Origin of the sequence: Anaeromyxobacter sp. Red801 (assembly GCF_049201065.2) — a bacterium.
Lineage (GTDB): Bacteria > Myxococcota > Myxococcia > Myxococcales > Anaeromyxobacteraceae > Anaeromyxobacter.
On sequence record NZ_CM181236.1, the window covers coordinates 342,596 to 398,236 of the forward strand.

Genomic DNA, 55,641 nt, shown 5'->3' on the forward strand with positions numbered 1-55,641 from the left:
CCCGTCGGCGGCCATCCGCTGGAACAGCTGGATGACGCCCTCGCCGCTCACCGCGTCGAGGTTGCCGGTCGGCTCGTCCGCGAGGAGCACCTGCGGGCGCGCCAGCAGGGCCCGCGCGATGGCCACCCGCTGGCGCTCGCCGCCGGAGAGGTGCGCCGGCGTGGCGCGCGCCTTGTCCGCGAGCCCCACCGCCGCGAGCGCCTCGGCGGCGCGGGCGCGCACCGCGGCCGTGCCCTCGGCGCCGTCGCGGCGGAGCATGCCCGGCAGCATCACGTTCTCGAGCGCCGACATGCCCGCGAGCAGGTTGAAGGACTGGAACACGAAGCCCACGGCGCGGTTGCGCAGCTCGGCCCGGGCGCGGGGCGAGAGCCCGGCGAGGCGGGTGCCGGCGACCTCCACCTCGCCCGCGAAGTCGCGGTCGAGCGCGCCGGCGACGTAGAGCAGGGTGGACTTGCCCGAGCCCGACGGCCCCACGATCGCGACCAGCTCGCCCGGCCGCACCTCGAGGTCGATGCCGCGCAGCACCGGCACCGGGCGGTCGCCGTCGCGGAACGACTTGGTGACGCCGGCGAGCCGGATCACGGGCGGACCTCGGGCGCGGACGGGAGCACCTCCACCTCCGCGGCCAGGACCAGCGCCCCCTCCGCGAGCTGCGCGCGCAGCGACACCGCCGAGAGGCGCGCGGCCGGCTCCAGGAACCGGTCCACCACCGACCGGACCACGAACCCGGAGGGCCCGGTGCCGAACGCGTCCTCCGGCAGCGCGCGCACGCCGGCCACCAGCCGCTGCGCGTCGAGCACCGCGCCGCCCAGGCCGCCCTTCAGCGCCGCCTCGGCCGCCGGCGTGGGCGCGCGGAAGCCGGCGCCCCCGCCGCCGAGCCGCGCCGCCAGCGCGTCGAGCGCGCCGGGCGGGCCGCCGGCGAGGGCCAGGCGATCGCCGTCGAGCCGCCAGGCCAGCTCGCCGCTGGGCGTGGCGATCCGCCAGGTGCCCGGGGCGGGCGGCCCGGCGCCGGTGCGGGCGGCGCGCGGCCGGCGCGGGGGCGGGGCGATCCGGTCGAACGCGGCCCGGGCGCGGTCGGGATCCTTCACCCGCGCCACCGCCTCGAGCCGCAGGAGCCGGAGCGGATCGGCGCGGAGCGTCGCCTCGGTGAGCCCGGTCAGCTCGAGGCCGGGCGAGAGCGAGAGCGCCACCGCCACGCCCGGCGCGAGCAGGTCGAAGAGGTCGCGCTGCGGGTCGAGCCCGCGGCCGGCGAGGCGCGCGCGATCGGCGCGCGAGAGCATGGGCACGAGCTTGCCGCCGAGCGGCCCGGGCTCGCCGTCCCAGCGCGCCGCGAGCTGCGCCTCCGGGTGGAGCCGCGCGAGCAGCGCCGCGGCGGCGCCCCCGCCGGCGAGCGCGCGGAAGGACGGCTCGCGCGCGCCGAGCAGCACGGCCGCGCTGGCGCGGAGGCCCCCCGGCCCGGCCGAGAGGCCCAGGGCGAGGCCGTCGCGCGCCGGCCAGGCCCGCGCGACCAGCGGCGAGCCCGGCGGCGCGAACGCGATCGCGGCCGGCGCGTCGCCCAGCGCGCGCCGCGCGGCGCCGAAGGCGGCGCTCCCCGCCAGCGCCCGCTCCGGCGCGAGCCCGGCCGCCTCGGCCACGAGGTCGGCCGCGCCCGGCCCCTGCGACACGAGCGCGGTGCGCTGCGTGACGAGGTACGCGAGCGCGATGGGCTCGCCGGCGGCGCGCCGGAAGGCGACCGCCGAGAACGCGCCGCGCGGCTCGGCGGCGCGGAGCTCCGCGCCGAGCCGCTCGCGGGCGAGGCGCGCCAGCAGGGTCTCCAGCTTCGCCGCGTCGCCGACCGGGAGCACCAGCAGCGCCCGCGCCGGCTCGCCGGCGGCGCCGAGCAGCGCGAGCGCGGCCCCGCGGCGGGCGTCCACGCCGGCCGCGGCGAGGCCCTTCGGGTCGAGCGGGTCGAAGCCGAGCTGGGCCGCGATCGCCCCGCGCGCCTCGGCGACCGCGGTCGCGCCGGGGAAGGCCGCCACCACCGCGTGCAGGGCCGCCAGCTCGCGGCTGGCGCGCCCGGTCTCCGGGACGACCACCACCGCCCGCACCGCGGCGGGCACGAAGCGCTCGGGGGGCGGTCGGGGGCTGCGTCCGCGGCAGCCGCCGGCGGCGAGCGCCACGGCCAGGAGAGCCGGCAGGAGGAGGCGCCGGAGCACGGAGGTTTCTTACCATGCTAAGAGAGGCGCGCTCATGATCTTCTCCATCGAAGACGACGCACCCATCGTGCGCGACCTCCTGCCCGACTGGCGCGCCCGCTTCGGCGCGGCCGGCGGCCGGCTCGAGCTGGAGATCGGCTGCGGCCACGGCGGGTTCGCGCTCGGGTTCGCGCGCGCGTTCCCGGACCGGGCGCTGGTGGGCATCGAGCAGCGGCGGAAGTTCGCCGCGGAGCTGGCGGCCAAGGGCGCGCGGCGCGGCCTCCCCAACCTGCTGGTGCTGAACGGCGACGCGCGGCTCCTCGCCCCGCGGCTGTTCGCCGCGGGCTCGCTCGCGGCCATCCACGTGCACTTCCCCGACCCGTGGTGGAAGCGCCGCCACCACCGCCGCCGCCTGGTGGACGACCGGATGTCGGCGCTGCTCCTCGGCCTGCTCGCGCCCGGCGGCGTGCTCGACTTCCGCACCGACGTGGAGCGCTACGCGCGCGAGGCGGTGGTCCGGCTCGAGGAGGCCGGCTTCCGCAACGCCGCCGGCCCGGGCCGGTTCGCGGAGGCGGCGCCGGACGAGATCCCGTCCACGCGCGAGCGCCGCTACCTCGCGAGCGGCGAGCCGGTGTGGCGCCTGCGGCTCCTGAGGTGAAGGCGCGCGGGATCGCGAGGGCCCCCGGGCCGATGCGCCCGGAGGCCCCGCGCCCCCCGCCTCCGCGTCGCCGGTCCCGCCGCTAGTAGCGGGTGCCGGGGCTGGTCGCGCCCTGCGGCGTGGTGCTCTCGGGCGCGCCGGTGGTGCCGCCGCGGCCGGCGTCGTTGCGCGAGCCGTCGGGCGGGTGCGCCCCCGGCGGCGTGCCCGGCGTGTAGCCGCCGCTGCCGGTCCCGGTCGCGCCCATCGCCTCGACCTTCACGGCGATCTCGCGCCCGTCCACCTCGTTGAAGCTGGCGCGCACGTCCTGGCCGGGCGCCAGGTCGGCGACGTGGGCGTCGCGCCCGTCGATCGTGACGACCGTCTGGTCGGCCACGTGGAGCGAGCGCTGCGTCCCGTCCGCCGACTGGATGGTCAGCGTGCGGCCGTCGGACTGCGCCACCCGGCCGGTGATCACCTGGTCGCTGGCGTGGCCCTTCACGTCCGAGGCGGCGCCGGCCTGCGCGCCCTCCTCGGCCCGCATGCCGGGGTTGGTCGCCGACGGCGCGCTGGCGGCGGCGTCGGTGCTGGCCCGGCTCGTGCGCGCGCTCGAGGTGCGCGCGCTGGAGCCGGAGCTCGGGGTGCTGCAGGCGAGCCCGATCGCGGCCGGGACGCCCAGAAGCAAGGCATGGATCCTCATCGCGGTTCCTCCCGGACGAAAAGCTGGGCGCCCGGCGCGTGGTGGGCCAGCCCCGGGCAGCACGCCGGCGGGCGGGCCGGGCCCCGCAGGGCCGGCGCCTGCCGGGGAGGCGGGAGGCCGGCCGCGAGGCTACACTCGCGCCATGCGACGCCTCCGCTCCCCCGCGCCCCTCGCCGCCCTGGCCGCGGCCGCCCTCGCCCTCGCCGCCTGCCGCGCCCCGGCCAGCCCCGCCGACCAGTACCGCCGCTTCGCCGCCGCGGCGCGCGCCGGGGACGCCGCCGCCGTCTGGTCGATGCTCTCGGCGCGCTCGCGCGAGGCGCTCGACGCCCGGACGAAGGCGCTGGCCGCGCGGGCGCCCGGGGTGGTGCCGGCGAGCGGGCGCGACCTGGTGCTGGGCGACTTCGCGGCGCGGGCCGCGCGGATCCGCACGGCGGTGGTGGTGCGCGAGTCGGCCGGGACCGCGATCGTGGCGGTGGAGGACGAGGCCGGCGCGAAGGGCGAGGTGACGCTGGTGCGCGAGGACGGCGCCTGGCGGGTGGTGCTGCCGGGCCTGGACGGCGGCGAAGGTCGCTGAGGCCTGGGACGGCGGCCGGGCCGCGCGGCGGTGGCTCCCGGCGCAAACCTCTGTTATTGATGCCGATCCCACCTATGAAGACCCCGACCGCCGCCGAGATCCGCGAGCTGTTCCAGCGCTTCTTCGAGGAGCACGGCCACCGCCGCGTGGCGAGCTCCTCGCTCGTCCCGCAGAACGACCCGACGCTGCTCTTCACCAACGCCGGGATGGTCCAGTTCAAGGACGTGTTCACCGGCCGCGAGCGCCGCGACTACTCGCGGGCCACCACCGCGCAGAAGTGCGTGCGCGCCGGCGGAAAGCACAACGACCTCGAGAACGTCGGGTTCACCGCCCGTCACCACACGTTCTTCGAGATGATGGGGAACTTCTCCTTCGGCGACTACTTCAAGCGCGACGCCATCGCCTGGGCCTGGGAGCTCGTCACCAGCCCCGCCTGGCTCGGCATCGCGAAGGACCGGCTCGCGGCCACGGTGTTCGCCGGCGAGGGGACGCTCCCCTGGGACGAGGAGGCCTTCGAGCTGTGGAAGGCGCAGGGCGTGCCGGTCGAGCGCATCCACAAGCTGGGCGCCAAGGACAACTTCTGGGCCATGGGCGACACCGGCCCGTGCGGCCCGTGCTCCGAGCTGCACTACTTCCAGGGCAACGACGTCCCGTGCGCCGAGGAGAAGGCCGGGCGCAAGTGCCAGGGCGTGGCCTGCGACTGCGATCGCTGGCTGGAGATCTGGAACCTCGTGTTCATGCAGTTCGAGCGCGGGCAGGACGGCGGGCTCACCCCGCTGCCCAAGCCCTCCATCGACACCGGCGCCGGCCTGGAGCGGCTCGCCTCGGTCGCGCAGGGCAAGCGCTCGAACTACGACACCGACCTGTTCCGCAGCATCATCCAGGCGGTCGAGAAGCTCTCGGACAAGCGCTACGACGCCGCCTCCGACGACGGCGTCTCGATGCGCGTCATCGCCGACCACGCCCGCGCCACCACGTTCCTGGTGGGCGACGGCGTGCTCCCGTCCAACGAGGGCCGCGGCTACGTGCTCCGCCGGATCATGCGGCGCGCCATCCGCCACGGGAAGCGGCTCGGGCTGGAGAAGCCGTTCCTGGCGGCGGTGTGCGGGGCCGTCATCGACGAGATGGGCGCGGCCTACCCGGAGACCCGGGAGAACCGCGCGTTCATCGAGAAGGTGGCGCAGCAGGAGGAGGAGTCCTTCCGCCGCACGCTCGACAAGGGGCTCGCCATCCTCGAGGGCGAGATGCGCAAGCTCGTCCCCGACGCGACCTACGACGGCAAGCCCGCCACCCCGGCGCCGGGCCGCGCCCGGCCCATCATCGACGGCAAGGTGGCGTTCCAGCTCTACGACACGTTCGGCTTCCCGCTCGACCTGACGCGCGTCATCGCGGCGGAGCGCGGGTTCGACGTGGACGAGCAGGGCTTCGACCGCCACATGGCCGAGCAGCGCGCGCGGTCCGAGTGGAAGGGCTCGGGCGAGCAGGGCGTGGACGACCTGCACAAGCAGATCGCGGGCGAGCTCGGCGAGGTGAAGTTCCTCGGCTACGAGCTGCCGGCGGCCCGCGCGCAGGTGAAGGCCATCCTCGCGAACGGCGCGCGCGTGGCGCGCGCCGGCAAGGGCGACAAGGTCGAGATCGTCACCGACGCGACGCCGTTCTACGGCGAGTCCGGCGGCCAGGTGGGCGACGTGGGCCACATCACCGGCGCGGGGCTGGAGATCCGGGTGGACGACGCGCAGCGCCCGGTGCCCGGGCTGGTCACGCACGTGGGCGAGGTGCTGCGCGGCGAGGTGGCCGTCGGCGACGCGGTGGAGCTGGCGGTGGACGACCGCCGGCGGGACCTGGTGCGCGCGAACCACTCCGCCACCCACCTGCTGCAGTTCGCGCTGCGCGAGGTGCTGGGCGAGCACGTGAAGCAGGCCGGCTCGGTGGTGGCGCCGGACTACCTGCGCTTCGACTTCTCCCACTTCCAGCCGGTCACCGAGGAGGAGCTGGCCGCGGTGGAGCGGCGGGTGAACGAGCTCGTCCGCGAGAACGCCGAGACCGAGACCGCGGTGCTGAAGCTGGAGGAGGCGCGCCACGCCGGGGCCATGATGATCTTCGGCGAGAAGTACGGCGACGTGGTGCGCGTGGTCCGCATCGGCCCGTCCAAGGAGCTGTGCGGCGGCACGCACGTGCGCCGGTCGGGCGACATCGCGTTCTTCAAGATCGGCTCGGAGGAGTCGATCGCCTCGGGCGTGCGGCGCCTGGTGGCGTACACCGGCGCGCGCGCGGTCGAGGTCCAGCAGCGCGAGGCGGAGGAGCTGCGGCGCGCGGCGGCGCTGCTCAAGGCCGGCGCGCTCGAGGTCTCGCAGAAGATCGAGCAGACGCAGCGGCGCGTGAAGGACCTGGAGCGCGCGCTGGAGGAGGCGCGCTCGAAGGCGGCCGCGGCGCAGTCCGGCGATCTCGCCGCGCAGGCGAAGGACGTGGGCGGCGCGAAGGTGCTGGCGGCGCGCGTGGAGGGCGACGGCAAGGCGCTCCGCGAGCTGGCCGACAAGCTGCGCGACCGGCTGGGCAAGGGCGTGGTGGCGCTCGGCGCGGAGCAGGACGGCAAGGCCATCCTGCTGGTGGCCGTGACCCGCGACCTCACCGCGCGCCTGAAGGCCGGCGACCTGGTGAAGGAGGCCGCGAAGCTGGTGGGCGGCTCGGGCGGCGGCAAGCCGGACATGGCGCAGGCGGGCGGCTCCGATCCGGCCGGCCTGGAGAAGGCGCTCGACAAGGTGGTCGAGCTCGCCGCGCGCGCGCTCGCGTGATCGGCGGCGCGCGCCCCCGCGGGAGCGCGCGCGGCCCGCACCTCCGGCGCGAACTGTCAAGCGCCGGCGGCCGTTGACCGTGGTGGCGCGGGGTGCCTACGATTCCCCGCGATGCCGTCCCCGCTCCCCCGATCGCGCCGCGCCCCCGCGGCCGCGTCCACGGTGGTGGACCTCGCGCAGGCGCGCGAGTCGCGCCGGCTGCGCGAGCTGCAGGCGCGCTGCCGCGGCGTGGACGAGGTGAACCGGCGGGGCCTGTCGCGGCTGTTCCAGAGCGGCCTCATCTTCACGCGCCAGGGCGCCCGGCTCGGGCGCGACCTCCTGCTCGCCCACCAGCACCTGCTCCGCGTGTCCGACCTGCTCGCGCGGATCGGCGAGCTCCCGGCGGAGGAGGCGGGCGACGCCGATCCGCTGTACGCGGAGGCGCAGTCGCTGCTCGCCCGCACCACCGAGCTGACCGCCCGCACCGGCCTCGTGCTCGCGCGCGGCCGCTGACCCCGGCGCACGTCCGCGCCGCGCCTCCGAGGCGCTCGCCTGCCCGCCCTCACTCACGGTATCGTTCACCCTGCGCGCGGCCCGCGCGGGCGCGCCGCCCGCGCCCGGCGCCGGCGCGAGGGGCGGTGCGATGCGCAGGATCCTGGCGGTGGGCGCGGCGGTCGTCGCGCTGGCGGCACCCGCGGCGGCGAGCGCGCAGATGAGCCTCGGCGTTCGCGTCGGGTACGCGCGGGCGCTCGGCGACGTGGGGGAGGGCGGCGGCGAGCGGCACGCGATGTCCGACTGGGTGGACGCGCAGCTCCCGGTGCAGGCGGACGTGATGTTCCGGGTCACGCCGGCGCTCTCGATCGGTCCGTACGTGGCCTACGGGTGGGCCTGGACCGGCGGCGACCTCGAGGCCCTGTGCCGCGAGCCGGGCGTGGACTGCTCCAGCTGGTCGATCCGGGCCGGCGCGCAGGCCCTGTACCGGCTGGCGCCGCGCGCGTCCCTCTCGCCCTGGCTCGGCGCCGGGATCGGCTACGAGTGGATCCAGTCGACCCGCGGCCTCCCCGGCGACGCGCGCGTGAACATGAACGGCGTGGAGTGGCTGAACCTCCAGGCCGGCGCCGACGTGGCGGCGACCTCCGGCCTGCGCATCGGGCCGTTCGCCATGGCGAGCCTGGGCCGGTACGGGACGGCGGAGGCCAGGCAGCACTGGCCGTTCCCGAGCAGCCGCACGGAGCTCGCCGACGCGCAGCGCTTCCACGGCTGGGTCCAGATCGGCATCCGGGTCCAGCTCGAGCAGCGCTAGCGGACCGGGCGCCCGCGGCGTCGTGTCGCGGTCCGGTCGCGAAGTTGCCGGGGGGCACACCCCGCGTATGATCCCGACCCGGCGGGGCTCGGGGCGCGACCTTCCGCGCCGACGGCGGCCCCGATCACGTGAGGGGGATCGCCATGCGCAGGATCGTGACCTTGGGCGCGGTGCTCGCCGCGCTGCTGCTGCCGACCGCGTCGAACGCGCAGGTCAGCCTGGGGCTCCGGCTCGGGTACGCCTGGGGGCTCGGGGACGTGGGCGGCGGCGGCGGTGACAAGCTGAAGATGGCCGACTGGGTGGACGGGCAGGTGCCGATCCAGGTGGACGCGCTGTTCCGGGTGACGCCGGCGCTCGCGGTCGGTCCCTACTTCTCCTACGGCTTCGCGGGGACCGGCGGCGACCTGAAGTCCATGTGCGACACGTCCGGGGTGGACTGCTCCGCGTACGTGATGCGGCTCGGCGTCGAGGGGATCTACACGCTGCCGGCCGCGGGCAACCTCGCGCCGTGGCTCGGCGTCGGCATCGGATACGAGTGGAACCGCCTGAAGGCGGAGGGCGGCGGCGAGAACCTGACCATGAAGTGGAAGGGCGTGGAGTGGGTGAACCTGCAGGCCGGCATGGACTTCCTCGTCGGGCCGCAGCTCCGCACCGGGCCGTTCCTGATGGCGAGCTTCGGCCGCTACGACAAGGGCGACGCCTCGGGCGTGATCTCCGGCGGCGGCAGCATCAACGACAAGAAGTTCCACGAGTGGCTGCAGGTCGGCTGGCGAGGCCAGTTCGACCTGTAGCGCGGGTCCGGGCGTGCAGCGCGGAGGCCGCCCCCGGGGGCGGCCTTCGTGCGTTCCGGGCGCCGCGCTTGCCCCCGGCGCGCCGCCGCGCTACCGCTCGACGGGCGCGGAGGCGACATGCACGGGACGCTGGTGGAGCTGGAGATCGACTCGCAGGCGCTGGCCGGGAACCCGCTGGGCGATCCGGCGCGGCGGCCGCTCCTGTGCTGGGTGCCGCCGGGCGGCGCGGCCGGGCTGCCCGCGGTCTACTTCCTCCACGGCTTCGCCGGCTCGGCGCGCGGCTGGCTCAACGTGAGCGCGTTCCAGCCCACCGTGCCGGAGCGGCTCGACGCGCTGGTCGCGGCCGGCGAGGCCCCGCCGTTCGTGGCCGTGTTCCCTGATGGCTTCACCGCGCTCGGCGGCACGCAGTGGATCAACGCGCCGGCGGTGGGCCGCTACCAGGACTACGTGGCCGACGACGTGGTGCGCCTCGTGGAGGCGCGGCTCGGGACCGTCCCGCGGCGCGAGGCGCGCGCGGTGGTGGGGAAGAGCTCGGGCGGCTACGGCGCGCTGCGCATGGGGCGGGACCGGCCCGACGCCTTCGCGCACCTCGGCTGCCACGCCGGCGACGCCTACTTCGAGTACTGTTACCTGCACGACCTCCCGCAGGCCGCGGCGGCGCTGCTCGGCGCGCCGGACGCCGCCGCGTGGCTGGAGGACGCGAAGCGGCGGGCCCGCGAGACGAAGCTCGCGGGCGGCGACCACCCGGTGCTGAACGTGCTCGCGATGGCGGCGCACTACGCCGCCGACCCCGCGGCGCCGCTCGGCCTGGCGCTCCCGTTCGAGCTGCCCAGCGGCCGGATCCGCGAGGACGTGTGGGCGCGCTGGCTGGAGGCGGACCCGGTCCGCTTCGTGCCGCGCGCGCTCGACGCCTACCGGCGCCTGGAGAGCGTGTTCCTCGACTGCGGCACCCGCGACGAGTTCCACCTGCGCTGGGGCGCCCGGATGGTGGCGGAGGCGCTGCGCGCGGGCGGCGTGCCGGTGGTGCACGAGGAGTTCGAGGGCGGGCACATGGGCACGAGCTGGCGCTACGACGCCTCGGTCCGCCACCTCGTCCCGCGGCTGGCGCGCGCCTGACCGGGAGCGGCGCGGGCGCGGGCTCCCGGCTACCATCGGCGCATGACCGCGCCCGTCCCGTCCCGCGCCGCCGCCTGGGCGCTGCTCTGCGAGCACACCGCCTCCCAGCCGCTCCGCCGCCACGCCCTGGCCGTGGAGGCGTCGATGCGTGCGCTGGCGCTCCGCGCCGGCGTGGCCGAGCCGGCCGGGCTGGAGACCTGGGGCCTGGTGGGCCTGCTCCACGACTTCGACTACGAGCGCTTCCCCACCGAGCAGGACCACGTCTTCCGCGGGATGGAGATCCTGCGCGCCCGTGGCTGGCCGGAGGAGATCGTGAAGGCGGTGGGCGGGCACGCGTTCTACACCGGCATCGCGCGCGAGACGCCCATGGAGAAGGCGATCGTGGCCGCCGACGAGCTGACCGGGTTCGTGGGCGCCTGCGCCCTGGTGCGCCCGTCGAGGCGGATCGCCGACGTGCCGGTGGAGTCGGTGGTGAAGCGGATGAAGGACAAGGCGTTCGCGCGCTCGGTGGACCGCGAGTACATCCGGCGCGGCGCGGAGGAGGTGGGGCTGCCGCTCCCGGAGCTGGTGGCGCTGGTGCTGCGCGCGCAGGTGCCCATCGCGGCGCGGCTCGGGCTGGACGGCGCACCGGCGGCGGACCTGCCCGACGAGCCGGTGCCTCCGGAGCCGCCCCTCGACTCCGCCGCGGTGCGCGCGGCTGCGCTCGGGGTGAGCGGACCGTCCGGTACCTGAAACGAAGCGCGGCGCGCCCGGCGAGCGGGCGCGCCGCGGGCGCGAGGGTTCCGGGGAGGACTACTCGCGCGGCGGGTTGCCCCGGCGCAGGAACGCCGGGATGTCGTACTGGTCCTCGTCGGCCGGGCGGTACACCGGCGCCTCGCGGCGGAACGACACCTTCGCGGGCGCGGTGACGTGGGCCGGCGCGGCCGGGGTCTGCAGCCGGATGGGCGGCTTGGCGGCGGCCTCGACCGGCAGCGGCGGCGGCACCTGCCGGACCGTGGCCGGGGCCCGCGCCTCCACCGGCTCGACCTTACGGGCCATGGCGCGGCTGCGCTCCTCGCGCGCCTGGAAGCCGGTGGCGATGACGGTGATCTTCACCTCGTCGCCCAGCCGCTCGTCGATCACCGACCCGAAGATGATGTTCGCGTCGCTGTCGGCGGCCGCCTGCGCCATCGACACCGCCTCGTTCACCTCGTGCAGGGTGAGGTTCGGGCCGCCGGTGATGTTGACCAGCAGGCCGGTGGCGCCGTCCAGCGTGACGTCCTCGAGCAGCGGCGAGCTGATGGCGGCCTGCATCGCCTCCATGGTGCGCTGCTCGCCGGAGGACCGGCCCGTGCCCATGAGCGCCATACCCTGGCCGCCCATGATGGTGCGCACGTCGGCGAAGTCCACGTTGACGATGCCGTGCACGGTGATGAGGTCGGAGATGCCCTGCACCGCGTTGAGCAGCACCTCGTCGGCGCGCTTGAACGCGTCGGCGAGCGACATGTTCTCGCCCGCCACCGAGAGCAGCCGCTGGTTCGGGATCACGATGAGCGTGTCCACCGCGGCCGCCAGCTCGGCGATCCCCGCCTCGGCCTGCTTGCGCCGCTTGTTCCCCTCGAACAGGAACGGCTTCGTCACCACGCCCACGGTGAGCGCCCCGGTGGCCTTGGCGATGTCGGCCACCACCGGCGCGCCGCCGGTGCCGGTGCCGCCGCCCATCCCGGCCGTCACGAACACCATGTCGGCGCCCTCCAGCGCCGCCGCGATCTGCTCGCGCTCCTCCAGCGCCGCGGTGCGGCCCACCTCCGGGTTCGCGCCGGCGCCCAGCCCGCGCGAGGCGGACTTGCCGAGCTGGATCTTCACGCTGGCCTTGTTCGCGGCCAGCGCCTGCACGTCGGTGTTGGCGGCGATGAACTCCACGCCCTCGAGGCGCCCGGCCACCATGGTGTTGATGGCGTTGCCGCCACCGCCGCCGACGCCGATCACCTTGATCTTCGCCGCGTCCTGCCTGTCGGTGTACTCGATCATTGGTCGGTTCCCCCCCGCGGCTAGAAGATCTGGCCCAGCCACTCCTTCATGCGGACCTTCACCTTGCGGTAGACGTTCTCGTCCCGGATCTTGAAGTACGGGCTGTCGTCCTGCTGGTGCGCGCCGTAGATCACCAGGCCCACCGCGGTCGCGTACATCGGGCTCTTCACCACGTCCACCAGGCCGCCGATCCCCCGCGGCAGCCCCCGCCGCACCGGCACGCCCAGCACCTCCTCGGCCATCTCCGGCATCCCGGCGAGCAGCGTCGAGCCGCCGGTGATCACCACGCCCGAGGCGAGGATCTCCTCCATCCCGCACTTCTGGATCTCGTGCTGCACCAGCATGAAGATCTCCTCGACGCGCGGCTCCACGATCTCGGCGAGGATGTGGCGCGAGAGGACGCGCGGCTGCCCGCCGCCCACGCTGGGCACCTCGATGGTCTCGGTCTTGTCCACCATCGAGGCCATCGCGCAGCCGTACTGCTTCTTGATCCGCTCCGCCTCGTGGGTGGGCGTGCGCAGCCCCACGGCCACGTCGTTGGTGAGGTGGTTGCCGCCCAGCGAGATCACCGCGGTGTGCTGGATCGAGCCGTTGTGGAAGATGGCGATGTCGGTGGTGCCGCCGCCGACGTCCACCAGGCACACGCCCAGCTCCTTCTCGTCCTCGGAGAGCGTGGCCAGCGAGGAGGCCAGCGGCTGCAGCACGATGTCGGCCACGTTCAGGCCGGTGCGCTGCGCGCACTTGACGATGTTCTGCGCCGAGGAGACCGCGCCGGTGACGATGAGCGCCTTCGCCTCCAGGCGCACGCCGCTCATCCCGACCGGCTCCTTCACGCCGTCCTGGTCGTCCACCACGAACTCCTGCGGGAGCACGTGGATGACCTCGCGGTCCAGCGGGATGGCGACGGCCTTGGCCTGGTCGATGACGCGGTCCACGTCCTGCTGGCGGACCTCCTTGTCCTTCACCGCCACCACGCCGTGCGAGGGGAACGCCTTGATGTGGCCGCCGGCGATGCCGGTGTAGACGGTGGTGATCTCGCACCCCGCCATGTGCTCCGCCTCCTCGATCGCGCGCTTGATCGAGGCGACGGTGGCGTCGATGTTGACCACCACGCCCTTGCGCAGCCCCTTCGACGGGTGCGAGCCGATGCCGATGATGTCGATCGAGCCGTCGTCGGTGACCTCCCCGACGATGGCGCAGATCTTCGTCGTGCCGATGTCCAGGCCGACGAGGATGTCCCCGCTCTTCGCCATGTGAACCTCCGGGCGTGACCGCGCCGTCGCGCTTTCGCCCACCTAGGGCCCTCTCGGACCCGTCCTACCGCAGCGACGCCGAGCGTCCCTGCGGACCACCACCACCCGCTGCGTACGACCGTCCGTCCGGCTCACCGCGCCGACCGGCCACCCGGACCGCCACCCAGTCCGGGCGGCGGCGGTTGTCCAGGTGCAGCACCTCCGCCCGCTCCCCCTCGGCGTCGAGCGCCGAGAGGACGCGGTGGAGGCGCGTCAGCTTCTCCTCCAGGTCTCCCTGGCCGAGGCGGATCTCCGTCCCCTCGTCCGACCAGAGCGTGGTCCCGTACTCCGGGTCCACGTGGATCTCCGAGATCGTCGAGCGCGCGTCGAGGCCGCGCGCCGACCAGCGCCCGAGCAGCGCCAGCGCGCCGCCCAGCAGCGGCGCGAACTCGGCGCGCCCCTCCACCCACGCCTCGCGCTCGATGCCGGTGATGACCGGCAGGTCCAGCCCGTCGCCCGGGACCGCGCGCTTGAACACCTCGCCGCGGTCGTCCACCAGGTACAGGCCGCCCAGGTCCACCAGCGCGGCCGGCCGCCGCTCCGAGACCTGCACCTCGAGCGCGGGCGGGAACGTGCGGCGGACCTGGGCCGAGGCGATCCAGGGGTGGCGCCGCAGCGCCGCCGCCATCGCGTCGGTGTCGAGGAACAGGAGGTGGTCGCCCGGCTGCACCGGCGACAGGTCGAGCAGCTCCTGCGGCGTCGCGCGGGAGAGCCCCTCGAACCGGAGCTCGCGGACGCGCAGCAGGTCGCTCTTCCAGCCGAGGCGCCAGCCCAGGTACGCGGCGCCGCCGAGGGCGCCCAGCGCGACGATCGAGGGCAGGGCGAGCGCCATCGCGCGGGCCAGCCGCCGCCGCCGCTCCCCCGGAACCCTGTCCACGCGCCGCCGGTTCGGACCCCGCGCCACCCGCCACTCCCGCCACCCGGACACATCCGCCCACCGCAGCCCACGTGAATGAAACCAGAGGGCGCTTCCGGGCGCTATCACCCGACGGTGCAGGATGCCCGAGCAGCGGCCGCTGGCAAGTTTTCCGCCCGCGAAACCCGGGCCGCCCGCCTTCTCGTCTTCCCGCGAGGATGCGCTAGCATCTCCGCACATGCACCCTGGGCGCGCCAGCGTGGCGGGACTCCTCGCCGCGGCCAGCATCGCCGCCGCGGCCGCCGGGCCGGCCCGCGCCGCGCCCGCCGCGCCGGCGCCGCCGCCGCCCGCGGTGCGGCGGGGCGCCGCGGCGGTCGCGCCGCTCCCGCCCGGCCAGGCCCGCTCGACCCACGCGCCGTACGCGGCCGGGGACTGCGCCGCCTGCCACCGCTCGGCGGACCGCGCCAGCCCGGGCCCTCTGCGCCACGCCAGCGTCAACGCCGGTTGCCTCGAGTGCCACGAGGAGATGCGGGAGGTGATGGCGCGCAAGCTCAAGCACGCGCCCGCCGTCCGCTCCTGCACCGCCTGCCACAACCCGCACGACGCCGCCGGCCCGTCGCTGCTCGCGGCCCCGGTGGCCGAGCTGTGCGCCCGCTGCCACCCCGGGGTCGCGGCGCAGGCCGCCGCCGCGCCGGTGAAGCACGCCCCGGTGACCGAGGGGCGGGCCTGCGCGAGCTGCCACGATCCCCACGCGGCCCGCCACGAGGCCCTGCTCACGGCGCCCGCGTTCGAGCTGTGCGTCGGCTGCCACTCGAAGGACGGCATGAAGGCGGCGGACGGGCGGACGCTGGTCAACATGCGCCGCTGGCTGGAGGAGAACCCGGTCTGGCACGAGCCGGTGCGCGAGCGCGACTGCGGCGCCTGCCACCGCACCCACGGCGGCGACCACCCGCGGCTGCTGGTGGCGGACCTGCCCGACAAGCTGTACGCGCCCTACGACCGGCGCAGCTACGCGCTCTGCTTCGGCTGCCACAACGACCGGCTGGTCTCGGAGGCCGAGACCACCACGTTCACGCGCTTCCGCGACGGCGCGCGGAACCTGCACGCGGTGCACGTGGACCGGGAGCGCGGCCTCACCTGCCGGGCCTGCCACGACGCCCACGCGTCCAGGCAGGAGCGGCACGTGCGCGATCGCGTGGCCTACGGGAGCGGCGGGTACGTGCTCGAGCTCGGCTTCACGCGCACCGCCACCGGCGGGACCTGCGCCAAGGCGTGCCACGAGGCGAAGACGTACGTGGCGCGGTGACGGGCGCAGCCCCGCCGGATCAGCTCTTCAGCGCCGCGCCGTCGAGGATCCGGTCGCACAGGTCCGGGAAGGAGAGGCCCAGCCCGGCGGCGATCTTCGGGACGAGCGAGGTCGCGGTCATCCCGGGGAGCGTGTTCACCTCGAGGATGTACGGCGTCCCGTCGCCGGCCACGATGAAGTCCACGCGCGTCACGCCGCTGCACCCGATGCCGCGGTGGGCGGCCTCGGCCGCCTCCATCACGGCGCGGACGTGCGCCTCGGGGATGCGCGCCGGGTAGAAGTACTTCGTGGTCCCGGCGGTGTACTTCGCGGCGTAGTCGTAGAACGCGTTCGCGGGCACGATCTCGATCGCCCCGAGCGCCTTCCCGTCCAGCACCGCCACGTCCACCTCGGTGCCCTTGACGTACCGCTCCACGATGACGTCGCCGGCGTACGAGGCCGCGTCGCGGCAGGCCGGGCCCAGCTCGGCGGCGTCGTTCACGAGGTGCACGCCCACCGACGAGCCCTCGCCGGCGGGCTTCACCACGCAGGGCAGGCCGAACGGCAGGTCGCCCACGCCGATCGAGCCGGCGGCGGCGCGCGGGAACACGCGGTAGTCGGCGACGGCCAGCCCGAGCGAGCGGAAGATCGCCTTCGACACGGTCTTGTCCATGCCCATGGCCGAGGCGAGCACGCCGGAGCCGGTGTACGGGATGGCCATCGACTCGAGCAGCCCCTGGATGCTGCCGTCCTCGCCCCAGCGGCCGTGCAGCGCCACGAACGCGACCTCCACCCGCTCGGCGCGGAGCCGCGCCGCCACCTCGAGGTCCACGTCCACCAGCACCACGTCGTGCCCCTTCTGCCGGAGCGCGTCGGCGCAGGCGGCGCCGGTCTTGAGCGACACCTCGCGCTCGCTGGAGCGCCCGCCGTACAGCACCGCCACCTTCTTGCCCGTCCACGTGCTCATGTCGCCTCCGGGGGGCGCGCGCCCCCGCTCGCCGCGCCGGGGCCGCCGCCCGCGGCGGCGTGCCCGTCCAGCCCTTCCAGCTCCTCCGGCGGGAACTCGCCCATCAGCCGGACCTCGGTCTCGAGGGCGATCCCGAACCGCTCCTTCACCCGTGCCCGCGCCAGCCGGACGAGCGCGAGCACGTCGCGGGCGGTCGCGCCGCCCAGGTTGGTCACGAAGTTCGCGTGCACCGGGGACCACACGGCGTTGCCGACGCGGTGCCCCTTCAGCCCGACGGCCTCGACGAGCCGCCCGGCGTACTCGCCCGGCGGGTTCGTGAAGGTGGAGCCGAAGGTGGGCCGGTCGAGCGGCTGGGTGGCGCGGCGGCGCTCGCGGTCCTCGCGCATGAGCGCCTCGCTCGCGGCCACGTCGCCGGGCCGGAGCCGCACCTCCACGCGCGCGATCACCGCGCCGGGCGGGAGGCGGCAGGTGCGGTAGGCGTAGCCCAGCGCCGACGCGGGCACGAAGCCGGCGCCGTCGGCGGTGGCGAGCTCGAGGCGGGTGACCACGTCCTTCATCTCGCCGAGGCGCGTGCCGGCGTTCATGGCCGCCGCGCCGCCCAGCGTCCCGGGGATGCCGCCCAGGAACTCCATCCCGACGAGGCCGTGCGCGTGCGCCCGCGCCGGCAGGCGCGAGATGGGCGCGCCGGCGGACAGGACCAGCGTGTCACCCTGGGTGGACTCGCCCGGGAAGTCCTGCGGGAGCCGGAGCACCACCCCGCGCACGCCCGCGTCCGCGACCAGCGTGTTCGCGCCGCCCCCCAGCACCGAGAGCGGCACGCCCAGCTCGCGCACCGCGCGGAGCAGCGCCGCGAGCGCGTCGGCGTCGGCGGGGCGGCAGAGCAGGTCGGCCGGCCCGCCCACCCGCACGGCGGTGCGCGGCGCGAGCGGCGCGTCCGGCAGGTGCTCGCCGCGCACGCGGCGGACGATCTCGTCGCGCCAGGTCATGTGCGGGAGGCCGGGCGGGCCCGCGCGCCGGGGGAGGGGGCGCTCATCGCTCGAGCAGCGCCAGGAGCTCCGGGCCGGCGGCGGTCACGTCGCCGGCGCCGAGCGTGAGGACGAGATCGCCGGGGCGGACCCGCTCCTTCGCGGCGCGGGCCAGCTCGGCGCGGGGGACCACCGTCACGTCGCGGTGGCCCCAGGCGCGGATGGCCTCCGCCAGGTTCGCGGCGGTCGCGCCCGGGATGGGCTCCTCGCCGGCGGCGTAGATGTCGGTGAGCAGCAGCACGTCCGCGTCGTTGAACGCGGTCGCGAACTCGGCCATGAGGTCGCGCGTGCGGGTGTAGCGGTGCGGCTGGAACAGGCAGACCACGCGCCGCTTGAACGCCTCGCGCGCGCCCTGCAGCGTGGCCTTCACCTCGGCCGGGTGGTGGCCGTAGTCGTCCACCACCGTGACGCCCGCCACCTCGCCGCGCACGGTGAAGCGCCGCTGCACGCCCTGGAAGCTGCGGAGTGCCTCGCGCGTCACGAGCGGCGGGATGCCCATCTCGTCGCCGAGCGCGATCACCGCGAGCGCGTTGAGCGCGTTGTGGCGGCCCACCATGGCCACCTCGAAGCGCCCCAGCGCCTCGTCGCGCCGGAACGCGTCGAAGCGGACCGCGTGGCCGGACAGCTCGATGGCCTCGGCCCGGTAGTCGGCCTGGTGGCTCTCGCCGTAGGTGACCACGCGCTTCTCCACGTCCGGCAGGATCGACTGCACCGTGGGGTGGTCGATGCACAGGATGGCGAGCCCGTAGAACGGCACCCGGTTCACGAAGTCCACGAAGCCGCGGCGCAGCGCGTCCGGGGTCTTCCAGTGGTCGAGGTGCTCCGGGTCGATGTTGGTGACGATCGCGATGGTGGGCGGGATGCGCAGGAACGAGCCGTCGGACTCGTCCGCCTCCACCACCATGTAGTCGCCCTTGCCCAGCTTGGCGTTCGAGCCGAACGCGTTCACCTTGCCGCCCACCACCGCGGTCGGGTCCAGGCCGGCGTGCGCGAGCAGGTGCGCCGCCATCGAGGTGGTGGTGGTCTTGCCGTGCGAGCCGGCGATGGCGACGCCGTACTTGAGGCGCATCAGCTCGGCCAGCATCTCGGCGCGCGGGATGACCGGGATCTTCCGCCGCCGCGCCTCCAGCACCTCCGGGTTGTCGCGCTTCACCGCGGACGAGATCACCACCACGTCCACCTGCAGCACGTTCTCGGCCGCGTGGCCGTACGAGATGCGGCCGCCCAGCCCGGCCAGCCGCCGGGTGGTCTCGGACTCGCGCAGGTCGGAGCCGGAGACGGCGTAGCCGAGGTTGAGCAGCACCTCGGCGATGCCGCTCATGCCGATGCCGCCCACGCCCACGAAGTGGATCTTGGCCTGCCTGGAACGGAAGAGGCTCATGTGTCGGGACGCTCCTCGGGCGCTACGACGCGAGATCCGGCGGGCGCGCGGGCTTCTGCCCGGGCTCGCGCGCCTGGCCGAAGGGCGAGCCCCAGCGGCGGCGGACCAGCTCCATGCACACGTCGGCGATCTCCTTGGCGGCCTGCGGGCTGCCCAGCCGGCCCGCGGCCCGCGCCATCCGCTCGCGGCGCTCCGGCGCGTCGAGGATGTCGCGGATCTCGCGGGCCAGCACCTCGCCGGTGAGGTCGCGCTCCTCGATCATCACCGCCGCGCCCGCGTCCACCAGGCTGCGCGCGTTCTTCACCTGGTGGTTGTCGGCGGCGGCGGGGAAGGGGACCAGGATCGACGGCTTCTTGCAGACCGTCAGCTCGGCCAGCGTGGTCGCGCCGGCGCGGCACACCACCAGGTCGCAGCCCGCGTACGCCGCGCTCATGTCGTCGATGAACTCGCGCACGTCCGGGGTGAACCCGCAGGCGCGGTAGCCCTTCTCGACGTACTCGCGGTCGCGCGCGCCGGTCTGATGGGTGATCTGGATCCGCTCGCGCAGGTCGGCGAGGTGCGGCAGCGCCTCGATCACGCGCATGTTGAGCGCGTGCGCGCCCTGCGAGCCGCCGAACACGAGCAGCCGCGGCACGCCGTGCGCGGACTCGGGGCGCATGTAGTTCTCCATCAGCCGCCGGCGGATGGGGTTGCCGAGCTGGTAGACCTTGCGCGCCGCGAAGTGCCGGGCCGCCTCGGGGAACGCGGTGAACGCGGCCTTCACCACCCGTCCCAGGAGCCGGTTGGTGAGGCCCGCGATCGCGTTCTGCTCCTGCACCGCGGTGGGGATGCGCATGGCCCAGGCGGTGAGCACCACCGGCCCGCTGGCGTAGCCGCCCACCCCCACCACCACGTCCGGCCGCCAGCGCCTGAGGATGCGCCAGGACTGCAGGAACGCGCGGGGGAGGAGCAGCAGGTTGAGCAGCGCGCCCAGGAGGCCCTTGCCCTTCAGCCCCTTCACCTCGATGAGCTCGATGGGGAAGCCGGCGGCCGGGACCACCGACGCCTCCAGCCCGCGGGCGGTGCCCACGAAGACCACGTCGTTGGCGGGGTGGCGCGTGACCACCTCCTCCGCCAGCGCGATGCCGGGGAACACGTGCCCGCCGGTGCCGCCGCCCGCCACCATCATCCTCATGACGCGTCCTCCGCGCGGGCCGCCGACAGGCGCGGCGCCCCGCCGATGGGCGCGCCCACCCGCACCGCCGCGGGCGCCCGGGTGAGGAAGCCGCCGCGCTCGCCGCTCACCGAGAGGAGCAGGCCGGTCGCGGCGAGCAGCGTCATGATGGAGCTGCCGCCGTAGGAGACGAAGGGCAGGGTGAGCCCCTTGGTCGGCGCGAGGCCGAACACCACCGCCAGGTTGACGAGCGCCTGCGTGCCGACGAGCGCGGTGACGCCCAGGGCGGCGTAGCAGCCGAACGCGTCCGGCGCGCGCAGCGCGGCGCGGGTGCCGCGCCAGAGGACCACGCCGTAGAGCACCAGCAGGAGCGCCATCCCGAGGAGCCCCGTCTCCTCCGCCAGCACCGCGGCGATGAAGTCGGTGTGCGCGGCGGGCAGGAAGTACAGCTTGCCCTTGCCCTGGCCCAGCCCCTGCCCCAGCCACCCGCCGTTCGCGGTGCCGAGCAGCGACTCCCAGAGCTGGAAGCCGAAGGTGGTCTTGTACTGCTCGGGGTTCATGAAGGCGAGCCACCGCTGGTAGCGGTACTCGGTGGACTTGATGAAGTGCCAGGCGACGGGCGCGGCCACGAGGCCCGCCGCCACGAGGTACGAGACCCGCGCGCCGGCCGCGAACAGCATCGCGAACAGCACCATGAACAGGATGAAGCCGGTGCCGAGGTCCTTCTGCCACAGGCACAGGCCCACCATGAGCAGGGTGACGAGCAGGTGCGGCAGCAGGCCGATGGAGAACATCCGCATCTTGGACTGCTTCCGCGAGAGCGAGTGCGCGAGGTAGAGGACCAGCGCGACCTTGGCGAGCTCGGCGGGCTGCAGGTTCACCGGGCCGAGCGGGATCCAGCGCTGCGCGCCGCCCGCGGTGCGGCCCACCAGCTTCACCAGCACCAGCGCCGCCAGCGTGGCGGCGAGCACCGGGTACGCCACCGTCGCGAGCCGGCGGTAGCCGACGCGCAGCGCCGCGGCCATGCCGGCCAGGCCGATGGCGACCGCCACCATTTGCCGCTTCAGGTAGTAGAACTCGTCGCCCAGGCGGCGGCCCGCCTCCACCGCGCTCGCCGAGTAGACCATCACCAGGCCGAGCGCGACGAGCAGCAGCACCGCCGCGAGCAGGAGCGGGTCGAAGCCGGGCGCGCCCGCCCGCGGCGCCTCGGGCGCGCGTTCGTCCCGGGCGTGGCGGAAGAGCCTCATCGCGCCTGCTCCGTCGCGAGCCGGCGGAAGGCCTCGCCGCGCTCCTCGTAGTTCGCGAACTGATCGTAGCTGGCGCAGGCGGGGGAGAGCAGCACCACGTCGCCCGGCCCGAGAGGACCGCCGCCCGGCGCACCGCGCCGGCCAGGTCGCCGCACGGCTCGGTGGGCGCGAGGTCGCCCAGCTCCCGCTCGATGGCGGGCGCGTCCTCCCCGATGGTGAGCAGCGCCTTCACCCGCCCGCCGAACAGCGGGCGCAGCGGCGCGTAGGGCGCCTTCTTGCCGCGGCCGCCCATGATGAGCACCACGCGCGGGGCGCCGGACGGGAACGCGGCCAGGCCGACGAAGGTGGAGTCCACGTTGGTTGCCTTGGAGTCGTTCACCCACTCCACCCCGCGCCCCTCGGCGACCAGCTCGAGCCGGTGGTGCAGGCCGGGGAACGCGTCGAGCCCGGCCTGGACCGCCTCGCCCGGCACGCCCATCAGCCGCGCGCAGAGCACCGCGGCCATGGCGTTCTCGCGGTTGTGGCGGCCGCGCAGCGCGCGGTTGCGGAGCTGGTAGCGCTCCGGCGCGCGGCCGCGCGGCGTGAACCAGATGGCCGTCCCCTCGGGGCCGGGCTCGCCGCCCTCGTCGCGGGCCGAGGCGGGCGCGGGCGCGCCGAAGCCGAAGGTGTGCAGGTCGCCGCGCGAGGCGCCGGCCATGGCGAGCGCCCGCGGGTCGCGCGCGTTCGCGACGGCCACGTCGTCCGGCTCCTGGGTCGCGAACAGGCGCGCCTTCGCGGCCGCGTACGCGTCCACGTCGGCGTAGCGGTCGAGGTGGTCCGGGGTGACGTTCAGGACCGCCGCCACCCGGGCGCGGAAGCGCTCGATCCCCTCGAGCTGGAACGACGACAGCTCGACCACCGCGGCGTCGGCCGGCTCGCCGGAGAGGGCCAGCTCGGAGAGCGGCGTGCCCAGGTTCCCGCCCACGAACGTCCGCCGGTCGCGGGCGAGCAGCGCGCCGGTGAGCGCGGTGGTGGTGGACTTGCCGTTCGTCCCGGTGATCCCGACGATCGGCAGGCCGCCCAGGAAGCGCGCGGCCAGCTCGACCTCGCCCCACACCGGCACCCCGCGCCGCCGCGCCTCCTGGATCTCCGGGTTCGCGAGCGGCACGCCCGGCGACGCCACCACCAGGTCGGCGCCGGTGAAGTCGGCGGGGTCGTGGCCGCCCAGGCGGCGGGTGACCGACGCCGGGAGCGCGGCGAGCGCGCCGCCCAGCTCGGCCTCGCCGCGGCGGTCGGTGACGGTGACGCGCGCGCCCTCGCGGGCGCAGAGCCGCGCAGCGGCCACGCCGCTCTTCGCGAGCCCCACCACCGTCACCCTGGTGCCCTTCAGCTCCGGTGCGGCCACGGCTACCTCAGCTTGATGGAGAGCAGCGCCACCAGCGCCAGCATCACCGAGATGATCCAGAAGCGGACGATGATCTTCGGCTCCGCCCACCCCTTCAGCTCGTAGTGGTGGTGGATGGGCGCCATCCGGAAGATGCGCTTGCCGGTGGTCTTGAAGGACCAGACCTGGAGGATGACGCTCACCGTCTCGGTCAGGAAGACGCCGTGCAGGATGGCGCTCGCGAACTCGTTCTTGGTGAGCACCGCCATCATGCCGAGGCCGCCCCCCAGGGCGAGCGAGCCCACGTCGCCCATGAACACCGACGCCGGATAGGTGTTGTACCAGAGGAACGCCACGCCGGCGCCGAAGATGGCCGAGCAGAACACGCCCAGCTCCTCCGCGCCCGGGATGTACGGCACCCGCAGGTACTCGGCCAGGCTGAACCCGGCGATGGTGGCGCCCGCCACGTAGGAGAGCGCCAGGAACGTCATGGCCGAGACGATGGTCGGGCCGATGGCGAGGCCGTCCAGGCCGTCGGTCAGGTTGACCGCGTTCGAGGTGGCGATCACCACGAACACCATGAACGGCAGGTAGAGGAAGCCGAGGTCCGGGTTGAAGATCCGGGAGGGCACGAACGGCAGGGTGACGTGGAGGTCCACGTAGCTGCCCACGAACACCCAGGGGAAGCGGTGCTCGACGTGGAAGCGCCAGTCGGTGAGGCAGGCGTAGTAGACCACCACCACCACCAGCACCTGCAGCACGAGCTTCTTCTTGCCGGCCAGGCCCTTCGAGTTCTTCTTCGAGATCTTGAGCCAGTCGTCGGTGAAGCCGATGGCGCCGTAGCCCAGCGTCACGAGCAGGGCCGCCCACACGAAGCGGTTGGTCAGGTCGGCGAACAGCAGCGTGGCGATCGCGACCGAGGCCAGGATCAGCGCGCCGCCCATCGACGGCGTGCCGGCCTTCTTCTTGTGCGTGTCCGGCGTGTCCTCGCGGACGTTGGTCGAGCCGTACTGGAGCACCCGCATCCGCTCGATGAAGATCGGCCCGAGCAGCAGGCCCAGCACCATGGCGGTGAGCCCCGCCGCCACGATGCGGAAGGACGGGTAGCGGAGGACGTTGAGGAGGCTGAGCTTGTAGGCCAGCGGGTAGAGGAGGTGGTAGAGCATCTAGCGCAGGGCCTCGACGAGCCGCTCGAGCTTCATGCCGCGGCTCCCCTTCACGAGCAGGACGTCGGTGGGACGGAGCCGCTCGCGCACGAACGCGACGAGGCGGTCCAGGTCCTCGGTGTGGAAGGTCTCGGCGAGGCCGGCCGCGCGGGCCGCCTCGGCGGTGGCGCGGGCGCGCGGCCCGAACGCGGCCAGCACCGCCACGCCGGCGGCGGCCGCCTCGGCGCCCAGCGCGCGGTGCGCCTCCGCCTCGAAGGTCCCCAGCTCGAGCATGTCCCCGAGCACCGCGACCGCGCGCGCGCCCGGGGCGGCGGCGAGGTCGCGCAGGACCTCCAGCGCGGCCGACATCGAGGCCGGGTTCGCGTTGTAGCAGTCGTCCACCAGCTGGACGCCGGACGGGAGGCGCTCGAGGCGGAGCCGGCGGCCCACCGGCCGGACCGCGGCCAGGCCCTGCGCGATCTCGCGATCGGTGCAGCCCACCGCGATGGCCGCGCAGGCGGCGGCCGCGGCGTTGCGGGCGTTGTGCGCGCCGACGAGGCCGGGGATGTGCACCGGCACCTCGCGGTTGCCGACGCCGAGCACGAAGCGGAGCCCCTCCACCGACTGCGAGAGGACCTCCAGCACCACCACGTCGCCGCGCCGGCCGCGGCCGGAGGCGAAGGTGAGCATGCGGCGGCCCGAGGCGACGCCGCGCTTCAGCATGCGCGCGTCGTCCGCGTTCACCACCGCGATCCCGCCGGCCGGCAGCCCCTCGTACAGCTCGGCCTTCGCGTCCGCCACCGCGTCCACCGTGCCGAGCCCCTCCAGGTGGGCGGGCGCGGCCAGCGTCACGACGCCCACCTGCGGCTGGGCGATGGCGGCGAGCCGCGCGATCTCGCCGGGGTGGTTCATGCCCATCTCGATGACCGCGGTCGCGTGCGAGTCGTCCAGGCCGAACAGCGTGAGCGGGACGCCCACCTCGTTGTTCAGGTTGCCCTCGGTCTTCAGCACCGGGCCGCGGGTGGCCAGGATGGCCGCGATCATCTCGCGCGTGGTGGTCTTGCCGTTCGAGCCGGTGACGCCGATGACCGGGATGCCGAAGCGGCAGCGGTGGTGCCGGGCGAGCGCGCCGAGCGCGGCCAGGGTGTCGGCCACCGCGAGCGCGGGGCGCGGCGGGGCGGGGTGCGCGGCGGCCCAGGCCTCGGACACGACCAGCGCGGCGGCGCCGGCGGCGGCGGCGGCCTCCAGGTGATCGTGCGCGTCGAAGCGCTCGCCCTTCAGCGCCACGAAGAGCTGCCCCGCGGCCAGCGTGCGGGTGTCGGTGGAGACGCCGTCCACCGCGGGCGGCGGGGCGCCGAGCCAGCGGCCGCCGGTGGCGGCCGCGAGCTCGTCTGACGTGAAGCGGGGAGTGGTCATGCGATCCCGAGCGCCTTGCGCGCCTCGTCGCGGTCGGAGAAGGGGCGCTTCTCCGCCCCCACCTGCTGGTAGTCCTCGTGCCCCTTGCCGGCGACGAGCACCGCGTCGCCCTCGCGCGCGCACTCCACCGCGAGCGCGATGGCGGCGCGCCGGTCCGGCTCCACCACGTAGCCGTCCGCGCCGGCGCGCGCGCGGGCGGCCGGGATGGCGGGCTTCCCGGCGCGGTCCAGGCCGGGCAGCACGTCGGCGATGATCGCGAGCGGGTCCTCGGTGCGCGGGTTGTCGCTCGTCACGATGGCGAGGTCGGCGGCCGCCGCGGCCGCGCCCATGAGCGGGCGCTTGCCCCGGTCGCGGTCGCCGCCGCAGCCGAACACGCACACCAGGCGCCGCGGGGAGAGCCCGCGCAGCGCCGCGATCATGCGCGCCAGCGCGTCGTCGGTGTGCGCGTAGTCCACGAAGACCGAGAGGCCGCGGCCGTCGATCCGCTCCAGCCGGCCGGGCGCGCCGTGCGAGGCGGCGAGGCCGCGGGCGACCGCCTCGGGCGGCAGGCCCAGGCCGAGCGCGAGGCCGGCGGCGCAGAGCAGGTTCTCGAGGTTGTGCTGGCCGACGAGCGGCGAGCGGATCGCGATCGCGCCGGCCGGCGTCTCGAACGTCGCGCGGGTGCCGTCGAGGCCGGTCCGCACCTCGAGCGCGCGCAGCGCGTCGCCGGCGCGGCCGCCGTAGCGCCAGACGCGCGGCCCCGGCCCGAGCTGGTCGGCGAGGCGCGCGCCCCAGGGATCGCGCGCGTTGATCACCGCGGTGCCGCCCGGCGCGAGGTGCTCGGTGAAGAGCCGGCGCTTCGCGGCGAAGTACGCGTCCATGTCGCGGTGGTAGTCGAGGTGGTCGCGCGTGAGGTTGGTGAAGCCCGCCGCCTGGAAGCGGATCCCGGCCACCCGCTCCTGCGCGAGCGCGTGCGACGACACCTCCATCACCGCGTCCCGCGCGCCGGCCGCGACCATCTCCGCCAGCACCGCCTGGATGGCGGTGGACTCCGGGGTGGTGTGGCTGGCCGGCCGCTCGGCGCCGGGGAAGCGGAAGGAGATGGTCCCGAGGACGCCCACCGGCACCGCGGCGGCGCGCGCGCACGCCTCCACGAGGTAGGTGACGGTGGTCTTGCCGTTCGTGCCGGTGACCGCGGCCATGCGCAGGCGCTCGGCCGGCCGGCCGCAGAAGGTGGCGGCGGCGAGGGCCATGGCGCGGCGGGCGGACGGCGCCAGCAGCAGCCGGGCGGGGGCGCACTCGACCGGCCGCTCGGCGACCACCGCGACCGCGCCCCGCCGCGCCGCCTCGGCGGCGAACGCGTGGCCGTCGTGCTGGACGCCGGGGAGCGCGAAGAACGCCGCGCCCGGGATGACCTCCCGCGAGTCGCCGGTGACGCGCGTGATCTCCGGATCGCCGGCGAGATCGCCGCGGGCGCCGCTGCCGGCGATGACGGTGGAGAGCCTCATGTCGCTTACCGCGGGAGATACCATGCAAACGGCCGTCCGCCTCGTTTTCCTCCGCAGGACCGGCCGGTTGCGCGCGGGCGTGTCCGGCGGGACACGCGGGCGGCGCGCCCCCTTCTATCATCCCGCCGGAGCGAGCGTCACCCGGACCCGCGAGCCGCGCGCGACCACCTTGCCCGCGGCGGGCGTCTGGCCGACCACCCGGCCGGAGCCGTTCGGCTCGGGGGCGAGGTCGAGCTCCTCCAGGCGGCGGATGGCGGCGCGCATGGGGAGGCCGGCGAGCGCCGGGACCGCCACGCTGCCGGCAGGCATCGCCGCCTGGCGCCGGTCGGCCCACTCCACCGCGGGCGGCTCCGGCGGCTCGTCGGCGGCCGGCGCCTGCGCCACCTCCACCGCGGCGGGCGGCGGGGTGCGCACCGCCGAAGGATCCGGCGGCACGCCCATCATCCGTAGCGCGTACTCGGCGATCTCGCGGAACGCCGGCGCCGCCACCTCGCCGCCGTAGATCTCGCCGCGCGGCTCGTCGATGAACACGCCGATGGCGATGCGCGCCTGCTCCGCCGGCGCGAACCCCACGAACGAGCTGTAGTGCCGGTCGGAGGAGTAGCCGCCGGAGATGCGGTCCGGCTTCTGGGCGGTGCCGGTCTTGCCGGCGGCGCGCCAGCCGTCGAGCCGCGCGCGCTTCCCGGTGCCCTTCGGCTCCTCCACCACGCCCACCAGCCACCGCGCCACCATCGCGGCGACCTCCGGGCGCACCACCTGCCGGACCACCTCGGCGGCGGGCGCCTCCAGCACCTGCCCGGTGGCCGGGTCGAGCACGCGCTTCACCAGGCGCGGGCGCACCAGCGCGCCGCCGTTCGCGATCGCGGCCATCGCCGTCGTGACCTGGAGCGGGCTGGCGGTGATGGGGCCCTGGCCGAAGCTCTGCGTGGCGAGGCCGATGTCGGAGCGCGCCAGCTGCACCTGGCCGCGGATCTCGCCGGGCAGGCCGACCCCGGGGCGCTCGCCGAAGCCGAACGCGAGCAGCGCGTCGCGCACGCCCTCGCGCCCGAGCCGCGCGCCGATCTGCGCCGCGCCGATGTTGGAGCTCTCCACCAGGATGCGCGACGGGCCGGCCCAGCCCACCGGGTGCGTGTCGTGGATGACGTGGCTGCCCACCGGCCAGCGCCCGGCGCCGCAGTCGAACGGGTCCTTCGGGCCGACGGCGCCGCGGTCGAGCGCCGCGGCGATCACGAACGTCTTGATGGTGGAGCCGGGCTCGAACGCGTCGGTCACCGGGCGGTTGCGGATGGCGTCCGCGGTGCGCGGCGCGTTCGCGTTCGCGACCGGGTAGCTGGCGAGCGCCAGCACCTCGCCGGTGCGCGGGTCCATGGCGACGGCGGTGCCGGACAGCGCGCGCGAGCCGGTCACCGCCCGCGCCAGCGCCCGCTCCGTCACCACCTGGAGCCCCTGGTCGAGCGTCAGCTCCACCCGCGCGCCCTCGCGCTCGCGGCCGGGCGAGGGGGCGTCGGCGAGCACCACCCGCCCGCGCCCGTCGCGCAGCGACGGCACCCGCGCCGGCTCGCCCCGGAGCAGCTCGTCCTCGGCCAGCTCGACGCCCTCGCGGCCGGCGCCGTCGTCGTCCACCACGCCGAGCACCTGCGCGGCCAGCTCGAGCTTCGGGTAGTAGCGCCGCGTCTCGGGGACGAGCCGCACCGCGCGCACCCGCTCCTCGTCGATCCACCTGCGCAGCGCGGCCGCCTCGGCGGGCGGGATGCGCCGCTCCAGCCACACGAAGCGCCCGCCCTTGGCGAGCTTCCGCTGCAGCGCGCGCGGGTCCTGCTTCAGGATCCGGGCGATGCGGCGGACCGCGGCGCCGGAGCGGTCGTGCTCGGCGAGCAGCTTCGGGTCGGCGTAGGCGGACTGCGCGTCGGCGCTGCCCGCGAGCAGCACGCCGCTGCGGTCGGTGATGACGCCGCGCCGCGGCCGGAGCACCAGCTCGCGCAGGTACTGGTCCACCGCCTCGCCGGCGAGCGCGTCGCGCTGCAGCACCTGCAGCCAGAACACCCGCCCCGCCACCGCGGCCAGGCCGGCGGCGAGCAGGGCGGAGAACACGGTGATGCGGATGGCGATCCAGCGCGCGGCGCGGGGGTCCGGCCCGGCGCGCACGGCCTACGGCTCCCCCGGCGGCGCGCGGCCCGCCCGCAGCGGACCCCGGAGCGCGTACGCCGCCCCGGGAGCCGCCGCAGGCCCCGCCGCCGCCGCCCGCCCAGCAGAAGGGGATGGCTCCGCCGGCCGAGGAGGGTGACCAACCCCATCCACGCCCGCCCTACCCGGCGCGTCCAGCGGACGCCCCGGGCCTGCCGCCAACACCGCACCGCGGTCCGGCGGAGCCATGCCCAGCCCAGAAAGCCTCGCGTGCACCGCCCGCTCCAGCTGCCCGGGCGAGCGGAGCATCTCCAGCTCGATGCGCAGCTGGTCCTGCGCGGCCACCAGCTCGGCGTGCTGCTTCTGCAGCTCGCCGAGCGCGTAGCCCGCGGCCACCACGCGCGTGCGCGACCAGATGTGGAACACGCCCAGCGCCGCGAGCAGCGCGGCCGCGAGCGCGATCTCGCCGGCCAGGCGCGCGCCGGGGAGGCCGGGGGCGCTGCGGCGCGCGGAGGCGCGGGCGCTCATCGCAGCTTCTCCACCGCGCGCAGCCGCGCGCTCCGGGCGCGCGGGTTGCGCGCGATCTCCTCGTCGGACGCCTTGACCGCCTTGCGGGTGATGGCCGCGAACGAGGCCTTCGCCCCGCAGGCGCACACCGGCAGGTCCGGCGGGCAGGTGCAGGCCTGCGTCAGCGCCCGGAACTTCTCCTTCACCATCCGGTCCTCGAGCGAGTGGAACGAGATGGCCGCGGCGCGGCCGCCCGGCGCGAGCACGCCGGGCAGGCCGTCCAGCCACGCCGCCAGCGCGCCCAGCTCGTCGTTCACCGCGATGCGCAGCGCCTGGAAGGTGCGGGTGGCCGGGTGGATCCGGTGCGGCCAGGCCTTGCGCGGGATGGCGCCGGCCACCACCTCGGCGAGCCGCGCGGTGTCGAGCGGCGCCTCCGAGTCCAGGGCCGCCTTGATGGCGCGCGCCACCGGCCGCGCGAACGGCTCCTCGCCGTACTCGCGCAGGATGCGGGCCAGCTCGCGCTCGTCGATGCGGCGCAGCAGGTCCTCCAGCGTCTCGCCGGTGTCGCCCATGCGCATGTCGAGCGGGCCGGGGCGCGAGAAGGAGAAGCCGCGCTCCGCCTCGTCGAGCTGGGGCGAGGAGACGCCCAGGTCCACCAGCGCGCCGTCCACCGCGCCGATGCCGAGCGCCTCGAGCACGTTCTTCGCGTCGCGGAAGTCGGAGCGCACCGCGCGGAACGCCTCGCCGAAGCGGGCGAGCCGGGCGGTGGCCGCGGCGAGCGCGCGGGGATCCTTGTCGAGGGCGATCACGCGCGCCCCCGCCTCGAGCAGCAGGCCGGAGTGCCCGCCGCCGCCGAGCGTGCCGTCGAGGAACAGCTCGCCCGGCCGGGGGCGCAGGAGCTCCAGGACCTCTTTCGCGAGTACCGGCTCATGGCGAAAGTCCGCGCTCACGCCGCCCGGACGGCCTCCTCCACGTCGCCGTACAGCTCCACGTAGCCGCCCGCGCCGCCGGCGTGGACCAGGTCGCGCACGTAGCGACTGGCCCCCGCGGCGCGCAGGCCGGGGATGGCCTTCAGGAGCGCCGCGCCCGCGTAGTGCAGGTGCGTGACGCGCTTCAGGTCCACCACCACCATCCGGCCCTCGCGGCGGGCGCGCTGCGCCAGCCCCGCGATGGCGGACAGCTCGTCGCGCGTGAGCTCGCCCACGCAGCGGATCACCGTGACCTCGTCCTGGTTGCGCGCCTCGTACATTGCCCGTTCCCCTTCGCCCGCTACGCCGTCCTGAAGAAGTCCACCACCTGGTCCGCCGGGATCTCCGCGGACATCTGCTCGTCGTAGGCCGCCCGGTCGTACAGGTGGATGGTCCGTCCCATCCCCACCCAGACGACGTCCTTCTGCAGGCCCGCCCACTCGCGGAGCGGCGGCGGGACCAGCACGCGGCCGTGGACGTCGAGGTCCACCTCGTGCGCGCTCGAGACGAACTTGAGCACGTTGCGCTGCCACCGCGCGTCGAGGGGCGAGGCCTCCATCACCTTCTTCACCAGCTCGTTCCAGACCGACTGCGGGAGCGCCTGCACCGCCCGCCAGTGCGGGTACTGCATGAGCACGATGCGCGGCTCCCCGGCCGCGGCCAGCGCCTCGCGAAACTTCGCGGGGAGGCTGGTGCGCCCCTTCGCGTCGATCGCGTGGTTGAAGGTTCCGAAGAACACGGGCTGGCCGATCTTCCCGCCGGGATCCGCTTTTTGCCACTTTCTCCCACCGGACGGTTCGGATCTACGGACATCGGCCGGGGAAGTCAACGGTCGGCCCGGCGCGCCCGGACGTGCCTGGGCCGGCGTTCAGGATCGGATCTGGAGCCGTGGGGGTGGGCGTTGTCCCACACGCGACCGGTGGGAGGGACGCGAGGGACGGCGCGCGCTTCGGCCGCACCGATATCGCGGTGGGATCGCGGGCGCAGCGCCGCCCCGAGCGACCCGTTGACGCGCCGTGGCAGGACCCTGAATAAGGGTTCGACCCCCAGCCCGAGGCCGCCATGACTTCACTGAAAGACAAGACCGTGTTCATCACCGGCGCGAGCCGGGGATCGGGCGCGCCATCGGCGTGGCCGCCGCCCGCCAGGGCGCGAACGTGGTGGTGGCCGCGAAGACCTCGGCCCCGCACCCGAAGCTCCCCGGCACCATCCACGACGCGGCCGAGGAGATGGAGCGCGCCGGCGGGCGCGCGCTCGCGGTGGAGTGCGACATCCGCGAGGAGGCGCAGATCGCGGCGGCGGTGGCCCGCGCGGTCGAGCGGTTCGGCGGGATCGACGTGCTCGTGAACAACGCCAGCGCGATCTTCCTGGCGGGCACGGTGGACACGCCCATGAAGCGCTGGGACCTGATGCACGGCGTGAACGCGCGCGGCACGTTCGCCGTCTCGCAGGCCTGCATCCCGCACCTGGCCCGCGCCGCGAACCCGCACATCCTCAACCTGTCGCCGCCGCTCTCGATGGAGCCGCGCTGGTTCGCGAACCACCTCGCCTACACCATGGCGAAGTACGGCATGAGCATGTGCGTGCTGGGCATGGCCGAGGAGCTGCGCGACCAGGGCATCGCGGTGAACGCGCTCTGGCCGCGCACCGTGATCGCCACCGCCGCGCTGAACCTCCTCGGCGGCGACGAGACCGCCCGCCACGGGCGCACGCCCGAGATCGTCGCGGACGCGGCCATGGAGATCCTCCGCCGCCCGGCCCGCGGCTGCACCGGCAACTTCTTCATCGACGACGAGGTGCTGCGCGAGGCCGGGATCACCGACCTGTCGCGCTACGCGGTCGAGCCCGGCGCCGAGCTGATGCCGGACCTGTTCCTCGGCTGACGCGCCGCGCCGCCCGCGGCCCCGCGCCGCGAGGTGGCGGCGTTTCACCCACCGTGTCGTACCCGGCCGCCTGTGGGCGGAGGTCGGGCCTCCGTCCCCGCACGCTTCGGGGGCTGCCCTCCCGGCGGTGACGCGTGCTACGCGATCGGCTTCACGACCGGCGAACGCCGATGGGGACTCTCATGCGAAAGCTCACGATCGCCGCCCTGTGCGCGGCGGCGATGGCCTGCGGTGGCGGTGACGAGGCGGCGGACCCCGCCTCGAGGAAGTTCACGTACGGTGCGGTGGGCGCGGCGACGCTCGAGGAGCAGGCCGCGGCCGACCTGGCCCAGGGCAGCGCGGCCGACGCGCAGCTCGTCCAGTCGGGCACGAGCAGCGACGGCTCGTCGGTCGCCGGGCTGGCGGACGCGATGGCGTCGCAGGCCTGGGGCAGCGCCACGGTCGCGGTGGCCGCGCTCCGCGCGGCCGGCATCGAGCGGGCCGTGACGACCGTGCGCCCCGCGGCGGACCTGACCGGCTTCGACGACCCCGGGTGCGTGACCGTGACGACGGGCCGGATCTCGTACTCCGGCTGCACCATCACCATGGGCCTCGATCAGCTGTCGGTGAACGGCTGGTTCGCGCGTGACGGCGCCACCCTCGCCTGGGACGTCACCAGCGCGCTCCACAGCGTGGGCGACACGTACGACCTCGACGTCTCCTCGCACCTCACCGGCAACCTGACGTTCGGCACAGCGACGGTCGCCGGGCGCGTCCGCTCCGACAACGCGGCCACCATCCACACCGCGCAGGCGAGCATGCACGTCGCCTACACCACGCTCGCCGACCTCGCCCTCGAGCACGACGGCAACGGCTGCATCACCGGCGGCACGCTGGAGCTGCGCCGCGTCTGGACCGATCGCGCACCCGGCATGCCGACCACCGGCGAGTACGCCGACGCGGGCCTGATGTTCACCTGGCAGGGCTGCGGGATCGTGCTGGTGTCACGCTCGATGTAGCGGGAGCGGGGGCGCCCGGCGAGCGAAGCGCGCCCGCCGGGGCGCCGCCGCGCGCGCGGCGAAGCCGTCCGCGGCGGCGCACGGGCCCCGGCGAGCAGGGTGGGGCCCCACGGAGCTCGGCTCCGTGGGGCGGGGCGCAGCCCCGTGAGAAGAAGCGCGCTCCCGCCGGGATGGCTACCATCCTGGCATGCACTCCGCGGACCGCGCACTGGCCGCCGTCGAGCGCGCGCTGCACCTGCAGCTCCCTCGCGGGCTGTTCCTCCCCGGCGGGCTCGGCCCGTTCGACGAGACGGTGGAGCCGGAGGCGCTGCTCGAGCCGGGTGCGGGCGTGGTTCGCGGGGGTGAGCTGCTGCCGGACGCGCTGCCGTTCGCGCGCGGCGCGGACGGCGCGGTGCTGGCGCTCCGCTTCGGGCCGGGCGGGCGGCCCCGCGAGGCGATCGCCTGGCACCCCGGCGGCGCCTGGCACCCGACCGACCTCGCCCCCGGGCTCGCGTCCGAGCCGGCGCGCCTGCGCCGGGCGTGCGAGGCGGCGCTGGAGAGCGGCCTCGCGGTCCTGGCGCGGGAGACCGGCGCGGCGTCGCTGGCGCAGGACCTCGGCGTCGCCCGCGAGACCTTCTCCGACTGGCTGCTCGACGCGCGGCTCGTGCCCGCGGCCGCGCGCGCCGCGCTGCGCCGGCTCACCGGGGCGGGCGACGTGGCGCTGTTCGCGCAGGACTGGTGCGCGGCGGCGTCGGCCGCGCGCGCGGCGCTCGCGGCCCGCCCGGATCTCGCCTGGCCGGGCGCGGTTCTGGGCTGGCACGAGGAGGGGCGTGGGCGCGCGACGGACGCGGCCCGCGCCTACGCCGGCGCGCTGGGCGCGTTCGGGGGCACGCTCGCGTTCGCGGGCCGCCTGGCGCGCCCGGGCGAGAGCGCCGCCCGCGTCATCTCGGCCGCCTGGCTGCGCGCGACCGGCGGCCGCGCCGCGCCGGATCCCACGCTGCGCGCCGCGCTGGCCGGGCCGGGGCCGCTGCGCGCGCACCTCGTCGCCGAGAGCGACCGCGCCCGCGCCGACGGGCGCCACGGGGCCGCGTGGGACCTCGCGCTGCGCGCGGGCTGGCAGCGCCACGTCGCCGTGGACATGGACGACGTGCTGGGGCGGATGCTCGACGCGGCGGAGGCGGCCGGCCACGCCGCGCACGCCGAGCTGGCGCGCCTGCACCTGCGCGCCTGGGTCGAGTCGGGGCGGTAGCGCGCGGCGGCTCAGCCGGCGACGGGCAGGAACAGGTTCGGGCCGACGCGCCCGTTCCCGGCCTCGCCGAGGAGCAGGTCGAGCGCGAGCGTGGCCGCGTCGTCGGCGAACGGCTCCGAGCCGGGGCGCTTCTCGAGATCGAACAGCTTCAGGTAGCCCTGGCAGGCGGCGCACGTCTCGGCGCGCGCGCCGGGATCGTTCTCGAGGTGGTGGTAGGCGAGTCCGGCGGTGGCCTGGCAGCCGGCGCAGCGGATCCGCGGGAGGTGCCACTCGGCCGCGCAGAGCGAGCAGGTGAGGTAGCGGAGGCGATCGTCGCCCTGCACCACGCCGGCCACGGGCGGCGAGCCGCACACCGGGCAGCCGCCCTCCACCCGCGCCACCGTGGACGGGTCGAGCCGCGCGGCCCGCACGGTGGCGAGCACCTGCAGCGCGGCGCCGGCGAACGTCGCCGCGGCCAGGTCCTCGCCGCGGGAGGTCCCGGCGAGCGCGCCGGCCGCGATGCGCCGGAGCGCCTCCGGCGCGGCGTCGCGGAGCCCGCGCACGGCCTCCGCGGCGGCGTCCGGCAGGCCGTCGGCGGGGAGCGCCGCGAGCAGCGCCCGGAGCACCGCGCCGAGCGCCGGGTCCGCGGGGAGCGCGTCGCGGTCCATAGGCCGGCCCGGCGCGCGCGGCGGCACGAAGCCCGGGACGGCCGCCGTCGCGGCGCGCTGCGCGCCGGCGAGCCGCCCCAGGAACGCGAGGAACGGATCGCCGCCGCGCTCCGCGGCGACGGCCTGGAACCGCGCGGCCCGGCCGGCGAACAGCAGGCCCGGGTCCGGGAGGCGCAGGTACGGGATCTCGACCCCGGGGAGCTGCACGAGCGTGTTCACGCCGCCTCCCCCGCGACCGCCGCCCCGCGCCGCCCCGTCACGGCCGCTCCTTGCCCGTCATCCGCGCGTACCAGCCCGGGTGATGGAACCGCGCCCACGCGCCGGAGACGGTGCCCCGGGTCATGGCGCGCATCGAGCCCTTGGTCCAGTAGGCCGCGTACACGTGGATCCCGATGCCCACGAACATCACGAACGCGAGCCCGGCGTGGAGGACCGCGGCGAAGCGCCGGGCGCCGAGCGAGAAGGAGGGGGCGAAGTACGGGCGCCACAGCACGATCCCGGTGAGGAACAGCCCGGCGATCACCACGACCATCGACCAGTACATGAGCTTCTGGCCGGCGTTGTACTTCCCGTCCACGTAGGGATCGGCCGCCTTGTTCATGTAGGCGACCATCTGGCCCATCCACTTCTTGTCGCTGTCCGTCATGATGTTGTCGCGCCACAGCCGCAGCGCGTACGCGTAGAAGAGCACGAACAGCGCCACCCCGAGGAACGGGTGGAGCACCCGCATGAACGCGGCGCCGCCGAACAGCGCGCTCGTCCAGTAGAAGAACGGGTGGAACAGGGCGAGGCCGGACAGGAACAGCGCCACGTAGGCGACCGCCACGGCCCAGTGCGTGAGGCGCTCGCCGGTCGAGTAGCGCGGGACGACCTCCTGGCCCGGCGGCATCCGCATCGCAGGCATCATGACGGGTTCTCCTTGTGGTCCTCGTCGACCTCGATCGGCCCGACCTTCATGTAGTGGAAGAACCCGGCCACCACGACCGAGACCATGGTGAGGACGCCGAGCGTCTTCGCGACGCCGCTGCGCCACAGCGCCACCAGCGGCGACACGCGCGGATCCTTCGGCAGCCGGTACAGCTCCGGATCGCCGTGCGGCAGCACGAACAGCACGTGCGTGCCGCCCACGCCGGACGGGTCGTACAGCGCCGCCTTCTCGAAGCCGCGGGCCTTCAGCTCGACCAGCCGCTCGCCGGCGAGGTCCTTCATGTCCGTCTTGGTGCCGAACGCGAGCGCGCCGGTGGGGCAGGTCTTGACGCACGCCGGCTCGAGCCCGACCGAGACGCGGTCGGAGCAGAGCGTGCACTTGTACGCCTTCTGGTCCTTCATCGAGTAGCGCGGGATGTTGAACGGGCAGCCGGTCTGGCAGTAGCCGCAGCCGATGCACTGGTCCTGCTGGAAGTCCACGATCCCGTTGGCGTACTGCACGATCGCGCCGGGGGCCGGGCAGGCCTTCAGGCACCCGGGCTCGGCGCAGTGCAGGCAGCCGTCCTTCACGATGAGCCAGGCGAGCCCCTTGTCCGCCGGGAGCTCCTCCTCGTAGAAGCGCATCACCGTCCACGACTGCGCGGTGAGGTCGGCCGGGTTGTCGTAGTGCCCCGGGTTCACCCCGACCTCGTCGCGGAGGTCGTTCCACTCCATGCACGCCGACTGGCAGGCCTTGCAGCCGATGCACTTGGAGATGTCGATGAGCTTCGCCACCTCCAGCGCGCCGCGCGCCTGCGGCGGCGTGCTGGTGGAGGCGGACCGGTTGATGACGTCGAGCGACTGGAACGCCATGGCCGCCTCCTAGACCTGCCCCGCGGCGGCCTTCTCCACGTCCACCAGGAACGCCTTGAACTCGGGCGTCTGGGTGTTCGCGTCGCCGACGAAGGGGGTGAGGGTGTTCGAGATGTAGCCGGGCTTGGTGAGCCCGTCGAAGCCCCAGTGGATGGGGATGCCGACGGTGTGGACCTCCTGGCCCGCGATCTTCAGGGGCTTGATGCGCTTGGTGACCACGGCCTTGCCCACGATGCGCCCGCGCTTCGACCGGACCGCGACGGCGTCGCCGCTGCGGATGCCCTTCTTCCCGGCGAGCACCTCGTCCAGCTCGATGAACAGCTCGGGCTGGAGCACCGCCGGGATGCGCGCGTGCTTGGTCCAGAAGTGGAAGTGCTCGACCACCCGGTACGTCGTCGCGGCGTACGGGAACTCACCCGGCAGCCCGAGCTGCGCCTTGTCGCCCGGGAAGATGCGCGCGGCCGGGTTCGGCCCGACCTTCGGGTGCATCGCGTTCGACGTCGCCGGCGACTCGAACGGCTCGTAGTGCTCGGGGAACGGCCCCTCGGCCATCTTGTCGAGCGCGAACAGCCGGCCCATGCCCTCCGGGTTCATGATGAAGGGCGACATGCCCTCCTCGGGCTTCGAGTCGACCTTGAAGTCCGGCACGTCGTGCCCGACCCACTTCGCGCCGTTCCACCACACCAGCTTGCGGTTCTTGTCCCACGGCTTGCCGGACGGATCGCAGGAGGCGCGGTTGTAGAGGACGCGGCGGTTGGCCGGCCACGACCAGCCCCAGGACGGCGTGACGCCCAGGCCGCTCGGGTCGGAGACGTCGCGGCGCGCCATCTGGTTGCCGGCCTGCGTGAACGAGCCGCAGTACAGCCAGTTGCCCGAGGCCGTGCTGCCGTCGTCCTGCAGGTGCGCGAACGTGGCGAGCTGCTCGCCCTCCTTCGCCAGCAGCGGGGCCTTCGGGTCCTTCGGATCCGCCTTGGGATCCTTCACGTCGGCGAGCGCCTTGCCGTTGAACTCGCGGGCGAGCTCCTCGGCGGAGGGGGAGCGCGGGATCTTGTAGTCCCAGGTCAGGTCGCGGATCGGATCCGGGAAGGCGCCGCCCTCCTTCTCGTAGAGCGCCCGGAGCCGCATGAAGAGCGCCGCGACGATCTCGGCGTCGCCCTTCGCCTCGCCGGGCGGCTCGGCCGCCTTCCAGTGCCACTGCAGCGTGCGCCCGGAGTTCACCAGCGAGCCGTCCTCCTCGGCGAAGCAGCTGGAGGGCAGCCGGAACACCTCGGTCTGGATCTTGGCGGGCTCGACCGGGTTGAGGTCGCCGTGGTTCTGCCAGAAGTTCGAGGTCTCGGTGACGAGCGGGTCGATGGTGACGAGGTACTTCAGCTTCGAGAGCGACTCGAGCAGCTTGGGCTTGTTCGGGATCGACGCGAGCGGGTTGAAGCCCTGGCAGAGGTACCCGTTGATCTTGCCCTGGTGCATCAGGTCGAAGACCGCGAGGATGTCGTAGACCTTGTCGAGCTTGGGCAGGTAGTCGAACGCCCAGCCGTTCTCCTTCGTGGCGGCCTTCCCGTACCAGGCCTTCATCAGCGACGCGTAGAACTTCGGGTAGTTCTGCCAGTAGTTCATCTGGCCGGGCCGGAGCGGCTTCGGCGTCCGCTTCGCCAGGTACGTCTCGACGTCGGCGTCCGCGTCCCGCGGCACGGTGAGGTAGCCGGGCAGCAGGTCGGAGAGCAGGCCGAGGTCGGTGAGCCCCTGGATGTTGGAGTGGCCGCGCAGCGCGTTCACGCCGCCGCCGGCCATGCCCACGTTGCCGAGCAGCAGCTGGATCATCGCGATCGAGCGGATGTTCTGCGAGCCGACCGAGTGCTGGGTCCAGCCGAGCGCGTACAGCGCCGTCATGGTGCGGTCCGGCGCCGAGGTGGTGGCGATCGCCTCGCAGATGCGGGTGAACGCGGCCTCGGGCACGCCGGTGATGTCCGCCACCATCTTCGGCGTGTAGCGCGCGTAGTGCTTCTTCATGAGCTGGTACACGCAGCGCGGGTCCTGCAGCGTCGGGTCGCTCCTCGCGAAGCCGTCCGGGCCGGTCTCGTACGACCAGGTCGACTTGTCGTACGCGTGCTTCGCCTCGTCGTACCCGGAGAACAGGCCGTCCTCGAAGCCGTAGCCCTCCTTCACGATCAGCGACGCGTTGGTGTACGCGGTCACGTACTGCTTCTGGATCGCGTCCTTCTCCAGCAGGTGGCGGATGACGCCGCCCAGGAACGCGATGTCGGTGCCCGGGCGGATCTGCGCGAAGACGTCGGCCACCGCGGCGGTCCGCGTGAAGCGCGGGTCCACCACGATGAGCTGCGCCTTGTTGTGGGCCTTCGCCTCGACCACCCACTTGAAGCCACAGGGGTGGGCCTCGGCGGGGTTGCCGCCCATGACGAGGACGAGGTTGGCGTTCTTGATGTCGACCCAGCTGTTCGTCATCGCGCCACGGCCGAACGTGGGGGCCAGACCGGCCACCGTGGGACCGTGTCAAACACGTGCTTGGTTGTCGATCGCGACCCCGCCCAGCGCGCGCCAGACCTTGTGGGTGATGTAGCCGGTCTCGTTCGACGAGGCGCTCGCGGCGAGCAGGCCGACGGTGGGCCAGCGGTTCACCGTCACGCCCGCCGCGTTCTTCGCGACGAAGTTCTTGTCGCGGTCGTCCTTCATCAGGCGCGCGATCCGGTCGAGCGCCCAGTCCCAGGTGACGCGCTCCCACTTGTCGGAGCCGGGCGCGCGGTACTCCGGGTAGCGCAGGCGGTTCGGGCTCTGGACGAAGTCGAGCAGCGACGCGCCCTTCGGGCAGAGCGTGCCGCGGTTCACCGGGTGGTCGGGATCGCCCTCGACGTGCATCACCGCGCTGTGCGCGTTCTTCGCGCGATCGCCGAGCGTGTAGAGGATGACGCCGCAGCCCACCGAGCAGTACGGGCAGGTGTTCCGCGTCTCGGCGGTGCGCGACAGCTTGAAGTTGCGGACGTCGGCGAGGACGCGATCCGGCGAGAAGCCCAGCGCGACCAGGCCGGTGCTGCCCACGCCGGCGGCGGTGAGCTGAAGGAACTGGCGTCGGGTGACGGACATGGCTCGAACCTCCAGGAGGTTCGATCTCCATAGCCCCGTCCCTCCGCGGATGGCAGAGGCCCGGCGTGGCCAGTTGGGGCACCCAACATCATTTACGATTCGTGAACGACGTCGTGACGCGCGGCGCCATGGGCCGTGCGTCGAACGAGTCCTCGGGCGCGCCTCTGAATGTGGAGTGGTCCGGTCGATGATGTGCCGCGTCTCATCCCCGCGGCGGCACCGCCCGCACGGGCTCCGCGCCCGCGCCGTCGGACAGCACGCGCGCCGAGAGGAGGCGGCCCATCGGATCGCGCAGCACCTCCAGCGCGCGGCCACCGCCCGCATCCACCACCTGCACCACCTGGCCCCGCTCGTCGCGCCGCTGCGCCCGGATCGGGAGCGCCGCGAGATCGCCCACGTCGCGCTCCGCGACCAGCGTCCCCTGCGCGTCGAGCGCGCGCTCGAGCACGCGGCCATCCGGGGTGAGCAGGCGCTGCACCCGCTCGCCCGCTGCGGTCCGCGCCTCGGCGAGCAGCGTGAGGGCCGGCGGGGGGAGGGCCGCGACCGGGAGCTCGGCGACGGGCTTCGCGCCCGCGGGCGCGTCCTTCACGATCGCAGGCGAGGGGGCGGGCGCGGCGGGCGGCGCAGCGCTCGCCAGCGCGGTCGCCTCGGCGGCGGCGGCGTGCGCCGGCTCCGACGCGGCCGGCTCGAGCCGCACCCCGGGGGCCAGCCGCGCCGCGTCGTCGAGCAGCGCCTGGACCGCGTCGGCCGAGCCCCCGAGCGTCAGCTTCAGCACCACGTCCCGGTAGACGACCCCGGGCTCGACCTCGGCGGGGAGGTTCGTCCGCTCGACCTTCCACCACGCGCGCGCCGGCGCCCCGCCGGCGAGCGTGACGCGGATCCGGGGCCGCTCCTCGAAGGTGACCTGGCGGAGGCGCACGGTGGCGCCGAGCTCGACCGCGGCCGGGTCGGCGGCGCCGGCGGCCGGATCGAGCGCGGGCGCGGGGGAGACCGCGAGCGCCACCGCGAGGGCCACGAGCGCGGCCTCGTCGAGGCGCGGCGCGGGGGTGCCCGCCGGGGCCTCGGCGTGCGCCGGACATGGGAGGAGCGCGGCCGCGAGCGCGGCGGCGGCGAGGCGAGGGAGCGTCACGGGGCACCTCCGGCCGCGCGCGCGAACCGTCCCGCGCGCGGCGACCGGAGATGCATGCGAACCGCCCGCGCCGCAGGGAAGCGCCCGCGGCGGGCGCCCCCGCGGCGGCGGGGAGGCGCGGTCAGTCGGCGGTGGCCGACGCCTCGGCCTGCTCGTGGCGGAGCTGCTCCTCCATCACCAGCCGGGAGATCTCGCGCTTCACGTCGTTGAACTCGGGCGAGGCGGGGTCGCGCGGGCGGGGGAGGGTGATGCGCAGGTCGCGCTTCACCGTGCCGGGGCGGTAGGTCATCACCACCACGCGGTCGGCGAGGTAGATGGACTCCTCGATCCCGTGCGTCACGAAGACGATGGTCTTCCGCAGCTCGGCCCAGATCCGGAGCAGCTCGTCCTGCAGGTTGCGCCGGGTGAGCGCGTCGAGCGCGCCGAACGGCTCGTCCATGAGCAGCATGGGCGAGTCGATGGCGAGCACGCGGGCGATGGCCACGCGCTGGCGCATGCCGCCGGACAGGTCCTTGGGGAAGCGGTCGCGGAAGTCGCGCAGGTTGAGCTTCGCGAGCAGCGCGTCCACGCGCTCGCGGATCTGCCCGCGCGGCGCGCCCTTCATCTCCAGGCCGAACGCGACGTTCTTCTCCACGGTCATCCAGGGGAACAGCGCGTACTCCTGGAAGACCATGGCGCGGTCGGGCCCGGGCGCCGTCACCGGCCGGCCGCCCGCCACGATGCTGCCGGCGGTGGGCGGGGAGAAGCCGGCGATGGCGTTGAGGAGCGTGGACTTGCCGCAGCCGGAGGGGCCGAGCAGGCACACGAACTCGCCCTCGGCGATGTCGAGGTCGATGCCGTCGAGCGCCTTCACCTCGCGTCCGCCGGTGGTGAACACCTTGCGGACGTCGCGGATCCGGATGGCCGGGACCTGGGCGCTGGGGAGATCGGCGGGCATCCTCATCCCTCCATCCCCCGGTGCCACCGAAGGAGCCACCCGTTGAGCCGGCTCATGCCGAGGTCGATGCCCAGGCCGGCGATGCCGATCGAGATCATCCCCGCGATCACCTTGTCGGACCAGAAGTACTCGCGCGCCTCGAGGATGCGGTAGCCGAGGCCGGCGTTCACCGCGATCATCTCCGCCACGATCACCACGATGAACGCGACGCCGATGCCGATGCGCACGCCGGCCAGGATGTACGGCATGGCGGCCGGCACCATGATGCGCCAGAACAGCGTCCACTCCGACGCGCCCAGGTTGCGGGCGGCGCGGACGTAGATGGCGTCCACGTTCCGCACGCCGGCGATGGTGTTCATGAGCACCGGGAAGAACGCGCCGAGCGAGATGAGGAAGAACGCCGGCGGGTCGCCCAGCCCGAACCAGAGGATGGCGAGCGGGATGTACGCGATGGGCGGGATGGGCCGGAGGATCTGCACGAGCGGGTTCATCAGCTCGTACACCACCGGCCGCGAGCCCATGAGCAGCCCGAGCGGCAGCGCCAGCCCGGCGCCGACCGCGAACCCGCCCACCACCCGGTACAGGCTGGTGAGCGCGTCGTGCGGGAGCTCGCCCGAGAACGCCCAGGCCAGCCAGTTGCCCCCCGCGTACGGCTCGAGCGGCCGCGCGTAGGCGATCCAGCGCAGCAGCACCTGCGACGGCGCGGGGAGGACGATGGGGGAGACCCAGCCGGCCCGGGAGACGCCCTCCCAGGCGGCCAGGAAGATCACCGGCACGGCCAGCGACCGTGCGAGTCGGAGCGCGCCCCTCATCGCTACTTCACGCCCGCCTTCTGCTTCGCGTGCTGCAGCAGGTCCACCTTCACCCAGTCGGTGGCCTTGGGGGGCTTCTGCATCTTGCCCACGCCGTACTTCGCCATCAGGTCGGTGGTGATCTGGATGTGCTCGGCGGTGACGTCGTAGGAGAAGGGCGAGTTGGAGATCGCGTCCCGGTAGTCCTCCGGCGTGATCTGGCCCTTGAACATCTGCTCGACCACGTACTTCTCGGCGGCCTTCGGGTTGTCGATGAAGTACTTGGTCGCGTCCACGAAGCAGTCGAGCACCTTCTGCGCGACCTGCGGCCGCTCCTTGTAGAGCTTCTCGGTCATCACCATCACGCGGACCGGCTCGCCCAGCGGCGTGTCGTACGGCTTCAGCACCTCCTTGCCGAAGCCCTTGTTGATGGCCTGCGACGACTGCGGCTCGGACTGGCACATGGCGTCGATCTGCTTCTGCATGAGCGCCTGGTTGAGATCGGCGAACGCCATGTAGACGATCTGCACGTCCTTGCCCGGCCGGTCCGACCAGGTGAGGCCGGCCTTGGACAGCTCGGCGAGGAGCAGCAGCTCCTGCGCGCCGCCGCGGGCCACGCCCACCTTCTTGCCCTTGAGGTCGGCGACCTTGGTGATGGTCTGGTCCGCCGCGGCCACCAGGCGGGCGCCGCCCTTGGCGAAGCCGGCGACCACGTAGACCTGGCCGCCGCCGGAGCGGTTGGCGATGGCGGCGTCGGCGGCGCTGGCGGCGAGGTCCACCTCGCCCTTCACGATGGCGGGGAAGATGTCGATCCCCTTCGGGAAGACGATCTCCTCCACGTTCAGCCCGAACTTCTTGCAGTGCTCCTTCATGTAGGAGACCGCGCCGTAGTGGGCGAACTTGAGGTTGCCGAGGCGGACCGTGTCCTCGGCATGGGCGGGGCCGCTCGCGAGCGCGAGCAGCGCCGCGAGGGCGGCGATGCGGACCATGGGACCTCCGGACGTCGCGACGGGCGGGGGGGCGCGCCGCGGTGATGTTCACGGACAGTTTCGAACGACGGACCCCTGAACCTAACCGGGCGCCTGCGGGGGTGTCACCGGGGCGCTCGATCTCGGTTGGGTCGTCGCACGGGAGGTGCTCCCCCGGCGCCCGCGCGGCGCGTCGCCGGGCACGCGCGGGCGCCCGCGCGGCCCGGCGGCCCCGCGCTACAGCTCGACCTTGGGCAGGTGCGCGAGCGACGCGCGCACCTTCTCCGCCGGGTACTCGAAGTCCTCGAGCTTGCCGGAGAGGTACTGGTCGTACGAGGCCATGTCCACGTGCCCGTGGCCGGAGAGGTTGAAGAGGATGACCCGCTCCTTCCCCTCCTCCTTCGCGCGCAGCGCCTCCTCCACCGCGCCGCGGATCGCGTGCGAGGACTCGGGCGCGGGGATGATCCCCTCGGCCCGGGCGAACTGCACCGCCGCCTCGAAGCAGGCGAGCTGCCCGACCGCGCGCGCCTCCACCAGCCCCGCGTGCACGAGCTGCGACACGAGCGGCGACGCGCCGTGGTAGCGCAGGCCGCCGGCGTGGATGCCGGGCGGCATGAAGTCGTGACCCAGCGTGTACATGCGCATGATGGGCGCCATCTTCGCGGTGTCGCCGTAGTCGAAGGTGTAGGCGCCCTTCGTCAGCGTGGGGCAGGACGACGGCTCGATGGCGAGGATGCGCACGTCCTTGCCGGCCGCCTTGTCGGCGAGGAACGGGAAGCCGATGCCGGCGAAGTTGGAGCCGCCGCCGTGGCACCCGATGACGACGTCGGGGTACTCGCCGGCCAGCTTCAGCTGCTCCTTCGCCTCCAGCCCGATCACGGTCTGGTGCAGGCAGACGTGGTTGAGCACGCTGCCCAGCGCGTAGCGCGTGTCCTCGTGGGTGACCGCGTCCTCGACGGCCTCGGAGATCGCGACGCCCAGCGAGCCGGGGCTCTCCGGGTCCTCGGCCAGGATCCCGCGGCCGGCGGCGGTGCGGTCGGAGGGCGAGGGGATCACCTCCGCGCCCCACAGCTGCATCATGCTGCGGCGGTACGGCTTCTGGCCGTACGACACCTTCACCATGTAGACGGTGCAGGCGAGCCCGAACATCTGCGCGGCGAGGGCGATGGACGAGCCCCACTGCCCGGCGCCGGTCTCGGTGGCGAGGCGCTTCGTGCCGGCGAGCTTGTTGTAGTAGGCCTGCGGCACCGCCGTGTTCGGCTTGTGCGAGCCGGCCGGCGAGACGCCCTCGTACTTGTAGTAGATGTGGGCCGGCGTCCCGAGCGCCTTCTCCAGGCGGTGCGCGCGGAACAGCGGGGCCGGCCGCCACAGCCGGTAGATCTCGCGGACCGGCTCGGGGATCTGGATCCACCGCTGGGTCGAGACCTCCTGCTCGATGAGCTGCGGCGGGAAGATCCGGACGAGGTCGTCCGGGCTGGCCGGCTTGCCGGTGGCGGGGTGGATGACCGGGGAGAGCGGCTCCGGCAGGTCGGGGATGACGTTGTACCAGTGGGTGGGGATCTGGTTCTCGCCGAGCAGGAACTTCGTCTGCATTCGCGCCTCGCAGGGGGGATGGCCGGCGCCGCAGGCCCGAGGGGCGCGCCGGAGAAATCGATCATTAGCGCAGAGCCCGATAGGGGCGTCAAGGCGGCCGGTTGCCTCGCGGCTCGAAAGGGTCGCCCCCCTCAGGTGTGTAGCGTGATTCCCGACGCCGTGTCGTCCGGAGGTGGCACAATCCCGTCCGTTCGAGGTCCCGGGGGGACTCTTACTCCGCCCATTTCAGGGGGTTTCACATGACACGCTGTATCCGCTTCCTGGCGGTGGCAGCCATGCTGGCGCTCGCCGGCACGGCCAGCGCCCAGAACTTCAGGCCGGCGATCGACAGTCAGCGCCTGCGCCTCGATCCGACGGCGCACGGCTCGCTCGTCCTCGGCGACGGCGAGGTGCTCGAGGAAGGCCAGTTCCGCGCGGCGCTCACCGGCCACTACGAGCGGTCGCCGATGGTGCTCCTGGACAACGGCGATCTCCGCGGCCGCGGCCTGTTCGCGGACGGCAGCAAGGAGACGCAGCTCCTCCGCGAGCGCGCCACCATCCACCTGAACCTGGCGATGAACCTCTGGAAGCGCCTCGAGCTCGGCATCCACGTGCCGGCCGTCGCCTACCAGTACGCCGAGAACCACGTGTCGCCGTCGGGCGGCAGCATCAACCACCCGACGCAGGGCGGCGTCGCCGCCCCGTCCGCGATGCTCCGCTACGGGATGACCAGCGAGCGCGCCGGCGCGCCGCTCGCGAGCGCGATCGCCGTGGAGGTCGTGTTCCCCTGGACGGACAAGGTGGACTACGGCGGCGAGAAGGGCTTCATCATCGCCCCGCGCCTCGAGCTCGGGAAGACGTTCGGCGGCCTCCGCCTGATGGCGGACGCGGGCGGCCAGCTCCGCACGAAGGACGTGGAGCTGACGAACGGCGAGAAGCTCTCGCACGAGGTCCTCGGCGGCCTCGGCGTGGCCACCACCGGCAAGCTGCGCGCCGAGCTCACCGCGCGCGGCGCGTTCAACTTCGACGGGCTCTCGCAGAACGCCGAGCTGCTCGCCGGCGTGCGCTACAGCTTCGGCGAGGGCGAGATCTACGCCCTCGGCGGCCCGGGCTTCATGGAGTCTCCCGGCACGCCCACCTACCGCGGGCTGATCGGCTTCGCGTTCATCGGCGGCAAGAAGGCCGCCCCGCCGCCGCCCCCGCCGCCGCCGGATCCCTGCGCGGCCGGCCAGGCGCACACCCCGGAGCAGTGCCCGGCGCTGGACGACGACGGCGACGGCGTCCCCAACGGCCAGGACCGCTGCCCGCTCGAGAAGGGCGTCGCCGAGAACCAGGGCTGCCCGGACAAGGACACGGACGGTGACGGCGTGCCCGATCGCCTGGACCGCTGCCCGAGCGTGCCCGGCGCCGTGGACAACCAGGGCTGCCCGAAGGACTCCGACAAGGACGGCGTGCCGGACGACAAGGACCGCTGCCCCGACAAGCCCGGCATCCCCGAGAACCAGGGCTGCCCGCCGGAGCGCGCCGAGATCAAGGCCGGCAAGATCGAGATCAAGGAGAAGGTCTACTTCGACACCGGCAAGGCCACCATCAAGGCGCAGTCCAACGCGCTGCTCGACGACGTGGCCAAGCTCGTCGCCGCCAACCCGCAGGTCGGCGTGGTGACGATCGAGGGCCACACCGACAGCACCGGCTCCGCGGCGACGAACCGGGCGCTCTCGCAGAAGCGCGCCGAGGCGGTGAAGGACTACCTGGTCTCGAAGGGCGTGGACGCGTCGCGCCTCGAGGCGAAGGGCTTCGGCCCGGATCGCCCGGTCGAGTCCAACAAGACCGCCAAGGGCCGCGAGGCCAACCGCCGGGTCGAGTTCACCATCCAGAACGCGAACCCGTAGCGATCGACCGGGGCCGCCGCCCGCGCGGGCGGCGGCGTCCTCCGAGGCCGGACGCGCCCCTGGCGCGCCCGGCCTCGCCGTCTTCAGGCCATCACCTCGCCGCCGTCCACGTGGATGGCCTGGCCGGTGACCGCGCCGTTCAGCGCCAGGAACACCGCCGCCTCCGCCACCTCCTCCGGCAGCGCCGCGCGGCCGAGGGGGTTCGCCCTCAGGATCGCCGCGCGCGCCTCCGCCTCGGTGCGGCCGGTGGCGCGGGCGATGTCCTCGACCGCCTCGTCCAGCATCCGCGTCTCCGTCCAGCTCGGGCAGATCGCGTTCACCGTCACGCCCTTGCGCGCCGCCTCGAGCGCCAGGCTCCGGGTGAAGCCGATGAGCCCGTGCTTGGCCGACGAGTAGGCGCAGCCGTACTTCAGGCCGATCCGGCCCGCGACCGACGAGACGTTGATCACGCGGCCGAAGCCGCGGTCGTACATCGACGGGAGGAACGCGCGCGTGAGCAGCACCGGCGCGGTGAGGTCCACCGCGAGGAGCGCGTCCCAGGTCTCGTCGTCCATGCGCTGCAGCGGCGCGCTCGCGTGGATGCCGGCGTTGTTGACGAGCACGTCCACCGGGCCCAGCGCGGCCGCCACCGCCGCCGGCGCGGCGGCGAGCTGGGCGCGGTCCGAGACGTCGAGGGGCAGGAACAGGGTGCGGCGTCCGAGCGCCGCCACCTCCGCCGACACCGCCTCGATCTCCGGCACGCTGCGGGCGGCCACCGCCACGTCCGCCCCTGCGCGCGCCAGCGCGAGCGCGATGGCGCGCCCGATGCCGCGCCCGCCGCCGGTGACCAGCGCCACGCGCCCCTCGATGCCGGCCATGATCGCCTCCCGCTCGCCCGGGCGAGCCCGTCCGACGATAGCGGCGGCGCGAGGGGAGGTGCAACCTCCGGCGTGCGCGCCGCACGGCCGCACACCCGCCCGCACCATCCCGGCGCCGCGGCGCACCGACGGCGTCACACCTCTGCGCGTCGCGCCCTCATGGTGCACCGCGGTGCGAGGCCGAGAAGGCGCGGACCCGCGGGCGAAGCGATACAGTAGGCGAGCGTCATGGCCGCCGGCGTGCGGCGCGGACGAGGAGCGGTGATGGACGGCGAACGGCGCGCGCACCCCAGGTTCCCGCTGATCCTGGCGGTCCAGTACCTGGGCGCCGAGAACGTGCTCGACTACACCGAGAACCTCTCGGCGGGCGGCCTGTTCATCCGGACCGAGCGGTCGTTCGAGGAGGGCGAGCGCGTCACGCTGGTGCTCTCGTTCCCCCAGCTCCTCGAGCCGGTCGAGCTCCAGATCGAGGTGGTGCGCCGCCGCGACGGCGCCGACGGCTCGCCGGCGGGCGTGGCGGTGCGCGTCCCCGACGACCGCCCCGAGGATCGCGCGCGGCTCGCCGACGTGGCGCGGCGCGTGGCCGGCGTGCGGCACGCGGACCCCTCGTTCCGGATCCTGCTCGTGGAGGACAACGCGCTCGTCGCCACCATGTACGCGGCGGCGCTGCGCCGGCTGTCCGAGACCGAGCACGTCCCGGGCCTCGGCATCGAGGTGGCGAGCGACGGCGCGGCGGCGTTCGACCGGCTGCTCCGCGCGCCCCCGGTGGACGTGGTGGTGACCGACGTCTTCATGCCGATCGTGTCCGGCATCACGCTGGTGGAGCGGATCCGGGCCGAGCCGACGCTGGCCCACCTGCCGGTGGTGGTGATCACCGCGGGCGGCGAGCAGGAGCGCGAGCGGCTCTCGGGCCTCGGCGTCTCGCTGTTCCTGCGGAAGCCGGTGAGCTACCAGGATCTCTCCGGCGCGGTGCGGTCGCTGCTCGACGGGCGGACGGCCCGCCCGCAGGCGGCTCCCCCGCGCGAGGAGGCCCGCCGGGAGGCGTTGACGGCCGACGCCGAGGTGGGCACTGATCACCCAGACGCGAAACCGGCCTCCCGCCGGTGAACGGGGGCAGCAGGACGACGCCTCCAGCGCTCGAGGGCCCGCCACGGCGGGCCCTCTCGCTTTCCGGCCGCAGCGCCCGCCCGGCGGGCGCTCACCACCGGTGATAGGCCGGGTGGCCCTCCTTCACCGCCACGAACGTGCCGCGGCAGGTGGCGCGCACCTTCCCCTCCGCGGTCAGCGTCGCCTCCACCACCGCGCGGTCCTCGCCGGACTCCACCACCCGCGCCGCCAGCCGGACCGGCCCGCCGGTGGGCGTCGGACGCAGGAGCTTCACGTGGAAGTCGGCGGTCACCGTGCAGGGCGGCGCGTCCAGGCCGGCCTTGCGCATCAGGTGCACCGCCGCCGTCCAGTTGGAGTGGCAGTCGAGCAGCGTGCCGGTGATGCCGCCGGAGAGCATGCCCTCGAACGCCTCGTGGTGCCGCTCGGCCTGCCACTCGGCCACGACCTCGTCCCCGCGCTCGAAGCTCCGCACGCGCAGCCCCTTCGCGTTGGCCGGGCCGCAGCCGAAGCAGGCGTTCCGGGGGGCGTAGCGCTCCTGCAGGCTGGGCTCGGCGGCGTAAGACATGGCGGCTCCCGGGGGTGGCGGGCCCGGCGGCGGACCCTGCTCCCGAGGATAGCCGCCCGGCGGCGCGGCCGCGCGCGGCGCGGCGGGTGCCGGGCGAGGACGTGGGGCGCGGCGCCCACCGTGCCCGTTGCCGGGCCCCGGCGGGCAAGCTACCTTCGGCCCGCACGCGCCCACGTCCGGCGCCCGAGACGGAGACACCGATGGCGAACGTCGCCGCGCACATCACCGGCACCGTGGTGAGGATCGAGAAGAAGCCCGGGGACCCGGTCAGCCCCGGCGACGTGCTGGTGGTCCTCGAGTCGATGAAGATGGAGATGCCGCTCGAGGCCGAGGACGGCGGGACGGTGCAGGAGGTGCGCTGCCGCGAGGGCCAGTCGGTCACCGAGGGTGACGTCCTGCTGGTCGTCGGATGACCGGCCGGCGCGTCCGCACCGAGGACCGCGGCCTGGTCCGGGTCCTCGTCGTCGACAACGTCGCCAAGCGGAACGCGCTCGACTTCCGCGCGCTGGACGAGCTGGAGGAGGCCTGCGCCGCCGCCGCGCGCGACGGGGTGCGGTGCCTGCTGCTCCGCGGCGCGGGCGAGGACGCGTTCTCGTCCGGGTTCGACCTCGCCGAGATGGGCCGGACCTCGCGCGCCGGGCTGCGCCCGGACGAGGCGGTGGAGCGCGCCGCGGACGCGCTGTCGGCGGTGCCCTGCCCGACGGTGGCGTTCCTGAACGGCAGCGCGTTCGGCGGCGGGCTGGAGCTCGCGGCCACCTGCGACCTGCGGGTCGCGCGCGAGGGAGCGCTGCTCGGGTTGCCGCCGGCGAAGCTCGGGGTGGTCTACCCGGAGGGCGGCATCCGGCGCTTCCTCGGCCTGGTGGGCGCGGCGCGCACGCGCGAGCTGTTCCTCGTCGGCCGGCCGGTGGACGCCGCCACCGCGCTGGCGTGGGGCCTGGTGAACCGGCTCGCGCCCGCCGCCGGCGCCGAGGCGGTGGCGCTCGCGCTCGCCGACGAGATCGCGGCCAACGCGCCGCTGGCGGTGCAGGGGATGAAGCGGATCCTGCAGCTCCTCGAGGGCACGCACGAGCGCGGCCTCTCCGAGCGGGAGCGCGAGGAGATCGCCGGGCTGCGGCGCCGCGCGTTCGAGAGCGCGGACATGCGCGAGGCGCGGCAGGCGCGCGCCGAGCGGCGGCCGCCGCGCTTCCGCGGCGAGTGAGGCGCGGCGGCGTGGCCTAGCGCGGGGCGGGCGCGCCGGGAGGCTCGGCGGGCGCGGCGCCGAGGCGGCCCACGGCCCAGCCGGCGGCGAGCCCCAGCGCGAGCGCCACCGCGCCCGCGATCACGGCCAGCGCGATCGTCCGCCCGGCGCCGGGGGCCCGGCGCGCGGCGGGCGCCGCCGCCGGGACGACGGGCGCGGTCGCCCCGGCGGCGGGTGCGGCGGGCGCCGGCGCGGGCGCAGGGGCCGGGACCGCCACCGGGGCGGCAGGAGGCGGCGGCGCGGCGACGGGCGGGGCGGGCCGGGCCGGCGCGGCGGCGGGCGGGGCCGGCGCCGGCGCGGTGGGCGCGGGCGCGGCGGGCGCCGCGGACACCGGGGCGCGCAGGCCCTGCGGCGTGGGGCGCCCGGACGGCGGCGTCGCCGCCGGGTCCGGCGTGCGGCGGCCCGCGGACGGATCGGGCGTGCGCGCGCCGTGCGGGATGGGCGGGGGCGCGCCGGCGCCGGCCGCGTCCACGTCGGGCAGCAGCGCGAGATCGTAGGCACCGATCTCGATCAGGTCGCCCTCGCGCAGCCGCCTCCGCGCGGCGATCCGCTCGCCGTTCACGCGCGTGCCGGTGAGGCTGCCCAGGTCCTCGACGAACACCGCGCCCCCGGCGCGGAGGAAGCGCGCGTGGCGCCGCGACACGTCGCGGTCGGCCATGTGGAAGGTGTTGCCCTCGGGCGCCCGGCCCACGGTGAGCTCGTCGCCGTCGAACGGCACCACCGACCGCGTCCCCTCGGCGTCCTCGATGACGAGCTTCATCGCGCGCCGATCCCCCGGGCTACGGCCCGATCGCCTTCCCGCGCGGCTCGGGCTGATCGCTGCGGCCCAGCTTGCGGGTGAAGCGCGTGCCGTCCTTCTCCGGCAGCACCACGAACTGGTCGATCTCGTGGCCGGGGAGGGTGAGGTCAACGCGGTGCCGCTCGTCGAGGCGCACGCCCAGCACGGTCACCGGGGCGCGGCCCACCACGCGCCCGTCCAGGCGCACCTCGGCCCCGGCCGGCTCGCTCTCGATCGTCACCGCGCCGAGCGCGGTCTCGAGCCGCGCGTGGACGCGCCGCACCAGCGTGCCCGGCACCGGCGCCAGGTCCATCGTGACCGCGCGCACGCCCGGCCCGTCCAGCGCGACCTGGTGCGGCCTGGACAGGACCAGCCCCTCCAGCACGGCCGGCGTGGTCGCGCCGGAGCGGACGCCGTCCAGCGTGATCTCGGCGCCGGGCGGCTCGGAGGTGACCACCAGGACGCCGGTGCGCAGCCAGGTCTCGGCGTAGTGCAGGCCGGCGGCGCCGCCGACCGCCAGCACCAGGCCGACCAGCACGGCGGTGCGCAGCCGGATGCCCTCGCGCGGCGGCGGGCGGTGGCTGCGCGCCTTGCGCGGCGCGGGCCGCGCCGGCTCGGCGGCGGGGAGCACGTCCGCCGGCAGCGGCGCGATGGGGTCGAAGGGCGACGCGCCCGGGCCCGCCGCGGCGGGCAGCCCCGCCGGCGGGGTGGTGGCGGGCGCCGAGAGCCGCTCGTACTCCGCCTGCGCCTGCTGCTTCTCGGCGAGGTTGGAGAGCACCTTCATGATGAGCGGGTCGTGGGCGCGCGCGCTGCGCTGGCGCGCGATCTTCTCCGCGAACACCTGCTGCATCTGCTTGCCCAGCAGGTCCTGGATGGACGACTGCGGGGTGGGGAAGAGCACGTCCACCAGCGCGCCGGCGAACGCGCGCGCGTCGGTGAAGCGCTCGTCGGGATCGTAGGCGAGCGCCCGCGCCACGATGGAGTCGATCTCCTTGGGCAGGCGCGGGTCGATGGAGGTGGGCGGCACCACCCGCGCCTTGCGCGCGGCGACGAGCGACTCGACGTCGGTGGCCTTGGGGAAGGGCTTCTGCTTGGTGAGCAGCTCGTACAGCAGGATCCCCGCGGCGAACAGGTCCACCCGGTGGTCCCAGCGCCGCTCCAGCGAGGCCTGCTCGGGCGCGACGTACCCGAGCTTCCCCATCAGCATGCCTTCCTTGTAGTTCGACAGCCCGGTGGCGGCGCGCGCGATGCCGAAGTCGAGCAGCTTGATCTCGCCTTCCCAGGAGACGAGCGCGTTGTCCGGCGAGACGTCGCAGTGGACGATCTGCAGCGGCTGGCCCTGCGCGTCGGTCTTCTTGTGCGCGTAGTCGAGCCCGGTGAGCAGCTGCAGCACCATGTAGATGGCCTGCTCGGGCGAGATCTGCGCGCCGGCGCGGGCGAACGCCTGCATCATCTCCTTGAGGGAGACGCCGTTCACCAGCTCCATCGAGATGAAGTAGTTCCCGTCGATCTTCCCGCACTCGTAGACCTGGGCGATGTTCGAGTGGGTGAGCTGGACGGTGAGCTTCGCCTCGTTCACCAGCATCTTGATGAAGCCGTGATCCTGCGCGCGCGCGGGCAGGATGCGCTTCACCACCAGCTCCTTCTCGAACCCGCCCGCGCCCGGGACGCGGGCACGGTAGATCTCCGCCATCCCGCCGATGGCGAGACGCTGGAGGAGGAAGAACTTGCCGAACAGGTGCGGCTTGAAGTCCGTCGGGATGGAAGGGGCGGCCTCGACCACGGCGGGATGTTAGCCCGCCCCCTCGGGGGACCACAAGGCGACGGACTGGTGCGCGGCGGTCCTACTTGGGCTTCTTCCGCCCACGGCCCGGCGGAACGCGCTCCAGGCCGGGCGGCGATCCGGGTCCCACGCCCTCGCGCGCGCTGCGGACGTGCTCGGAGGCCTTGTCCAGGCCGCCGGCGGCGGCGTCGTCGGCCCGGCTGCGCGCGCGCACCAGGTGGTCGGGCGAGTCGCCGAAGGTGTCCACCATGCCCTGCAGCGCGGCGCCGGCCTCGACGCGTCGCTCCGCCTCGGCCAGGAACGCGGCGGCGTCCCGGCCGCCCTCGGCGCGGTACGCGTCGTAGAGCGCGGCCACCTCGCCGGCGGACGCCGGCGCGCGCTGCGCCAGGGCCGCGCCGAGCGGCAGCGCGTCGCGGACCGGCACGCCGCGCCGGGCCAGCTCACCCAGCGTGCGCGCCGCCGCCACCACCGCCTCGCAGCTCCCGCCGGCCGCGCCGCGGGCCGCGTCCACGAGCTGGAGCACCGCGTCCGGCGGCACGCCCGCGCCGAGCGCGCCGGCCAGGTCGGCGAGCGCCGCGGTCCGGTCGCCGCGGTGCGGCAGCCCCGAGGCCCGCGCCTGCGCCACCAGCGCCGCCGCGCGCGAGAGCCGACCGCCCAGCTCGGCGGCGACCTCGAGCACGCGCTCCGGCGGCGCGCCCTTGGCCAGGCCCTCGAGGATCTTCGCCGCGACCACCTCGCCCGGCAGGCCGGCGCGGGCCGCCTCGACCACCGGCGCGAGCGCGCGCTCCGGCGCGAGGCCGCGCGCGGCGGCCCGGCTCGCCACGTCGCGCGCCAGCGCGGAGGGGACGCCCGCCGCGGCGGCCGCCTGGACCGGGTCCGGCGTGGACGGCGCCGGGACGCCGAGCAGGAGCGAGGTGAGGAAAAGCGCGACGATCACCGACGGTGTCTCCGTTCTGACGACGTCCGCACCACCCGACTCGACGAGCGTGGGACCACGCGGTTACGGGACGCGGAGGACCGCGTTCTCGCCGCCGAAGCCGTCGTCCACCCGCTCGGCGTCCTCCGGGAGGACGATACGCAGTTCGGCGCCGCGGCGCACCTCGAAGCGGTACTCGTATCGACCGCTCGCGAGCGATATCGCGAGCACGAACCGATCGCCCTCGCGCTCGAGGGGGACGGCGTCCCACCCGGTCATCGTGCCGCGCAGCGCGACCGCGTCGGCGGGTCCCCGGAAGGCGAACACGGTGGGCGCGGGGTCACCCTGCGTGGACGCCCGCCCGGGCGCGCGGACGGTCGCGCGCGGCGCGCAGGCGCCGGCGAGGGCCGCGAGGGCGAGCGCCGCGAGGCGGCCGCGCGCGCTCACCACGAGAGCACCCTCGCGCTGCCGCGCACGCCCGCGAAGACCGCGGCGCGGTCGGCCACGGCGCGCCCGGCGCCGGCCGTCGCGCTCCGCGCGTAGCCGCCGGACACGACCAGCCACACCGGGCCGGCCGGGTGCGCGAGGTCCAGCGTGGCGCGCCAGACGGTCTCGTCCACGCCGCCGTGCAGCGCGGCGCGGTGCCCCTGCGCCACCGCCGACGCCTCGAGCGCGCCGGCGGGGCGGACGAGCGCGCTCACCGCGCCGCCCCAGGCGCGCAGCTCGAACTCGGGGACCTCGCTCGTCACGCGCTCGTGCCGGAGCGACAGCTCCACCGCCGCGCGCCGCGACGGCGCCCACTCCACCGCGGCGAGCGCCGCGATCCCGCGCTCGCCCACCCGGTCCCCGGAGGCGCGAGACGAGCGCAGCGCGCCGGTGGCCGCGGCGCGCACCGCGACCGGTCCGGTCCGCACCCGCAGCTGCGGCGTGAGGAGCGCCGCCGTGGTGGCGTCCACCTGCGGCCCGGCGGCGAGGTCCCCGAGCGGAACGCCGGACGAGAACGAGGCGTGCTCGGCGGCGGCCGCGAGCGACGCCTCCCACCCCTCGCCGAGCCAGCGGGTGCGGACCCCGGCCGCCTCGGAGACGGCGCCGAAGCCGCCCGCCTGGTAGCGCGCGAGCGAGACCTCGCCGGTGGCGTCCAGCTTCAGCCGCGGCGCCAGCGAGAGGTCCAGCCGCGCGGCCGGCGCCA

50 protein-coding genes and 2 pseudogenes (2 of these 52 only partly in view) are annotated in these 55,641 nt (G+C 75.0%); 16 read left to right on the forward strand and 36 right to left on the reverse strand.

Translation table 11 applies throughout. The annotated features are described in order from the left end of the window. On the reverse strand, nt 1-582 hold the 5' portion of the coding sequence (locus ACOQFB_RS01480; protein WP_421610681.1) for an ABC transporter ATP-binding protein. Its footprint begins 87 nt before the window's first position; 582 of the gene's 669 nt are visible here — the first part of the coding sequence; its start codon is at nt 580-582; the stop codon falls past the left edge of the window. Next, nucleotides 579-2,195 carry a hypothetical protein gene (locus ACOQFB_RS01485; RefSeq protein WP_421610682.1) on the reverse strand — a complete coding sequence of 539 codons (1,617 nt, stop codon included), beginning with the start codon at nt 2,193-2,195 and terminating at the stop codon, nt 579-581. Before ACOQFB_RS01485 ends, ACOQFB_RS01480 begins: the two co-directional genes overlap by 4 nt. A gap of 34 nt (nt 2,196-2,229) precedes the next feature. Here ACOQFB_RS01485 and trmB point away from each other — a divergent pair, with 34 nt between their 5' ends. Then, the gene (gene trmB / locus ACOQFB_RS01490; RefSeq protein ID WP_421610683.1) at nt 2,230-2,832 is read left to right on the forward strand and encodes a tRNA (guanosine(46)-N7)-methyltransferase TrmB; all 603 of its coding nucleotides are present in this window, start codon (nt 2,230-2,232) and stop codon (nt 2,830-2,832) included. Between the two features lie 82 nt (nt 2,833-2,914). Here the strand turns inward: trmB and ACOQFB_RS01495 are convergent, their stop codons facing one another. After that, the gene (locus ACOQFB_RS01495; RefSeq protein ID WP_059438441.1) at nt 2,915-3,508 is read right to left on the reverse strand and encodes a hypothetical protein; all 594 of its coding nucleotides are present in this window, start codon (nt 3,506-3,508) and stop codon (nt 2,915-2,917) included. A 142-nt stretch (nt 3,509-3,650) separates the two neighbouring features. Here ACOQFB_RS01495 and ACOQFB_RS01500 point away from each other — a divergent pair, with 142 nt between their 5' ends. From ACOQFB_RS01500 to ACOQFB_RS01530, 7 genes are all read left to right on the forward strand, one after another. Beyond that, nucleotides 3,651-4,082 carry a hypothetical protein gene (locus tag ACOQFB_RS01500; RefSeq protein ID WP_421610684.1) on the forward strand — a complete coding sequence of 144 codons (432 nt, stop codon included), beginning with the start codon at nt 3,651-3,653 and terminating at the stop codon, nt 4,080-4,082. Between the two features lie 74 nt (nt 4,083-4,156). Further along, on the forward strand, nt 4,157-6,874 hold the full coding sequence (gene alaS, locus ACOQFB_RS01505) for an alanine--tRNA ligase (RefSeq protein ID WP_059438439.1): 2,718 nt from the start codon (nt 4,157-4,159) through the stop codon (nt 6,872-6,874). A 111-nt stretch (nt 6,875-6,985) separates the two neighbouring features. Further along, complete coding sequence (locus tag ACOQFB_RS01510) at nt 6,986-7,366, forward strand: hypothetical protein (protein ID WP_059438438.1); 381 nt, start codon at nt 6,986-6,988, stop codon at nt 7,364-7,366. A gap of 130 nt (nt 7,367-7,496) precedes the next feature. Beyond that, complete coding sequence (locus ACOQFB_RS01515) at nt 7,497-8,156, forward strand: hypothetical protein (RefSeq protein WP_059438437.1); 660 nt, start codon at nt 7,497-7,499, stop codon at nt 8,154-8,156. Between the two features lie 143 nt (nt 8,157-8,299). Continuing rightward, complete coding sequence (locus ACOQFB_RS01520) at nt 8,300-8,947, forward strand: hypothetical protein (protein ID WP_059438436.1); 648 nt, start codon at nt 8,300-8,302, stop codon at nt 8,945-8,947. Between the two features lie 117 nt (nt 8,948-9,064). After that, complete coding sequence (locus ACOQFB_RS01525) at nt 9,065-10,063, forward strand: alpha/beta hydrolase (RefSeq protein WP_059438435.1); 999 nt, start codon at nt 9,065-9,067, stop codon at nt 10,061-10,063. Between the two features lie 42 nt (nt 10,064-10,105). Continuing rightward, on the forward strand, nt 10,106-10,795 hold the full coding sequence (locus ACOQFB_RS01530; protein WP_421610685.1) for an HDIG domain-containing metalloprotein: 690 nt from the start codon (nt 10,106-10,108) through the stop codon (nt 10,793-10,795). Nucleotides 10,796-10,855: 60 nt separating this feature from the next. Here the strand turns inward: ACOQFB_RS01530 and ftsZ are convergent, their stop codons facing one another. From ftsZ to ACOQFB_RS01545, 3 genes are all read right to left on the reverse strand, one after another. Further along, complete coding sequence (ftsZ, locus tag ACOQFB_RS01535) at nt 10,856-12,073, reverse strand: cell division protein FtsZ (protein WP_059438433.1); 1,218 nt, start codon at nt 12,071-12,073, stop codon at nt 10,856-10,858. 20 nt (nt 12,074-12,093) lie between these two features. Then, a complete protein-coding gene (gene ftsA, locus ACOQFB_RS01540) occupies nt 12,094-13,326 on the reverse strand; it encodes a cell division protein FtsA (protein ID WP_012527804.1) in 1,233 nt (410 codons plus the stop codon). Nucleotides 13,327-13,390: 64 nt separating this feature from the next. Continuing rightward, entirely contained in the window at nt 13,391-14,269 is an 879-nt protein-coding gene (locus ACOQFB_RS01545) for a cell division protein FtsQ/DivIB (protein ID WP_059438432.1), read from the reverse strand. Between the two features lie 190 nt (nt 14,270-14,459). On the opposite strand from ACOQFB_RS01545, the gene ACOQFB_RS01550 reads away from it, so the two are divergent. Then, the gene (locus ACOQFB_RS01550; protein ID WP_421610686.1) at nt 14,460-15,527 is read left to right on the forward strand and encodes a cytochrome c3 family protein; all 1,068 of its coding nucleotides are present in this window, start codon (nt 14,460-14,462) and stop codon (nt 15,525-15,527) included. A gap of 19 nt (nt 15,528-15,546) precedes the next feature. Here the strand turns inward: ACOQFB_RS01550 and ACOQFB_RS01555 are convergent, their stop codons facing one another. The 14 genes and pseudogenes from ACOQFB_RS01555 to ACOQFB_RS01620 all read right to left on the reverse strand — a co-directional run bounded on the left by ACOQFB_RS01555 (nt 15,547) and on the right by ACOQFB_RS01620 (nt 31,028). Beyond that, nucleotides 15,547-16,473: a D-alanine--D-alanine ligase gene (locus ACOQFB_RS01555; RefSeq protein WP_421610687.1), complete on the reverse strand. Its 927-nt coding sequence runs from the start codon at nt 16,471-16,473 to the stop codon at nt 15,547-15,549. Next, on the reverse strand, nt 16,470-17,459 hold the full coding sequence (gene murB / locus ACOQFB_RS01560; RefSeq protein ID WP_421610688.1) for a UDP-N-acetylmuramate dehydrogenase: 990 nt from the start codon (nt 17,457-17,459) through the stop codon (nt 16,470-16,472). The genes ACOQFB_RS01555 and murB overlap by 4 nt, the downstream gene beginning before the upstream one ends. Before the next feature lie 43 nt (nt 17,460-17,502). Further along, nucleotides 17,503-18,879 (reverse strand): UDP-N-acetylmuramate--L-alanine ligase, encoded by a 1,377-nt coding sequence (murC, locus tag ACOQFB_RS01565; RefSeq protein ID WP_059437897.1) that lies wholly within the window; start codon nt 18,877-18,879, stop codon nt 17,503-17,505. Between the two features lie 22 nt (nt 18,880-18,901). Next, nucleotides 18,902-20,053 carry an undecaprenyldiphospho-muramoylpentapeptide beta-N-acetylglucosaminyltransferase gene (gene murG / locus ACOQFB_RS01570; protein ID WP_059437896.1) on the reverse strand — a complete coding sequence of 384 codons (1,152 nt, stop codon included), beginning with the start codon at nt 20,051-20,053 and terminating at the stop codon, nt 18,902-18,904. Next, nucleotides 20,050-21,279: a putative lipid II flippase FtsW gene (ftsW, locus tag ACOQFB_RS01575; protein WP_059437895.1), complete on the reverse strand. Its 1,230-nt coding sequence runs from the start codon at nt 21,277-21,279 to the stop codon at nt 20,050-20,052. The genes murG and ftsW overlap by 4 nt, the downstream gene beginning before the upstream one ends. Further along, nucleotides 21,276-22,663: pseudogene (gene murD, locus ACOQFB_RS01580) on the reverse strand (UDP-N-acetylmuramoyl-L-alanine--D-glutamate ligase). Before murD ends, ftsW begins: the two are co-directional and overlap by 4 nt. A gap of 2 nt (nt 22,664-22,665) precedes the next feature. Further along, the gene (gene mraY / locus ACOQFB_RS01585; RefSeq protein WP_059437893.1) at nt 22,666-23,808 is read right to left on the reverse strand and encodes a phospho-N-acetylmuramoyl-pentapeptide-transferase; all 1,143 of its coding nucleotides are present in this window, start codon (nt 23,806-23,808) and stop codon (nt 22,666-22,668) included. Further along, nucleotides 23,809-25,203 carry a UDP-N-acetylmuramoyl-tripeptide--D-alanyl-D-alanine ligase gene (locus tag ACOQFB_RS01590; protein ID WP_421610690.1) on the reverse strand — a complete coding sequence of 465 codons (1,395 nt, stop codon included), beginning with the start codon at nt 25,201-25,203 and terminating at the stop codon, nt 23,809-23,811. After that, a complete protein-coding gene (locus tag ACOQFB_RS01595) occupies nt 25,200-26,690 on the reverse strand; it encodes a UDP-N-acetylmuramoyl-L-alanyl-D-glutamate--2,6-diaminopimelate ligase (RefSeq protein ID WP_421610691.1) in 1,491 nt (496 codons plus the stop codon). The genes ACOQFB_RS01590 and ACOQFB_RS01595 overlap by 4 nt, the downstream gene beginning before the upstream one ends. Nucleotides 26,691-26,807: 117 nt before the next feature. Further along, nucleotides 26,808-28,835, reverse strand: a complete 2,028-nt coding sequence (locus ACOQFB_RS01600; RefSeq protein ID WP_421610692.1) for a PASTA domain-containing penicillin-binding protein — start codon at nt 28,833-28,835, stop codon at nt 26,808-26,810. A gap of 3 nt (nt 28,836-28,838) precedes the next feature. After that, nucleotides 28,839-29,342 (reverse strand): hypothetical protein, encoded by a 504-nt coding sequence (locus ACOQFB_RS01605; RefSeq protein ID WP_421610693.1) that lies wholly within the window; start codon nt 29,340-29,342, stop codon nt 28,839-28,841. Beyond that, nucleotides 29,339-30,271 (reverse strand): 16S rRNA (cytosine(1402)-N(4))-methyltransferase RsmH, encoded by a 933-nt coding sequence (gene rsmH, locus ACOQFB_RS01610; RefSeq protein ID WP_059437888.1) that lies wholly within the window; start codon nt 30,269-30,271, stop codon nt 29,339-29,341. The genes ACOQFB_RS01605 and rsmH overlap by 4 nt, the downstream gene beginning before the upstream one ends. Continuing rightward, nucleotides 30,268-30,570 (reverse strand): STAS domain-containing protein, encoded by a 303-nt coding sequence (locus ACOQFB_RS01615; RefSeq protein WP_059437887.1) that lies wholly within the window; start codon nt 30,568-30,570, stop codon nt 30,268-30,270. Before ACOQFB_RS01615 ends, rsmH begins: the two co-directional genes overlap by 4 nt. Nucleotides 30,571-30,590: 20 nt before the next feature. After that, a complete protein-coding gene (locus ACOQFB_RS01620) occupies nt 30,591-31,028 on the reverse strand; it encodes a division/cell wall cluster transcriptional repressor MraZ (RefSeq protein ID WP_012527790.1) in 438 nt (145 codons plus the stop codon). Between the two features lie 323 nt (nt 31,029-31,351). On the opposite strand from ACOQFB_RS01620, the pseudogene ACOQFB_RS01625 reads away from it, so the two are divergent. The 3 genes and pseudogenes from ACOQFB_RS01625 to ACOQFB_RS01635 all read left to right on the forward strand — a co-directional run bounded on the left by ACOQFB_RS01625 (nt 31,352) and on the right by ACOQFB_RS01635 (nt 34,398). Then, a pseudogene (locus tag ACOQFB_RS01625) lies at nt 31,352-32,172 on the forward strand (SDR family oxidoreductase). 182 nt (nt 32,173-32,354) lie between these two features. Further along, nucleotides 32,355-33,170, forward strand: coding sequence for a hypothetical protein (locus ACOQFB_RS01630; RefSeq protein ID WP_421610694.1), 816 nt, complete (start codon nt 32,355-32,357; stop codon nt 33,168-33,170). Between the two features lie 187 nt (nt 33,171-33,357). Next, nucleotides 33,358-34,398, forward strand: a complete 1,041-nt coding sequence (locus ACOQFB_RS01635; protein WP_421610695.1) for a hypothetical protein — start codon at nt 33,358-33,360, stop codon at nt 34,396-34,398. Nucleotides 34,399-34,409: 11 nt separating this feature from the next. Here the strand turns inward: ACOQFB_RS01635 and ACOQFB_RS01640 are convergent, their stop codons facing one another. The 9 genes from ACOQFB_RS01640 to ACOQFB_RS01680 all read right to left on the reverse strand — a co-directional run bounded on the left by ACOQFB_RS01640 (nt 34,410) and on the right by ACOQFB_RS01680 (nt 45,338). Further along, a complete protein-coding gene (locus ACOQFB_RS01640; RefSeq protein ID WP_421610696.1) occupies nt 34,410-35,264 on the reverse strand; it encodes a formate dehydrogenase accessory protein FdhE in 855 nt (284 codons plus the stop codon). A gap of 37 nt (nt 35,265-35,301) precedes the next feature. Beyond that, the gene (locus tag ACOQFB_RS01645) at nt 35,302-35,952 is read right to left on the reverse strand and encodes a formate dehydrogenase subunit gamma (RefSeq protein WP_421610697.1); all 651 of its coding nucleotides are present in this window, start codon (nt 35,950-35,952) and stop codon (nt 35,302-35,304) included. Beyond that, nucleotides 35,949-36,824, reverse strand: coding sequence for a formate dehydrogenase subunit beta (gene fdxH, locus ACOQFB_RS01650; RefSeq protein WP_059438130.1), 876 nt, complete (start codon nt 36,822-36,824; stop codon nt 35,949-35,951). Before fdxH ends, ACOQFB_RS01645 begins: the two co-directional genes overlap by 4 nt. A gap of 9 nt (nt 36,825-36,833) precedes the next feature. Continuing rightward, nucleotides 36,834-39,920 (reverse strand): formate dehydrogenase-N subunit alpha, encoded by a 3,087-nt coding sequence (gene fdnG, locus ACOQFB_RS01655; RefSeq protein ID WP_421610698.1) that lies wholly within the window; start codon nt 39,918-39,920, stop codon nt 36,834-36,836. A gap of 202 nt (nt 39,921-40,122) precedes the next feature. Further along, entirely contained in the window at nt 40,123-41,049 is a 927-nt protein-coding gene (locus tag ACOQFB_RS01660) for a hypothetical protein (RefSeq protein WP_059438127.1), read from the reverse strand. A gap of 121 nt (nt 41,050-41,170) precedes the next feature. Further along, complete coding sequence (locus ACOQFB_RS01665; RefSeq protein WP_059438126.1) at nt 41,171-41,986, reverse strand: ABC transporter ATP-binding protein; 816 nt, start codon at nt 41,984-41,986, stop codon at nt 41,171-41,173. A 2-nt stretch (nt 41,987-41,988) separates the two neighbouring features. Beyond that, nucleotides 41,989-42,798, reverse strand: a complete 810-nt coding sequence (locus tag ACOQFB_RS01670; RefSeq protein WP_059438125.1) for an ABC transporter permease — start codon at nt 42,796-42,798, stop codon at nt 41,989-41,991. A 2-nt stretch (nt 42,799-42,800) separates the two neighbouring features. After that, nucleotides 42,801-43,766 carry an ABC transporter substrate-binding protein gene (locus tag ACOQFB_RS01675; RefSeq protein ID WP_421610699.1) on the reverse strand — a complete coding sequence of 322 codons (966 nt, stop codon included), beginning with the start codon at nt 43,764-43,766 and terminating at the stop codon, nt 42,801-42,803. Nucleotides 43,767-43,982: 216 nt separating this feature from the next. After that, nucleotides 43,983-45,338, reverse strand: coding sequence for a TrpB-like pyridoxal phosphate-dependent enzyme (locus tag ACOQFB_RS01680; RefSeq protein WP_059438123.1), 1,356 nt, complete (start codon nt 45,336-45,338; stop codon nt 43,983-43,985). A gap of 239 nt (nt 45,339-45,577) precedes the next feature. On the opposite strand from ACOQFB_RS01680, the gene ACOQFB_RS01685 reads away from it, so the two are divergent. Continuing rightward, nucleotides 45,578-47,209, forward strand: a complete 1,632-nt coding sequence (locus tag ACOQFB_RS01685; protein ID WP_421610700.1) for an OmpA family protein — start codon at nt 45,578-45,580, stop codon at nt 47,207-47,209. 83 nt (nt 47,210-47,292) lie between these two features. Here ACOQFB_RS01685 and ACOQFB_RS01690 read toward each other — a convergent pair whose 3' ends face one another. Next, nucleotides 47,293-48,066: an SDR family NAD(P)-dependent oxidoreductase gene (locus ACOQFB_RS01690; RefSeq protein ID WP_059438121.1), complete on the reverse strand. Its 774-nt coding sequence runs from the start codon at nt 48,064-48,066 to the stop codon at nt 47,293-47,295. 264 nt (nt 48,067-48,330) lie between these two features. Here ACOQFB_RS01690 and ACOQFB_RS01695 point away from each other — a divergent pair, with 264 nt between their 5' ends. Further along, nucleotides 48,331-49,173: a response regulator gene (locus tag ACOQFB_RS01695; RefSeq protein WP_421610701.1), complete on the forward strand. Its 843-nt coding sequence runs from the start codon at nt 48,331-48,333 to the stop codon at nt 49,171-49,173. 91 nt (nt 49,174-49,264) lie between these two features. Here the strand turns inward: ACOQFB_RS01695 and ACOQFB_RS01700 are convergent, their stop codons facing one another. After that, a complete protein-coding gene (locus ACOQFB_RS01700) occupies nt 49,265-49,738 on the reverse strand; it encodes a PaaI family thioesterase (RefSeq protein ID WP_421610702.1) in 474 nt (157 codons plus the stop codon). A 200-nt stretch (nt 49,739-49,938) separates the two neighbouring features. Between ACOQFB_RS01700 and ACOQFB_RS01705 the strand changes: the two genes are divergently transcribed. Continuing rightward, nucleotides 49,939-50,151: an acyl-CoA carboxylase biotin carboxyl carrier protein subunit gene (locus ACOQFB_RS01705; RefSeq protein ID WP_011422791.1), complete on the forward strand. Its 213-nt coding sequence runs from the start codon at nt 49,939-49,941 to the stop codon at nt 50,149-50,151. Then, the gene (locus ACOQFB_RS01710; protein WP_421610703.1) at nt 50,148-50,936 is read left to right on the forward strand and encodes an enoyl-CoA hydratase-related protein; all 789 of its coding nucleotides are present in this window, start codon (nt 50,148-50,150) and stop codon (nt 50,934-50,936) included. Before ACOQFB_RS01705 ends, ACOQFB_RS01710 begins: the two co-directional genes overlap by 4 nt. Nucleotides 50,937-50,952: 16 nt before the next feature. Here ACOQFB_RS01710 and ACOQFB_RS01715 read toward each other — a convergent pair whose 3' ends face one another. The 5 genes from ACOQFB_RS01715 to ACOQFB_RS01735 form a co-directional block, all read right to left on the reverse strand. After that, nucleotides 50,953-51,735: an FHA domain-containing protein gene (locus ACOQFB_RS01715; RefSeq protein ID WP_494492427.1), complete on the reverse strand. Its 783-nt coding sequence runs from the start codon at nt 51,733-51,735 to the stop codon at nt 50,953-50,955. Nucleotides 51,736-51,754: 19 nt separating this feature from the next. Beyond that, complete coding sequence (locus ACOQFB_RS01720) at nt 51,755-53,536, reverse strand: serine/threonine-protein kinase (protein ID WP_421610705.1); 1,782 nt, start codon at nt 53,534-53,536, stop codon at nt 51,755-51,757. A 61-nt stretch (nt 53,537-53,597) separates the two neighbouring features. Then, nucleotides 53,598-54,473 (reverse strand): hypothetical protein, encoded by an 876-nt coding sequence (locus tag ACOQFB_RS01725; protein WP_421610706.1) that lies wholly within the window; start codon nt 54,471-54,473, stop codon nt 53,598-53,600. A gap of 63 nt (nt 54,474-54,536) precedes the next feature. Then, nucleotides 54,537-54,899, reverse strand: coding sequence for a glycogen-binding domain-containing protein (locus tag ACOQFB_RS01730; RefSeq protein WP_494492428.1), 363 nt, complete (start codon nt 54,897-54,899; stop codon nt 54,537-54,539). Beyond that, nucleotides 54,896-55,641, reverse strand: the 3' portion of a protein-coding gene (locus ACOQFB_RS01735) for a hypothetical protein (protein WP_421610708.1). Its footprint extends 148 nt past the window's final position; only the last 746 of its 894 coding nucleotides appear in the window; its start codon lies off the right edge, out of view; it ends in the stop codon at nt 54,896-54,898. Before ACOQFB_RS01735 ends, ACOQFB_RS01730 begins: the two co-directional genes overlap by 4 nt.

Excerpts from the sequence above, each read along its gene's own strand:
- trmB (WP_421610683.1), top strand. The coding sequence starts at position 2,230 with ATGATCTTCTCCATCGAAGACGACGCACCCATCGTGCGCGACCTCCTG.
- ACOQFB_RS01495 (WP_059438441.1), bottom strand. The coding sequence starts at position 3,508 with ATGAGGATCCATGCCTTGCTTCTGGGCGTCCCGGCCGCGATCGGGCTC.
- ACOQFB_RS01500 (WP_421610684.1), top strand. The coding sequence starts at position 3,651 with ATGCGACGCCTCCGCTCCCCCGCGCCCCTCGCCGCCCTGGCCGCGGCC.
- alaS (WP_059438439.1), top strand. The coding sequence starts at position 4,157 with ATGAAGACCCCGACCGCCGCCGAGATCCGCGAGCTGTTCCAGCGCTTC.
- ACOQFB_RS01510 (WP_059438438.1), top strand. The coding sequence starts at position 6,986 with ATGCCGTCCCCGCTCCCCCGATCGCGCCGCGCCCCCGCGGCCGCGTCC.
- ACOQFB_RS01515 (WP_059438437.1), top strand. The coding sequence starts at position 7,497 with ATGCGCAGGATCCTGGCGGTGGGCGCGGCGGTCGTCGCGCTGGCGGCA.
- ACOQFB_RS01520 (WP_059438436.1), top strand. The coding sequence starts at position 8,300 with ATGCGCAGGATCGTGACCTTGGGCGCGGTGCTCGCCGCGCTGCTGCTG.
- ACOQFB_RS01525 (WP_059438435.1), top strand. The coding sequence starts at position 9,065 with ATGCACGGGACGCTGGTGGAGCTGGAGATCGACTCGCAGGCGCTGGCC.
- ACOQFB_RS01530 (WP_421610685.1), top strand. The coding sequence starts at position 10,106 with ATGACCGCGCCCGTCCCGTCCCGCGCCGCCGCCTGGGCGCTGCTCTGC.
- ftsZ (WP_059438433.1), bottom strand. The coding sequence starts at position 12,073 with ATGATCGAGTACACCGACAGGCAGGACGCGGCGAAGATCAAGGTGATC.
- ftsA (WP_012527804.1), bottom strand. The coding sequence starts at position 13,326 with ATGGCGAAGAGCGGGGACATCCTCGTCGGCCTGGACATCGGCACGACG.
- ACOQFB_RS01550 (WP_421610686.1), top strand. The coding sequence starts at position 14,460 with ATGCACCCTGGGCGCGCCAGCGTGGCGGGACTCCTCGCCGCGGCCAGC.
- ACOQFB_RS01555 (WP_421610687.1), bottom strand. The coding sequence starts at position 16,473 with ATGAGCACGTGGACGGGCAAGAAGGTGGCGGTGCTGTACGGCGGGCGC.
- murB (WP_421610688.1), bottom strand. The coding sequence starts at position 17,459 with ATGACCTGGCGCGACGAGATCGTCCGCCGCGTGCGCGGCGAGCACCTG.
- murC (WP_059437897.1), bottom strand. The coding sequence starts at position 18,879 with ATGAGCCTCTTCCGTTCCAGGCAGGCCAAGATCCACTTCGTGGGCGTG.
- murG (WP_059437896.1), bottom strand. The coding sequence starts at position 20,053 with ATGAGGATGATGGTGGCGGGCGGCGGCACCGGCGGGCACGTGTTCCCC.
- ftsW (WP_059437895.1), bottom strand. The coding sequence starts at position 21,279 with ATGAGGCTCTTCCGCCACGCCCGGGACGAACGCGCGCCCGAGGCGCCG.
- mraY (WP_059437893.1), bottom strand. The coding sequence starts at position 23,808 with ATGCTCTACCACCTCCTCTACCCGCTGGCCTACAAGCTCAGCCTCCTC.
- ACOQFB_RS01590 (WP_421610690.1), bottom strand. The coding sequence starts at position 25,203 with ATGACCACTCCCCGCTTCACGTCAGACGAGCTCGCGGCCGCCACCGGC.
- ACOQFB_RS01595 (WP_421610691.1), bottom strand. The coding sequence starts at position 26,690 with ATGAGGCTCTCCACCGTCATCGCCGGCAGCGGCGCCCGCGGCGATCTC.
- ACOQFB_RS01605 (WP_421610693.1), bottom strand. The coding sequence starts at position 29,342 with ATGAGCGCCCGCGCCTCCGCGCGCCGCAGCGCCCCCGGCCTCCCCGGC.
- ACOQFB_RS01615 (WP_059437887.1), bottom strand. The coding sequence starts at position 30,570 with ATGTACGAGGCGCGCAACCAGGACGAGGTCACGGTGATCCGCTGCGTG.
- ACOQFB_RS01630 (WP_421610694.1), top strand. The coding sequence starts at position 32,355 with ATGCGAAAGCTCACGATCGCCGCCCTGTGCGCGGCGGCGATGGCCTGC.
- ACOQFB_RS01635 (WP_421610695.1), top strand. The coding sequence starts at position 33,358 with ATGCACTCCGCGGACCGCGCACTGGCCGCCGTCGAGCGCGCGCTGCAC.
- ACOQFB_RS01645 (WP_421610697.1), bottom strand. The coding sequence starts at position 35,952 with ATGATGCCTGCGATGCGGATGCCGCCGGGCCAGGAGGTCGTCCCGCGC.
- fdxH (WP_059438130.1), bottom strand. The coding sequence starts at position 36,824 with ATGGCGTTCCAGTCGCTCGACGTCATCAACCGGTCCGCCTCCACCAGC.
- ACOQFB_RS01665 (WP_059438126.1), bottom strand. The coding sequence starts at position 41,986 with ATGCCCGCCGATCTCCCCAGCGCCCAGGTCCCGGCCATCCGGATCCGC.
- ACOQFB_RS01670 (WP_059438125.1), bottom strand. The coding sequence starts at position 42,798 with ATGAGGGGCGCGCTCCGACTCGCACGGTCGCTGGCCGTGCCGGTGATC.
- ACOQFB_RS01675 (WP_421610699.1), bottom strand. The coding sequence starts at position 43,766 with ATGGTCCGCATCGCCGCCCTCGCGGCGCTGCTCGCGCTCGCGAGCGGC.
- ACOQFB_RS01680 (WP_059438123.1), bottom strand. The coding sequence starts at position 45,338 with ATGCAGACGAAGTTCCTGCTCGGCGAGAACCAGATCCCCACCCACTGG.
- ACOQFB_RS01685 (WP_421610700.1), top strand. The coding sequence starts at position 45,578 with ATGACACGCTGTATCCGCTTCCTGGCGGTGGCAGCCATGCTGGCGCTC.
- ACOQFB_RS01690 (WP_059438121.1), bottom strand. The coding sequence starts at position 48,066 with ATGGCCGGCATCGAGGGGCGCGTGGCGCTGGTCACCGGCGGCGGGCGC.
- ACOQFB_RS01695 (WP_421610701.1), top strand. The coding sequence starts at position 48,331 with ATGGACGGCGAACGGCGCGCGCACCCCAGGTTCCCGCTGATCCTGGCG.
- ACOQFB_RS01700 (WP_421610702.1), bottom strand. The coding sequence starts at position 49,738 with ATGTCTTACGCCGCCGAGCCCAGCCTGCAGGAGCGCTACGCCCCCCGG.
- ACOQFB_RS01705 (WP_011422791.1), top strand. The coding sequence starts at position 49,939 with ATGGCGAACGTCGCCGCGCACATCACCGGCACCGTGGTGAGGATCGAG.
- ACOQFB_RS01710 (WP_421610703.1), top strand. The coding sequence starts at position 50,148 with ATGACCGGCCGGCGCGTCCGCACCGAGGACCGCGGCCTGGTCCGGGTC.
- ACOQFB_RS01715 (WP_494492427.1), bottom strand. The coding sequence starts at position 51,735 with ATGAAGCTCGTCATCGAGGACGCCGAGGGGACGCGGTCGGTGGTGCCG.